We start from the raw sequence: 57,671 nt of genomic DNA, 5'->3' as shown, positions 1-57,671 counted from the left end.
TCGCGGTCAGAGTCGCGCAGAGACGAGAGCGGCACATTCCGAGCATGGACGGACCCTTCATCGGGCATGGTCATCCCGCTGAGGATGGCGAGGAGCGTGCTTTTGCCGCAGCCGGATGGCCCAATCAGCAAGGTGAAGTCGCCCGGAAAGATGTCGACCGAGACATTCGACAGGGCCTTCATGTGAATATTATGGATCGTGAAGGACTTCGAAAGGTTTTGGGCGCTGAGGACAGGCAACATGTCTTACCTCAAAAGCGTGGCGGGATCGGTGTCCCGCAAGCGGTGAATCGCAAGCAAGCAGGCAACCGCCGCAACAAGAAGAACCACAGTCGAGGCAGCCGCGACGATGCTGAAGCGCAATTCGAAGGGAACGCGGTAGATCGACGCTATTATGGCGATTGCCACACTCAAGATCAGGCTGATGACAAAGCCAAAGAGAGCGACCCAACCCGCCTGTTCGATCACGATGATTCTCAAGCGGTCGAACGGAACACCCAGAGCCCTGAGGGTGGCGTATTGAGGAACGGTGCCTGCGACTGCCGCCATCAAGGTCTGACTCGTGATGACGGCGCCGATCATGACAGCGATCAAGGTCGCGAAGATGAACGCAATGCCCGCACCCGAATCGAGGAGCATATACATCGTGGTCATCGATGCGAGTTCCTCTGCCGACCAGACTTCGAAGCGACGGACATCGCTGAAGCTGTTCAGTTGCTCCTGTACGGTGGAACCGCTCATGCCCGGCTTGACGTCGTAGAGGAAATAGGTGGCGCCTCCGTTGCTGGGAAGGCTCTGATCCAGTTGACGCGCGGTTTCCAGCGAGGCGACCACATTGACACCCCCCAAGCCACGAAGCCCATCTATGTAGCCGACGATGCGCACGGAGCGTCCGTTCACTTCAGCGACCCCGCCCTTCTTCGTCGAGAGTTTCGACGCGTCCGCGATGTCGACCACAACCGTGCTTGGCTCACTCAGGGCGTTTCGAAGCTGATTGGGAACGATGCGGGCCAGGGCTTCAGCGTCGCCCGACGTGTCTATGCCCAGCACGGTAACGCTGACACCCCCACCACCGATTGTTCCTCTCCAGTCGCCCGACCCGAACAGGATCGGTTCGACATGCGAAATCGCCGGTTGGGCATAGAGATCCGTTGCAACACTGGCCGGGATCGTGCGTCCAAGATCAACGCTTTGCGTCCCTGGAAATCCGACCCAGTACGTGGCGGTGGATTGCGTCACGTAGAGACTATTTGCGCCGACGATGCCAAGCAGCAGGGCGCCCTGAACACTCATCAGGACGCCGGAGAAGGCAATGGCGATCGTGGCAGGAAGAAAGCGACGCCATTCGTGCAGCAGTGTCTTGCGTGCGATCGAGATCGACATGTCAACTGCGTCCCGGCACGGCAGGATAAGGTGCAGCAGCTTTGGGCATGCCGGTCAGACTGCCCCCCGTTGCCCTTGCGACCGCGATCAGCGCTTCTGCTTCATCTCTGATGGCCTGAATGACGAGCTGATTGGCCTCTGCCGTCGCGATCTGGCGCGTAACGAGGAGCGAGGGATCCGAGAGCCCCTCATGGGCCAGGCGTTCCGCAGCTTTGAGATTCTTCCTGGCCGCAGCATGGCTGGCCTTCGCGCGTGCCGTTTCGAGACGCGCAACATTCAGAGCACGAAGGGCAGACGAGGCTTCGCCATGGGCCGCAAGAACGGCCTGGCGATAGGCCGCGACGGCCTCTCGCATCTGCGCCTTCCTCGCCTCGACGATATCCAGGCGCTTGCCGTAGTCGAAGATGGGCATCTGAAGGGACGGTCCACCCATCACTCCCAGGATGGAGCCTGAGACTGGTGATCCCAGTCCGATCATTCCGGACAGATGAAGCTTCGGATAAAGATCCGACTCGGCAATTCCAACCTCGGCGCCGGCTTTCAGAACGGCCAGTTCAGCTCTTTGAACATCTGGACGTTGCCGGAGCGCGTCCGCCGGAATTTGTGCCACGGAAGCGTTGCTTGCCACCGGTTGGGGTGCTGCGGCTGCCAAGGCGGCGTCGCCTTCGGGCAAGCCCTGCAGAATGGCAATGCGCTGGATCTCGTCTGCAATTGCGCTGTCGAGGGCACGCTTCTTCATCTCGACTGCCGCGCTGTCGACATCTGCGGTCTCCGCTTCCAGACGGGTACCCAGTCCGCTTGTGGAGCGGACCACTGCGATGTTTCTTGCCCGAGCGGTGGCCGATGAGAGGAGGTCCAAACTCTGGCGCTGATGCTGGAGTGCCCTTAGCCGCACGTAACTGATGGCGGCTTCCGCGGTGATCGACAGCTTTGCCGCGTTGACGTCTTCGGCGGCCATCTGCCGTTCCAGATCAGCGGATTGCCGCGCCAAACCGTCCTGGCCAAAAAGTGCGATCTCCCACGTCGTCTCAAGATTGAGCTGAGCCGGACGTCGGGAGATGTCATCGACTTTCGATTTGACGTTTGCACCCGTTGCCGACCCTGAAAGACCGACGTTGGGCAAGAACTGCGATGATGCAGAATGTGCGACGGCCGAGGCTGCAGCCAGACGCTCGCGGGCCTGAGCGATCGACAGATTGTCCTTTTCCACGCTGGCGACGATCTGGTTGAGCTGTCTGTCGTTGAGTGCCAGCCACCAGGCTTGTCGCTGCGGCCGTTGCAGCTGAACGCCAGTCTCCGCAACCTGCTGCGAGGGCAGGGACGTGGCAATGTCTGAGAGTGTTGCAGGACCATTCTGGCAGGAGGTCAGCAGCAGGCCAAAGATCACCCATCGATGCCGCTTAAAGATCGAGCCGTCTGTCGTTCCGATGGGAGCGACGAGGTGATGATGCAACCTGCTCATTTTGGACCACATGAAACACTCATTACCTAAGGAGACCGTCATTGATCGCCATCACTGCCGCCTCCCCGAAAGGGAGCTGTCGCGGTCACCACGTTTTACTGGAGCATCCCAGATATGAGATTTGGCGCAGTCACTGTGCAGATTCCGTGGAGGGAGATCGCAGCGCGCATTTTTCTGGAGCGGTGGATACGAACCAGGCGCCGGCGATAATCAATGCACTTCCCCCCAGTTGAAGGGCGGAAATGCTCTCTGAGAAAAAGATCCAGGAACTTGCGAGAACAAAGACATAACTGAGGGCGGAGAGGGCGAAGGCTTTTGACAAATCGGTCCGTGCGAGCGCGCGCATCCACAATATGAAACAGGCAATTTCAGCGACAATGGCAAGTAGGAACCACTGTGAGGTGGCCAAACCGATGACCCACTCGATGCTGAATTGACCGGGGGCATCGAGAGCACTCTGTTTAAGGAAGATCTGCTGCAACGTGTTCAGCAGCGGAATGGAAAGCCAAAGCGTATGAAGGTCCTTCATTGCTTCTTCAATCCATCACTACCAAAAAACGGCGCAACCCAGCTGAGCACGGCATGAAGCGCGGCGTTGCGGTGCTTGAAGTACATGACGTTGGCGGTCAAAGCGCTGCCGAGACGGAGCTTGTTCTCGTAGTAAGCCTGCCCGCTCTGGTACCGGGTCAGGCCATTTTCAAGGCAATAGCGAAGGTTCTCAAACCAGCTGAGATAATAGAGATTGTAGGGCCTGCCTCGCTCCGTATCCATGCAGAAGAACTTGTCGATGAGCCTATCGTCGTCGTGCAGGAGCAGGTTGAAGGCGAGAATCTCATCACCAACGCGATAGACCGTGCAAAACGCATTGTCGGGCAAATTCTCCAGGACACCTTTAAAGTAGTCCGAGGTCAGTTCCTCGAACTGCCATTCACTCCTGTTGCGCGTATCCTGGTAGAGTTCAATGAACCGGGGCAGCATGTCGCCCAGTTCGTTCACCCTTTCCACCTTCACTTCGGACGCTACCCGGCACTTGCGCCGCATATCCTTGCGTGTCGCGGACGAGAGACGGGCGAGATAGGTTTCGATATCGGGAAAGTCGATCCGCAACCAAGCCGTAGGCAAGCTCGGCATGGCAACAAATTCCTGCTTCTGTATCGCGGCTGAAAGCGCCTGATTGAGAGGTGCGGGAACGTCTTTAAGCGCAAACAGCCCGTATCCGGATCTCTGGGCCCAACGTTCGGTCCATCTCAGCAGATTGGTTAAAAGATCGGCTTTCCAAATCACCGAGATATCAGGATGTATTCCAATGGTTCCACATTCGGTGCAGGGAGAACCGATACAGGCCAGACGCAGTGACAAAAAGCCGGGGATCCGCTTGCGAATGCCTTCGACAAGAGCCGTGAGCCAGCCTCTTTCCAGCGTCGTCTCCAGATGGTAGTCGCACAAGAAAATCGGAGCGGCGGCGACGACGATCCCGAAGTAGCTTATCGTCGCGTATCGCCATTCGAATCCGGCAAGGCCAGCCTGCTCGACCGCCCACAGGTAATCGTAGCGCTCGATGTCTGCGCCGAAACAGGCATCCCACGCCTCTCGATCGATGGTCGCCAGCGTGTCATGTATGCGAAAATCGAGATTGCGGGCGCTGAGGTCCGCGGCAGCGTCTATCTCAAATCTGGTTTCTAACAGCATCATTGTTCTCGAAGAAACGGGCAGAATACTCCGCGACCTGGCGGTGTTCTCTGTCCACGTGGATCATGTGGTAGCTGTCATTCAACCAGTGCAACGCCCTTGGGCCGCCCAGATTCGCGGCAATGTAGCGGGCGTGGTCAGGGCCACTGAGATCATCTTCCGTCGAATGGATGATCAGCGACGGGGTCATGATCGCGGGCAGATGCCGCTTCAAATGATGACCGAGCCGGTTCATCTCTATGAGGCCGCGCGCGGGGAAATGGCTCAGAACGCCTTCATTTTCCATTCCAGCGATCATCCGCCTCAAACGCTCGTCCTTGATACCCAGAGAGGGTGTCTCGTTGAAGTTGAGACGGTCGATGAAAGGTATCATCTTCAGCCAGCGGATATGCGGGGACAGGACTGCGTAGTAGCGGGGCACATTCCATCCGTCATAGTGAAAGCATGGTGAGTAAAGCGCGACCGCCTGGATAGGGGACGACTGCATATGCGACGCCAGAAGCGCCAGCTTGCCACCAACACAGATACCGGCGCCGAAGACGCTGTCGCTGCGTGATGCCAACCAGTCTGCTGCAGACGAAACGCTCTCCAGCCAATCTTCGAAACGCGACCGCCGCAGGGCCTCCTCTCCGCGCCCATGCCCAGCCAGGAGCGGTGCGAAGACGGAATAGCCCATGCGGCTGAATTGACGGGCCACCAACCGCATTTCGGCCGGCGCACCGCTCATCCCGTGCACGAGCATGACCGCCTCGCCGCTCACGCCTTCGGAAAAGAAGGAGAGACCATCGTTCAGCGGATTGAAAAGCTGGGCCTCCCGCTTTGACGCAGAGCGTGTGAAAGAGCGGGGGAAGCGTGTTTTTGCTTCGGTGAAAGAAAGAGTCATAGGCCTGATACCCCCACGCAGATAACACCGCCGGAAACAAGCGCGACCCCGATCGAATGCCGGATGCCGATCTGTTCCTTCAACACAAAGGCACTGACTATGCTGACGACCGCGTAACTCGATGCCATGAGCGGAAAGGCGATGGAAAGCGGAACGCGGGTCAGCACATAGGTCCACGCGACAAGCTCAACTGCCCAAAAGACAATGCCGGTCAGGGTCCAGGGGTGCAGATACGGATTGCCCTGCTCTGTCGCGGATGCCAGTTTGAAGCAGACCTCCCGACCCGCCTCCGTGATTATGCAGAACAGGATGAGGAGAAGCATTGTGCTATCGAGCCCGTACGTCATGACATCATGTCCGAAAACGAGTTCAAAAGCGTCAGATTGGTGGCGGTGTTGCAGTTGCTGGCGGCGCCAACGTCCGGAGTGCGTATAGGTTGGTCGATCAGTATCTCGCCGTGCTTCAGCAATCGTGTCAGCAGGGAACCGGAGTACATCGGTTTCGAGTAGTCCCCGATAACATCGGCGCCAACGATCCGGTGGCGCTCTGCTATGGCGCTGAGAAGTTCAAGGACCGTGGAGAGCCTCAGCTGGCCCTGATCCCAATTGGTGACAGCGTCGGTCGGGGACAAAGAATCCTTGTCTATCGTGATGTAAACATTCGATGTGAAAATTCTTGAGAGCAGGAACTCGGCAAATGTCTCGAGACCCATGTTCTTCATGGTTGACCAGACCAGGCGATCACCGGACTGGACGAAGCCAGCACTGTCTCCATAGCGGCGTCTGACGTGGCTTGGCGGATGATCGAAGGGGTAGACCTCGACCTTCCCGCTGACGAGATTGTTCAGGTTGGCGCCCTTGCGCTCCGGCCATTGCAGATCTTCGCTGCAGACGCCGAGCGTGATGATCTTCTCGACATTGGAGTGAGCCGCAACTTCGTTGACCCAGGAACCGCAATGGACACCTCTTTCGAAGCGCACCCAGTCTGGATGATTGTCTATGTGAATGACGGTCACCGGTTGGTCGAAGGCTTCTGCCGTCTCTGCGATGAGCAATGCCGAGACATGATGGAAGTCGCCCGATCCCAGGAAACACAGTCGAGGGGGCGAAAGCACGCCGGCGGGGCGCGCTATGCTGGGTTTCAAAAGATCGAGCGACTTCCGCCTGCTCCACAGGCGAATGGCGCTTCCAACACGTCGATCCTCAATTTCGCGGGCGCCGCGCGCGCGTGCGGCATCCACGAACTTCGGTTGCAGTTGGAGGGCGTCGTCTAGATGGAGCAGAAGCGTATCCACGAAATTACCTCCGTCCGGCGCGGGTCAGAAGCTGATCGAGGAGTTCGATCGCCAAATGGATCTCTTCGTGGGAGATGTTGAGACTGGGGGCGAAAGTGATGACGTTCTTGTGGTAACCGCCAACGTCGAGCACCAAGCCGTATTTGCGTCCGCCGACGGACATGTCGCCTTTCATGCCTTCATCCGACATCCAGTCGAGCGTGGCCTTGTCCGGCGTGAAGCTGTCCTCGCGGCAGATTTCCATGCGCAGGGCAAGCCCGAGCCCGTCTACTTCGCCGACGATCGCATGCTTCTTCTGCAGTTGACGCAGACCGTCCAAGAAGACCGCACCCTTTGACATGACGCTGGCTGCGAAGTTTTCTTCCTCAGCCATTTTCAGGGTTTCAAGCGCCACTGCGGTTCCCATGGGATTGCTGGCGAACGTGGAGTGGGTGGAACCCGGCGGGAAAATCGTCGGATTGATCATGTCTTCGCGCGCCCAGATACCGGAGAGCGGATTGAGACCGTTCGTGATCGCTTTCCCGAACACAAGAACGTCTGGCGAAACGCCAAAATGTTCGATCGACCAGAGCTTGCCCGTACGGTAGACGCCCATCTGGATTTCATCGACGACAAGCAGAATGCCGTGCTCGTCGAGCACCTTCTTCAGTTCGACGAAGAAATTCATCGGCGGGATGACGTAGCCCCCGGTGCCCTGAATAGGCTCTACATAAAACGCTGCGTATTCCGATTTGCCGGCTTTGGGATCCCAGACACCGTTGTATTCGCTCTCGAAAAGGCGCGCGAATTTCTGCACGCAGTAATGGCCGTATTCTTCTTTCGACATGCCCTTCGGGCCACGGAAGTGGTAAGGGAATTCGATGAATTGGGCGCGTTCGCCGAAGTGCCCGTAACGGCGGCGATAGCGGTAGGAAGAGGTGATCGAGCTGGCCCCGAGAGTGCGGCCATGATAGCCGCCCTCGAAGGCGAACATGAGGCTTTTGCCACCGGAATAGTTCCGGACGAGCTTGAGGGAGTCCTCAATTGCCTGCGCGCCGCCGACATTGAAATGCACGCGCCCGTTGTGGCCGAACTTTCTTTCCGCGTCCTGAGCGATCATGGTCGCCAGTTCGACCTTCTCACGATGCAGATACTGAGAGGCGACCTGAGGCAGGGTGTCCAACTGTCGATGCGCGGCTGCATTCAGGCGCGGGTTGCGATAGCCGAAATTGACGGCCGAGTACCACATCTGGAGATCCAGGAAGGCCGTGCCGGCATCATCGAACATGAACGAACCGTCGCATCCGCTGAAAAACTTGGGATGATCGGTGTAATGAACGGTGTCACCGTGAGAGCAGTAGGTCTGCTCCAGACGCCGGAGTTCCTCCTCTGATACGGCATTCTGGTCGTCGTGAATCGGTCTGATAAGCGGATGCATTTTCAAGTTCCTGATTGGGCAGTGGATTGGTTCATTCCGCCGCTATCGCGACGCCAGGATCTGTCAGTCGTGCGGCCATTTCGGCCCGGACATCACTGAACGTCGTGTAAGGTACGAAGGGAATGGCGTTGAGCGTGCAGTAGGTGGCGAGTTTGTGCTTGGCGAAAAGCAGGTCTGCCTGGGGCGAGACGCAGTAGTCGCTGCGTCCATCCCCGACATAGATTCGGGTCGTTCCGGATGTCACGACAGAGCATTTGCAGACGCCTGATTGGGCAAGGCAGGCCGACTGTGAGAACGGCGCTTCCAGCCGGTATTGGAAACCAGCCGGCGCTTCTTCGATGCAAAGCCGGTTTGCGATGATCTTGAGGTGGCCGAGGCCGTGATTGGACAGCACGCGGTGAATGAAGCGATCGACCCCATCGCTGACGACAGAGAGCGGTATCGCGTTTTCCGCGCACCAACCGACGAAGCTCCTAAATCCCGGATCGATTTCCACCGTGTCGAGGAAGCTGTCGATTTCATCCAGCGGGGCCTGAATGAGCGCAATTTGCGCACTCATGCACTGTCGCGCGGTGATGTCTCCGGCTTCCCAGGCTGCCTCAACGTCTCGCCACTCCGGTGCCGCAAATCGCTCGAGCACGGCGTCCGTTACGTCAATCTTGGCTATCGTGCCGTCAAAGTCGCAGTAGGTTTGCATCAGCGCACCGCCACCCGGACGGTGCTGCCATGGCTGGCGGCTCGATCATTGCGTCGCACCTGACGGAAACGGCCAGACAGGGCGGAAATCTCTGCACTGAAGGGAGGGAGCGACGCCGCCCTTGAATGATCGATGACTGATTTTTTCATGTCAGAAGAGTTCTCCGTCGATTCCCGTCCGCGGCAAAAGCAGAAGCGTTTGCTCGCAGTGGCGGGCTGGCAGATTTGCAACTGCGCCTCGTTTGTTGAGAAATCGTCGAGAAAACTTTCGCGTTCAGTGGAGCCGGTGCCGCCGGATCAGATCATCGATTGACGGGCTTCGGTGACTGGTCCAACTGAAGCAGAGTTATCGGAAGCCCCGTAGATCAAACTCGTCAAAGCCGAGCCAAGATGGCCTCGGCCTACAGGCGGCGGGGCCAGACTAGTATAGTGAGACGCCCCATGAACAATGCCCTGATCCTCGTGATCGAAGACGACCCGGAAATTTCAGAGATCATCGAAACCTACTTCGCGCGCGAAGGGTTCAGGGTCATCACTGCCGGCGACGGGGCAATCGGGCTCAGCCACCACCAGCGGCTGAGGCCGGATCTGGTCGTACTCGACATCAAATTGCCGCGTCAGGATGGGTACGAGGTGCTTGCTGCCATTCGCCGAGTCTCCGATACGCCGGTCATCATGGTGACGGCACTGGCGGATGATCTGGACAAGTTGCAGGCACTGCGCATCGGCGCCGACGACTATATCGTCAAGCCCTTCAACCCGCTGGAAGTTGTCGCAAGAGCCAAAGCCGTGCTCCGACGCGTTGCGGGGCGCAGTCCTGACCATGTGCTGAGGGTGGGGCCACTGAGCGTTGATCCTCAAGCGTATCGTGCCATCGTCAGAACAGAATCGGACAACGTCATCCTGGATCTGACACGGACCGAGTTCAGAATTCTGGCGCATATGGCTGCGTCGCCGAACCGCGTGTTTGAACGATCGGAACTGGTCGATGCCTGCCTCCCCGAAGGCGAGGCGCTGGACCGCACCGTCGACAGCCATGTCAGCAATCTCCGGCGCAAACTCACGGCTGCCGGGGCCGGACGCGTTTTGAGCGGGGTCCGCGGCGTGGGGTATCGGATCGATGACATCTAAACCAACCAACCTCAATGCCGGGCTCGTCAGGGCCATGATCTTGCTGACGATGCTGGCATTCGTCGTCGTCTATGCCGGTCTGGTGCTCTACTTCTTCTTCATCTACGAGTGGATCTACGCCGACGGAGAATTCGATACCGCCTGGCAGATGGGCGACACGATAACGCTTGGTCTGCTTCTTGCGATCGGGATACTCACCGCCTCCGTTGGCGGGTGGCGATTGGCGCGCCAAATCACTGAGCCGCTGAAATCCGTCGCAAGTGCCGCAAGGACAATTGCCCATGGCGATTTTTCCGCGCGCGCAGTGCTGCCTCGCCGAAGCTTTGGGGAGGCGGGTGAACTTGTTGCGGATTTCAACCTGATGGCCGAGCGGCTGGAAAGGGCGGAGACGGAGCTCAAATACTCCAATTCCGCGATCGCACATGAGCTTAGAACGCCGCTGACCATTTTGCGGGGCAGGCTGCAAGGTCTGCTCGACGGCGCATTCCAGCCAAGCCCCGAACTCTATTCTCGTCTTATTGCGCATGTGGACGACCTTGGCGGCATCATCGAAGAACTGCGCACACTGGCGCTCAGCAATGCGGGGCAGCTTGATCTGCAATACTCTGCCGTTGACCTCGCATCGGAAGTTGAAGCCGCGGTGACCGCGATGGAGGGAGAACTCTCCAGTGCCGGCAGTCTCGTCATTCGGCGCCTGGAGAAGGCCGCAACATTCGCCGATAAAGCCCGACTCCGCCAGGCGATCATCGCAATCCTTGACAATTGTCGTCGGTATGCGCCGAACTCGACGATCTATCTCCGGACCTGGGAGGCAAAGGGTTTCGTCTATTTCCGGTGCACCGATACTGGTCCAGGTCTGGGCGACGAGAGCCGGAGCCGCGCCTTCGAAAGGTTCTGGCGTGCCGATGATTCCCGCAACCGCGTTTCCGGCGGATCGGGTCTCGGCCTGCCGATCGTAAAGGCCATCATGCAAGCTCATGGGGGAGACGCCGTCATCCTCCCCACCGATGACAGCGGCTTCAGCATCGAACTGCAGCTGCCTTATCGCGAAGACGGCCGTGGTTGAAGTCGGCGATTAGCCATGATGCCTTGCGGGGGAGCCTGTGCTGGCGCCCAACGGAAGGACTTTGTTTCCCCGCGCTCTCGAAGCCATCATCCATCGACGCTCTCTCGACACGATCTGGACGAAAGCCTGTTTAGTAACACTCACAAGCAAACTCCGCTCAGAGCCGCCGGCTCTCAACGGTCTGCCGAGTCAAGTTGCAGGAGGCTTTCATGCGATACGCACTTATTCTCTCCACTGCCATCGCTGGCGTAGCAATTCTGGGTAGCGCTGCCGCGCAAGCCGGAACTTACGCGGCCGCAGAAATCAACATGCGTGCCGGCCCAAGCACGCGCTATCCTTCGATTGGCATTCTGCCGGAAGGCATCCCCCTAAACGTCTTCGGCTGCACAAACGGATATCGCTGGTGCGACGTCGAAGTATCTGGTCGCCGCGGTTGGGTTTCGGCGGCCTACATTGATATCGATTATGACTCTCAGCGGGTTCGGATCCCAGCCTATGCACATCTGGTCCAAGATCCTTCCCTGCCGACTGTCTCGTTCAGCATCAACAGCTACTGGTCCCACTACTACTCCGACCAAGACTTCTACGACCAAATCGAGACCTGGGATGATATCGATTGGGAAGACGACGCACCACCGCCCGGCTGGATGCCGGGCTGGTGAGGAAACTTCTGCCGGGGTTGCGAACATTCGACCTGATCGAGCGCCTCCTGCATCAAGACATAGCTCCCAGCGCCATGGGGGCCCTGGCGATCTCCAAGCAGGCTCTTTGTCGAGCAGACCGCCGTCCCCGATCATCATCCGGCTGCGCAAAGCCGTCTACCACAGCAATCAAGTGAGCCATCTGGCATGAAACACAGAGTATTGAGCAGAAACGCGGTGCTCGTCGGTGCCGCCGTCGTTGCGTTGGCGATCGGCGGCGCCTCTGCGCGAACGGTATTTTCGGCATCGGAAACAGAGAACGAGATCGTGACACCTGTCGTTCTCGGCACCGTCGAAGAAGCCGTCGTTGCAAGCGCCGTGCTGGAGCCTTCGCGCCTGGTCAATGTGGGAGCCCAGGTCTCGGGGCAGTTGACACGTCTCCATGTCGAGCTCGGGCAGAAGGTGAAGCAAGGCGACCTGATCGCTGAGATCGATTCCACGCCTCAGGCCAACAGCTTGCGCATCGCGAACGCAGCCCTTGCCAATCTCAAGGCACAGCGCCGTGCTCGCGAGATCCAGCGGCGCCAGGCGCAGAGGACTTACGAACGGCAGACAACGCTCAACCGCGCAAACGTCGTGTCTACTGCGAATACGGAGGCGGCTGAAGCGGCGTTCAGGTCGCTGGAAGCCGAGGTGGAATCGCTCGACGCGCAGATTCAGCAGTCTTCGGTTGAGGTCGAGAATGCGAAGGTCAATCTCGGCTACACCAAGGTTCGTGCGCCCATGGATGGTACGGTTGTCGCTGTCGTGACCAAGGCCGGACAGACGTTGAATGCCGTTCAGGCGGCGCCGACGATTGTTTCCTTGGCGCAACTCGACACGATGCGCGTGAAAGTCCAGGTGTCCGAAACCGATATCGGGCGCGTGCGCGTCGGGCAGGACGCTCGATTCACGATCATGGGCTATCCCGACAGGCCGATATCGGCGAAACTGGAGCAGATCGAGCCAGCGCCCACGACGATCTCGGCGGAATCCACCACCGGCGCATCCTCTTCGGTCCAGGGCGCACAGGCGGTCTACTACAATGGCCTGTTCAAGACACCCAATACTGATGGCCGCCTTCGACCCATGATGACGGCGTCCGTCAGGATCATCGTCGGAAAAGCAGAGAACGTTCCCCTCGTGCCGTGGTCGGCCCTTACGAACCGCGACGCGCAGGGGCGTTATATCGTGCGCGTGCGTCAGTCGCCGGATACTGTTGTCGAGAAAGTCGTCACCGTCGGCGTGACGGACAAGATCAACAGCCAGATCATTGACGGGCTTGCTGTTGGTGACAAGGTCATCATTCCGGCCGATGGCGAGGCGTCAAGCGATGCCGAGATGGTGTCGATGTGACCCCACTTATCCAGATAGACAAGGTATACCGCTCGTTCGTCGCCGGTGATGAGACTATCACCGCGCTCAATGGCGTCAGTCTGACGATCGAGGCAGGAGAACTGGTTGCGATCGTCGGCGCCAGCGGTTCGGGCAAGTCGACGTTGATGAACATTCTCGGCTGTCTCGATCAACCCTCAGACGGCGAATATCGCATCGGCGGCAAAAGCGTTTCGGGCCTCAGCGCGGATGAGCTGGCTGCTCTGCGGCGCGAGCATTTCGGTTTCATCTTCCAGCGTTATCACCTCCTTGGACCCCTGACGGCGGTCGAAAATGTCGCGATGCCTGCCGTTTACGCGGGTGTGGCCTCCGACGCCCGAACTCGTCGTGCGCAATCGCTTCTCGATCGTCTAGGACTCGGGTCGCGCCTCGACCATCGTCCGGGTCAGCTGTCGGGAGGCCAGCAGCAACGAGTGTCGATTGCCCGCGCCCTGATGAACGGTGGCGAAATCATTCTCGCGGATGAGCCGACCGGCGCCCTGGACACGGCAAGCGGTGAAAACGTTCTTCAGATCCTGAAGGAACTGCACGCCGAAGGTCATACGGTCATCATCGTGACGCATGACATGCAGGTGGCGGCAAATGCTGATCGCGTCATCGAGATCCGTGATGGCAGGATCGTTTCCGACGAGAGGACCCGAGGCTCTCAAGGCGGCGCGGTCTCCCTGCGGCCTCTCGATGAAAAGGCGGTTGGCCGGTTTTCTGCCCTGCGTCAGCGCCTTTCCTATGCAGCGCCTATGGCGCTTCGTGCCATGGCTGCCCATCGGGTGCGCACCTTCCTCACGATGCTCGGCATCATCATCGGTATCGCCGCCGTTGTTTCGGTCATGGGGCTCGGGGAAGGGTCCAGGCAAAAGGTTCTGGCGCAGATGAGCGAGTTGGGTGCGAGCACGCTGTCGATCTTTCCCGGTCGGGACTGGGGGGACGAGCGCGCGGCGAATATCACCTCTCTCGTCATTGCCGACGCGGAAGCACTCGCGCGGCAGCCCTATGTCCGGGGTGTTACGCCGCTGATCTTCGCCTCCGCGCGCGTCCGCTCGGACCATGCCTCGCTCACCGCGAATATCAACGGTGTGGGACCCGACTACTTCACCATCAATGGCATCAAGCTGATATCCGGCCGCAACGTCACGGCCCCGGGACCAGAAAAGCGTGAGCAGGAAGCCGTTCTGGACGATCGGACGGCCACAGCTCTCTTCCCGGGCCATCAGTCGCCGCTGGGTCGCATCATCCTGGTCGACCGTATGCCGGCGACCGTGGTCGGCGTGGTCCAGCGACCCCGAAGCGCTTCAGGCGACAGGACACTGCAGATCTATGTTTCCCATACCAATGTTTCCGGCAGGGTGTCCGGAACCGCCAGCAGCCTTGGCGGCCTCACGGTGAGTGTTGCGGACGGCATTGATACGGGCGCTGCGGAGCGTGCGATCGTGAGCCTGATGACCCGGCGGCACGGACTGAAGGACTTCTACGTTTTCAACAGTGACCAGATGCGAAAGGCCCTGGAAAGGACTTCGCGCACCATGACACTTCTGATTTCCTCGGTTGCGGTGATTTCCCTGATCGTCGGAGGCATTGGCGTCATGAATATCATGCTGGTGTCCGTGACCGAAAGAACGCGCGAGATCGGCCTGCGCATGGCCGTGGGAGCACGGCGTGTCGATATCCTGTTGCAGTTCCTGATCGAGGCAGTGTTGATCTGCCTGGCGGGTTCGCTCGTCGGTATCGCCTTGGCCTTCGGGATTGCAGCTGTCATCGGGGATCCGGAAGGCGAGATGCCAATGATCATCTCCTTGCAGGCGGTTGCGGGATCCTGCGTCGTCGCATTCCTGATCGGCTTGACGTTCGGCTTTCTGCCCGCACGCAATGCGGCTCAGCTCGATCCGGTTGACGCCTTGTCGAGAGAATGAGGTATCGGACCGTCCCGAACGGATGTCCCGGGCACTGTTGAGGCTTCCGAACAGGTTGCCCATGCCCGGGGCGGAGTCGTCCATGTCCACCAACTGCTGCGCCTAACACACACGGCTGCCAGATACCCAAGCTGTCCACCGTTCGCATTCTCTCGAGTTCTTTTCCTTCCCTTTTCGCGCATCAAGATCACTCGACACGAACACGTCTGATGAACGCGATCCGGCCGCTGCTCCCAGGGATCGGGCGCAGCGCTCCGTGAGGGGCGTCAGAAATGTTCGCAGACGAATGAGGCGAATTATTCTACCTCTGAATGGCGTGACTGAAAGAGGAGAAGATCTGACAGATATTTGTGGCCAGGATCTATTTTCCGAGCGCCAAGTCGTTTTTCTTGAATAGCGTGATGCTTGCGGCCGCGCGTTGACTGCGGCTCATAAGATCCATCGTCTGAACCTGAGTGCCTCTCCTGCAGGCGCCGTTGAAAAGGTCGGTGACCTTTCTGACGGGGTCTCTTCTGAGCGCTCAACGGATGACGGTTGCTGGGCGATAGCCCGAAGACGAGCAGATGCCTCCGTCGGACGGATCAAACGAGTTTGAATGACGAAAGAATTTTTTGTTGAACCACAATGGACAGAGACAATGCAACCGTCTTCGCCCGCCGCTTGACAGCCTTGATGGCTGCGACAGCGATTGTCCTGCATCCTTTTGGTGTCTTGGCCGGGGACATGCTGCCGACAGGTGGGCAGGTCGTGGCGGGTTCGCGCAGCGGCAATGGCCAGGTCTATCTCATCAATCCCGACGGGATTGCGTTCGCCCCGGCGGGCATGCTTGCCACACCCCTTTCATGGTCATGGCTGGAGCAAGCCTTGTCTGCGCTTGACAGACGGCCGCAAATCCAAGGAACTCCTGTCGTACCCGCGGCGGCTTTCACGATCCCGGGTCGGTCCCGCACGGTTTCGCGACAGGCTTGAGAGAAACCCGTTGATGTCTTTGATTTCAGCTCACACGCGTGTCGACCTCAACAGCGAAGGCGCGATGCCGAGCTGGGGTGTTCTTGCTCAAGCCCTCTATGGCAATCCGAAGATGGTTTCTGTTGCCCATTGGTTTGCGCAGGTTTTCATCGCTGAACAGCCGCATCGTGCGCGATCCACATCCATTTTCACCACGCAGCAGAGATGGCTGTTGGCACACCTGGCGGCTTCGCTCTACTGCCTGGAGGCGACCGGCCGGGGAGGGCGGCTTTCTCTGCAGACCTATGTCAAGGCCGCCGTTCAGCACCGGATTGCTAGCCGCAACACGGCGCGCGATTTCTTCCTGGAAATCATGAAGTATGATTTCAGCTCGTCCGAAGCCGGGATACCCTACTGCGCCGACATGGCTCTCGCGACGGTTCCGGCACATCCTTCGCAACGGACCAGAGAGAACATGCAGATGTGGTACGAACTGCATCTCACCGGTCTGGACATGATCGACGGCAAAGGTCGGATCGGGATCTTCGAAGAGGACCCGCTGGGATACATGATGATCATGCAGCCGCTGATCACGGAAGCCTTGCTGACATGCCCCGAAGTTCGGATGCCGGGGCGTGCCTATGCCCTCTTTTCCTGGGTCGATGAGGGCGGGCTGCTGATGGACCGGTTGATTGCCGCTATCCACCCAACCGTGGGCTTCGGCGAAAAGACCGTTCCCATCGATGTTGTGTCGGTCGCCGAGCTTGCTCGGGGTCTCAACCTGTCACGCGTGCATGCAGCCCGCGTCATCCGTCGGGCGGAAGAGATCGGCGCGGTGGGTTGGACTGGTTCGCGCGGGCGTGCCACCATGTGGGTTTCTCGTGAACTCCGCGAAGAATACATCTATTTCCAGGCCCTGAAGATGGTGATCGTGGATTTTGCGCTCTCGGCGGCGGTGGACCTGAGACCCTTCATCTCCGGCTGATGAAATCGTACATTTGCCAGGTCTTTGCAGACGCAGGCGCCAAGGGTTCGGCGCTGTCCGTCATCGCGCTCCCGTCACCGTCAAGGCCCGTGGTTCGCGGAATCGGCATCCAGCGTGACCGGTCTCTGGCATGGGCTCACCGTCGAGATACGAGAACAGGGACCAGACAGGGGCAATCATGCCAGGCTGAATGGGCTGCCAAAGGAAATCGTCTGGCGAACTCGAATAAAAAAAGCCCCGCACACTGAAGTGCGCGAGGCAGGCCAGGGAGGCCTCGGGGGAGCGTTGACCGATCAGAGGTCGCCGAGCAGTTCGTTGACGCGGCTCTCTGCAGAAGCAAGTGCGTCATCGACCGATTTGTCGCCATTGACGGCAGCGCCGACTTCTTCGCCGATGATGTCCTGGATCGGGAACTGACGCTGAACTTCCGCCGGCAGCGGACGACCGATCTGAGCGATCTTGGCGATGTTGTCGCGATGCGGCAGCGCCTTGAATTCCGGCATGTCGAAGACGGCCTTGGAAGCCGGCAGATGGCCGGTACGAGCCCACTGGAAGTCGTTCTCGGACAGGAACTTGAAGAGCTTGCCGATCGCGTCAATCTGTTCAGGCGTACGGTCCTTCTTCGGCATCACCCAGCTGTGGCCGTCGGCATAGGTGCTGTCCTGGCCGGGGAAGAGCTGCGGGACCGGGTAGACGGTATAGCCCTTGGAGAGTGCAGTACCTTCCTTCTCGGACTGTGCGACATAGTCGCCGATCAGCCAGGTGCCGTTGACGGCGATGCCGCCTTCGCCATTGGCAAAGCCCGAGACAGCTGCGGCGTAGTCGAGACCGGTGGTCGAGATGCCTTCGTCTTTCGTCGCCTTCATCAGTTCGACGGCAGCCTTGGCTTCCGGCGTGTTCAGCTTGATGGCGGTCGGATCGGAGAAGAAGTCCGCATTCTGCTGCTGCAGCAGGGTGTAGAGGATACGGGTGTAGGACGCGGTCTCATTGGCCATGATCTGGATCAGATAGGGCTTGCCGGTCTTCTCCTTGAACTGCTTGCCCTGGGCGATCAGCTCTTCGCCTGATTTCGGCAGGATCGGCGTGCCGTCGGCATTGACGAGACCAGCTTCCTTCATCAGGTTCAGGTTCACGTGGAAGAGCATGGTCCAGTTGTCGAATGGCAGGCCATAGAGCTGGCCATCCTTCGTGACGCCGTTGCGGCCCGCGTCGGTGAAGTTTTCCGGCGACACACCCTGAGCAGCCAGCACCTCGTCGATCGGTTCGATCAGGCCGCGGCTCTGGTAGTCGGAAATCGCCGAATAGTGCATCGAGACGACGTCCGGGGCGGCACCAGAGGCGAGCTGGGCATTGAGCTGGTCGTAGCCCGGCCATTCGACCGTCGTGACGTTGACGTCGATATCCGGATTGTCAGCCTCGAACTTGTTGACGAGAGCAGTAATGATGCCGCATTCGCCGACGGCAGCGGAGACATCGGTCACCTTACCGTAGTCTGCCTCGCATGCACCGAAAAAGCGCTGCAGTTCGATCTTGGTCTGGGCCTGCGCCGAGGCGCCATAACCCAGCGCAATCATTGCGACGGTGGTCAGAAGTATGCGTTTCATGATGTCTCACTCCCTTAAATCGGGCTGATTGCCCTGTTGAAAAGAAACCGGCCAGCTCCTCCCCGGCCGGGCAGGCTTTACTTCACCGCCCCGCCGGAGACGGCGGTGACGATGTGTTTCTGGAAGATGACGTAGACGATCAGTGCCGGAACGCCGGCGAAGACGGCCTGGGCTGCGAGGAAGCCGAGGCCTTCGCTCTGGGCGAAGTTCGATTGCGACGAGGCGAGGCCGACGGTCAATGTGTACATTTCCTTCTTGGTGGCCGAGATCAGCGGCCACCAGTAGTCGTTCCAGCCATGCAGGAAGGTGAAGATGCCAAGCGTTGCCTGGGCCGGCAGTGTCTGTGGCAGCATGATCTTCCAGAAGATCCGCCATTGCGATGCGTTGTCGAGCAGGGCGGCCTCGTCGATTTCCTTCGGGATCGCCCGGAAGAACTGCGTCATCAGGAAGACGCCAAAAGCGCCCGACATACCCGGCAGCATGAGGCCGAGATAGGTGTTGTGCAGGCCGAACCAGTTGAACATCTGGTGGCGTGCAATGATGACAGCCTGTTCCGGCACGGCGAGGCCGAAGAGCACAATGATAAAGAGCGTGCGCCGGAGGGGAAACTCCAGCCTTGCAAAGCCGTAGCCGGCAAGCGACGAAAGGATCAGCACCGTCAGGGTCTGGCCACTGGCGACCACGAGGCTGTTGAAGAACCAGCCGAAGACCTGCGACGAATGCAGGATGTTCAGATAGTTCGCGATCGTATAGGGCGCACGGAAGACCGAGTCCGTGCCGATCATCAGCTCCTGATTGCTCTTGATGGAGAGGCCGATCAGCCAGGCTACCGGTGCCATCATGATCACCGAGAGGAAGGCTGCGCCCCAGAGAAGGGGCCGGTTCGCGGTCAACGCTTCCGGCTTGTAGGTTTCGGCGTGACTGCTCATGCTCCGTCCTCCGTCTTGCGCGAGGACACGACATACTGAGCCATGGCCGCGACGAGGATGATCAGGAAGAGATATTGCGAGGCGGCTGCCGCGCGGCCGACATCCCAGCGGACGAAGCCGACTTCGTAGATGTACATAACGAGCGGTCGCGAGGAACCGTTGGGGCCGCCATTGGTCATCAACTGCGCCTGGCCGAAAAGCTGGAACTGTAAGACGATCTGGATGATCGTGACCAGCATGATGGTGCGGGCGATCGAGGGCAGGGTGATCCGGGTCAACACCTTCCAGGGGCTGGCATTATCCAGCGCGGCTGCCTCGTAAAGGTCCCGCGGAACCTGCTGCAGGGCAGCGAGGAAGAGCATCATGGGCAGGCCGATGCACCACCAGACGGTCGCGACGCCGACGGCGAACAGAGACCAGCCTTTGGTCGAGATGAAATTGATCTGCTCGATGCCGGCTTGAGTGAACAGCACGGAAAGAAGTCCGTCGCCGGGGATGAAGACGAAGCGCCAGATCAGCGTGACGATCGTGACCGAGAGCACCGAGGACGAGAAGAACAGTCCCCGGAAGAAGCTCGTCGTGCGCGTGGTGCGGTTGAGAGCCAGCGCCAGAAAGAGGCCGAGGGCAACGAGTGTCGGCACGCTGACCAGCACAAAGATGATGGTGTTGCGCAGAGCCTGCAGGAATACCGCATCACCGGCGACGCGGATGTAGTTGGTCAGGCCGACGAAACGGCCTGGACCGAAGAGGTCCACCTTGTGCAGGCTGAGCCACATGCCCCAGAAAAGGGGGAACACCAGAAGAGCCAGAAACACCAGCAGGTAGGGCAGAATGAAAAGCCCGTTGCTCAACTGGCTGCGGCGATAGCTTTCGGCCATGTCAGTCCACCTCCCGCAAGAAGGCGCGGCCATCGTCCCCGAAGAGATGGACGGCGTGCGGATCGGCGGAGATCGCCAGTCTGTCGCCGGGATTGATCAGGGAGCGACCATCTGCTTCGACGACAAATTTGCTGCCGTCATCGAACACGCCGTACACAAGCGTGCGATCGCCAAGGCGCTCGACCACTTCCGCCGTCAGTGGTACGCCGCCGCTTCCGTCTGTCACGACGGTGATGTCCTCGGCGCGAATGCCCAGCGTCGCACCCTGAGGGCTTGCGCCCGCCGGTATGCTGAAGTGGGTCGTGACACGACCAAGGCCCGTTGTGGTGACCGCAAGGGCCTGAGCTTCCCTGGTCCAGTCCTTGACGTCCAGGAAATTCATGGCGGGCGAACCGATGAAGCCTGCAACGAATTTGCTCGCGGGGCGCTGATAGACATCCATCGGCGTACCGATCTGCTCGATCTTGCGCGCATTCATGATAACGATCCGGTCGGCAAGCGTCATCGCTTCGACCTGATCGTGGGTGACGAAGATCATCGTCGCGCCGAGACGGTGATGAAGTTGCGCGAGTTCAAGCCGCGTGCGGCCACGCAACGCAGCGTCAAGATTCGAGAGCGGCTCGTCGAACAGGAAGGCCTTGGGCTCCTTGACGATGGCGCGGCCGATGGCGACGCGCTGGCGCTGACCACCCGAGAGCTTTTGTGGCTTGCGGTCGAGGAGATGTCCGATCTCCAGCGTTTCGGCTGCGGCGAGCACGCGCTTCTCGATCTCCTCCTTGGCCATGCCAATGTTTTCGAGGCCGAATGACATGTTCTGCTTCACCGTCATATGCGGATAGAGCGCATAGGACTGGAAGACCATGGCCACGCCGCGCTTGCCAGGCGGCAGGGTGTCAACGCGCTGGCCGGCCACCGAAATGGTGCCGCCGGTGACGTCCTCGAGACCCGCGATCATCCTGAGCAGCGTGGACTTGCCGCATCCCGAGGGTCCCAGGAAGACCACGAATTCGCCCGCCTCGATCGATAGCGAGATCTCCTCGAGGACGGTTAGTGCGCCGTAGCGCTTGGTGACGTTGTCAATTTCAATCGAAGCCGACATGGTTTCTCCTCCCCGTCGTCGATTGGTTTACTGGCCGAGCCGGATCATCCGGTAGCTGAGCGGCGCGATCTCTCCCTTGAGGCGCCCCCCGGTGACGGACAATCCGCTGCCGTCGACCGGCGCAACCGGCTGTTGGTCAGGCCCGTTCACGGCCTTCAGCGCATGACCTGCGATCACCTTGTCCATGATCACCTTGCGGTCGCCGAACCCTGCGAGCGCGACATCAAGGGTGATGGCGTCGGTCTCGTGACGGTTGACGATGAAGAGGGTGAGGGCGCCGTCGGCCTCGCTCTCGACGGCGGATACGTCGAGATACGGAACGTTCTCGGCAAAGTCCGTTGAATAGCTCGGGCTGTCGATCGACAGCTGGTAGGACGTGCCGCGGCCATAACGCGAAGCAAAGAGATAGGGGTAGTAGGTCGTCTGGCGCCAGGCCGGGCCGCCGGGCACGGTCATGATCGGGGCGATCACATTGACCAGCTGCGCGAGGCAGCCGACCTTCACGACATCGGCGCGGCGAATGAAGGTGTTGAGGATGCAGCCGACCTGCAGCACGTCTTCGAAATTGTAGATGTCTTCCAGGAGTTCGGGCGCATGCGGCCAGCCGTCGCGACCTTCCAGCACCTTCCGATCCGCTTCGTTGGAATGGTACCAGACATTCCATTCGTCGAAGCTGATATAGACGTCCTTCTTCGAGCGCTTCTTTGCCTTTGTCACGCGGATGACCGAAGCGATGGTCTCGATGTAGTCTTCGAGGCGAGCGTTCTGCGCCAGATAGGCGGCAGTGTCGCCTGCGTGGTTTTCGAAATACATGTGCAGGCTGATGTAATCGACGCTGTCATAGGTGTAGTCGAGAACGGTCGCTTCCCAGGCGGGATAGGTCGGCATCTTCGGTGAGGACGAGCCGCAGACGACCAGCTCGATCGATTTGTCGAAGGCCCGCATGGCCTTGGCGGTCTCGAAAGCGACCCGTCCATATTCCTCGGCCGTCTTCTGGCCGATCTGCCAGGGGCCATCCATCTCGTTGCCAAGGCACCAGAGCTTGACGTTCCAGGGCTCTTCGCGGCCGTTCTTGCGGCGCAGATCCGACCAGTAGCTGCCGCCGGGGTGGTTGACGTATTCGAGGAAGGCGCGGGCTTCATCGAGTCCTCGCGAGCCGAGATTGACGGCCAGCATCATCTCGGTATTCGCGGCCTTCGCCCAATCGGCAAATTCGTGGATGCCGACCTGGTTCGATTCCGAGGTGTGCCAGGCGAGGTCGAGGCGAACAGGGCGCTCTCCCTTCGGGCCTATGCCGTCTTCCCAGTTGTAGGCCGAGACGAAGTTGCCGCCGGGATAGCGGACTACGGGGACATCGAGTTCGCGCACGAGATCAATAACATCCTGACGCATGCCGTTTTCATCAGCCGTCGGATGATCGGGCTCGTAGATGCCGGTGTAGACCGCGCGGCCGAGATGCTCGACGAAGGAGCCGTAAAGGCGCGGATCGATCGTGCTGATTTTGAAGTCGCGGTGAACGGTGCCGACAGCCCGCATGTGCATTTCCTCCGAATATATCCGTTTTTCGGATATCTATCATAATTGAGGATATGATACACGGGATCGACCGGAGGTCAATCCGGCAATATCAGTGGGAAATTCAATTGTGATCAGGTCTTGATCCGCAGGACGATGTCCTGGTCGTAATTGCCGAAACCGCGGCCGAAGATGTTGATTCCACCGGGATGTTCGGCCGTTTCCGGAACCTCGATCCGGACCCGAATGGAGCGGTGTTCAAGCAGTTCGAGGTCGCTGAGTGTCGTTTCCGACACGCGCATGCCGTCAATGAAGGTGCCGCCTTCGGTCACGCGAAAGCTCTTCAGGACGCCGTATTGGCTGCCCCGCAACTTCCACCAGTCGGGGGTGAACTTGCCGCGCCGGTCGCCGAAATCGCCAGGTGATGTCCAGGTGGCGACAGGCTTGCCGTTGATCGAAATCGTGATGTCCGATGGCCAGTTGTCGGAGGTTCCGGGCACCTCCGAGGAGAGTTCGAGCAGCAGCTCAAGCTCCCGGATCGGAGCACCCTTGATACGGGCATTGTTGGGAAACTGGTAGTCGACATAACCCCTGGTGAACCAGAGCAGTCCCGCCTTCATGCGGTCCGGGGACAGGAATGTGTCGGGGTTGTCGAGATAGCCTATGATGGCGTCCGGGCCGCACATGCCGCAGGGGGCGTAGACATCGTAGCCGCTGTAGAGACCGACCGGCATCGACACTTCGATCGCCTCGTCGGTTGCTTCATTCGGACGGGTAAAGGTCAGCACGATCTCGTCGTGCACGGCGTGACAGATCTTCTGGCTGCCCTTGCGCGCCTTCTGCACCTCCGTACGGATCAGTCCCGCCTCTTCCATCTGGTTCAAATGGGTTGAGGTGGTCGATTGCGGAAGGTGCAGGACCTCGGCGATTTCGTTGACATTCAGCGACCCGCGAGCATGCAGCAGTTCGAGGATCGCCAGCCTTGCCGGCGCAGCGAGGCTCTTGAGGACATCCTTGCCGTCTTCCGGCGTGATCATCAGAAAACGGCTGCTCAATTCGTCACTCCCTTGCCCTTGCCGATAAATATCAGAAAAACTGATCAAAACAAGGGCCTGCAGAATCTGCGGCAGATGCTGGTGCGGAGTCCACATTGCCTTCCGCGAAGTTGTTGGTGCAGGTGACTGTGCCCGGCAGACGCTTGGGTTTGGTCAAGATGACGTTTTCTGCGCTCGGCACCTATCGCATGCTAGTGGTATCGACGTGGACCAACCTTTTCAGACCCGGTCGCGTCGGGCTGGGCGTTCGCCGGATGTGCAACGGGTGAACCATAGGCTGGTGGACACGATGGTCCTCGTTGAGGACATTGTTTTGCCGATGATGGTCATGTCTCGCGACGACGCGGCTTCTCCGACTCCTTGGGTCAAGCCTTCTATTGCGGTCGGCAAGGAGGTCATGTGCCCATTGCCAGATGCGGTGTTGCGACCTTCACCCGGTTGCGGCCCGCGTCCTTGGCCCGGTAAAGCGCCTGGTCCGCCCGGCGCATGGCATCGGAGAGATCGCGGGGCAACAAGACCTGGGCGATGCCGAAGCTTGCGGTGACACTCAAGGCTTGAGGATGGAGGGGGAGCGTCATGCTCTCTCGTCTCAGCAGTTGCGCCAGCTGAACGGCGTCGTCCACTTGGGTATCAGGTAGGAAAAGCGCGAATTCCTCTCCGCCCAGGCGACCCACGACCGCACCTTCGGGGGTATGGCGAGCCAGGCAATCGGCAAAAGCCTGGATGACCATGTCTCCCACATGGTGACCGTAGGTGTCATTGATTTGCTTAAAGTGGTCGAGGTCGCACAGGATGATCGCATGGGGTCCCGGCCGCTCGTTGCGAAGCAGCGCGGTGATCTGCCGGTCGAAGCCGCGCCTGTTGGCGAGCCCTGACAGACTGTCGATCTCCGATTCGGTTCGCTGAATTGCAAGAATTTCCAGAACCAGCTTCGCAAGCAGGGTCAGTCCAACCGCCACCATGAGGACTGCCGTAAGACTTTGTGAGATCAGGGCGTAACTCGTCTGAACGTAGTCCCTCGCCGTAGAACCGGCGCCCAAAACGACTGCCAGTCCCGCCTTCATGAAGAAATGCAGGCCCGTGGTCAGCAGCAGGATGCCAAGAAACCTGTCGATGGCCGTGCGTTGGCGAGCCATGAGGACAATCATCGCACCCGCCAGAATGACCAGTGCGAAAGGACCCTGGTACAGGAACGCGTGTAGCGCGGTGCCACGGGGGAGGTCGTAAATCGCCGCGGCCACAAACAGGCTGGTTGCGACGAAGATTGCAGTGATGCGTGCATCGATACGTCGGTGGTACATTTCCCCAACGCCGATTGTCAGCATTGTCATGCCAATGAGCACCGTCGCGAAAGCGCAGAGTGCCCAGAGCCGCGGTGGACTGCCAAAGGCCACCAGCAACTCGCTGATCGCGGAGAGTGATGCGACACCGAAGCCCGCTCCCAGCCACATCGCCGCCGTCCTCGAGTGGCTGCGCCGTGCAACCACAACGAAGAACGCGCTGAAGGACAGGGCGACAATGAAATTGACTACCAGGAAAAATGCTGCCCCGTTCATTCTCTTGCCGCCGTGCTTCGGGCCGAGTGCCCATCTTCGATCTCCACAACTATAGAGGAAAAGTGAAGACTTTCATCCAGGACCGTCGACACTCGCGGCATGCCAGCAGGCACTCCCTGCGCGGTCAAGCGACACCCTGAATGGCTCGTTTTGGCGCAGCTCACGTTATTGTGACATGCGGTGAATACTGCCGCTTTCAAGTCGGTGAAGTCACTCTGATGCTCGTTTACCGGCCAATTACCGCAGTAAATCGTGCGATTTTCGCAAGAAACGGATGATCACGGCTCATGCTGCTCTGTGAGGGTAGAAGGGATTTTACTCAAGATTCACGATAATCGCGATTGTTCACTTTGTCTTAAACCTCTTTTCGGGGCGGCTTGATATCTCGTGGTGCATGGTTATTGCGAGTTATTCAGGTCTGATTGATCCCGATCGAGCCCCAGCAGGTTCGGCGAAATCACTCGTCGTTCGTGTCGTGACGGAGGCGTTCTTCCAATCCGACGAATATGCGGATCTGTTTGCGCGATCGACTGCGTCAGCATTCCAGCATCCGCTCTGGCTCCAGGCCTTCTATCGTCACCTGGCACCATCACGTGCTGCCAAACCAGTCGTATTGGTCGGGCGACCGGCCGATGGCCAACCCGCGTGTCTCGTTCTGCCGTTGATTGCGCGCAAACTTTCAGGCGTCACGCTCCTGGAAAGCGCGGATCTGGGGGTCAGCGATTATGCTGCGCCCGTAGTGGATCTCGACTGGTGGCAGATGCCCGGAGATCATGCTTCGCTCCGCTCAACTATCGCCGCAGCATTGCCAGCTCACGACATTCTGCGGGTGAAGCCCATTCGAGATGAGCATATCGAACTATGGCAGGCGCTCCTTCCGGGCAGTGCCACCAAGCTCACCTTTTCTGCGCATGCCGCCGACCTTGTTGCGCCCGCGGAGCTCTGGCGCGAACAGGCGCTCACCGAGAGCTTTGCCCGTTATCTCTCGCGTAAGCGGAAGCGGTTTCTCAAGGGTGATAGAGCCCGGCTGGTTGTCCTCGAGGGTGAGGACGCGATCGGCACCGCGTTGGACCGTCTTGCCGCGTTGCGAGAGGGGCGTTTCGATGGCGATGTGATTGCCGCTCCGGCCGCGCGCACCTTTTATCGAGCCGTAGCTCAAACCGGCGCGCAGACCGCTTACTCGCGCATATACGCCTTGGAAGTAGGAGGTGAGGCGATCGGCTACACCTTTTGTGTCGCGCACCGTTCGCGGCTGCATTACCTGCTCATCGGCTGCGATTATCGGGCCCATGGCCGCCACTCACCAGGTCTCCTGCTCTATGACGGGATGATCGAAGATTGGATCAAGACTGGCGGTCAGATCTTCGATTTCACGATCGGAGATGAACCTTTCAAGTCGGATTTCGGAACAGTACCAACACCGCTCCACGTGCTGACGCATGCCACCACGTTGCGTGGCACGCTCGCTCTCGTCGCAACGCGCTGGCGTGAGCGCTGGCGTGAAAATTCCGCAGCCACGACCACGAGCCCCTTTGCCAACCGCCAATCATCCGAGGAGGATCATGGATGAGCGAGCGCCCGGCTTTCCTTGAGAATTCCGTCATCATCGCAGCCCATCCGGATGACGAATTGCTCTGGTTCAACGCCATATTGCATGACGTTGACGAAGTCATCGTCGTTTACCGCGATTTCTGGGCTCAGCCCGGCCTGGGTGAAAAGCGTGCCGCTGCACTTGCCGAGTTTCCGCGACCTGGAGTGAGCTGCCTCGACCTTTCGGAATCGGGCGCTGCCGGCTGCGCGAACTGGGAGGATCCGCGCGAAAGCGCAGATGGCATCGTTCTGAGCTTTGAAAGCCAGCGACGTGAACTCACACGTATGTCGCGCCTTGCACTTGGCAAAGTGGGCATGGGCGAACTACGTGTGGCCGAGCACAGTGTGCTGACGGCTTACCAGAACAATTTCGTGAAGATACAGAGTTTGCTGCGCGTCCGGCTTCGTCGGGGCATGAATGTTTTCACGCACAATCCCTGGGGGGAGTATGGGCACGAGGAACATGTCCAGCTCTTCCGTGTCCTCCAAGGACTGAGGGACGAGATCGGCTTCAATCTCTGGATGTCGAACTATTGCACCAACCGCTCGCTGCCTCTGGCGATGCGCTATTTCCAGACCTCCCCCGGGCAGCCGATCCGTCTGCCGACCAACAAGGTGTTCGCGGAAGAAGTGGCATCCATCTACAAGCGTCATGGCTGCTGGACCTGGGCGGACGACTGGCGATGGTTCGATGACGAGTGGTATCTGCCGGCCCCCCGCCATGGTGCGACGCCACAGGCGCATCAGCACTTGTTCCCGCTGAACCTTTTCACCATCGATGTTGCGCAGAAGCGGCCCTGGCTCACTGTCGCTGTGGGGTCGGCGGCGGCTGCATCGGCGCTGATGGTCGCTGCGGACTTCTAGCTGGGCACCGAACCGAGGGAACATCGAGGCGACATGGACGCTGCGGATTGCCGGACGACAACCATCACTCTCACAAAGACAGACATCAGTAACACGAGCCAAAACTTGAACGGTGTTCCAGTGCAGACCACGCTTGATAACTTCAACCTCGCAGCCCCCTTCTGGGCATGTGCCAGGGTCCATCCAGGATCTGCTGCCCTCGTTGTTGCTCGGCGCGAGTTTACCTATGACGCCTCGGCGCAGAAGATCGCGCGGCTTGCCGGCTATCTGGCGCCTCGGCTTAAGCAGCGGCGGGTCGGGGTTCTGGCTACCCGCAGTCTGGAAGGCTATGTCGGTGTGCTCGGAGCCTGCATGGCCGGAGCGACCTATGTGCCGCTGAACCAGAAGTGGCCAGCCGAGCGGCTGGTCAAGCTGTTGGGCCTGCTTCAGCTCGACGCCCTGATCGTCGATCGCAACGGGATTGGTCTTCTTGCTCCGGAGGTCATGGCTGCCGCGCCCGAGATCATCATCGGACCGGAAAAGGCCGACATGCCGGCAACCGTCGATCCTCGCATCGTGCCGCTGGACGCCTTGACCGATGCACCGCTTGCGGCACCCGTCATGGTGGAGCCGCAGCACGAGGCCTATATCATCTTCACTTCCGGGACGACTGGACTTCCCAAGGGGGTGGTTATTTCGGCCGGCTCGCTCGCTTCCTATCTGGCGCAGGCGCGTTCCTGGACCGGGTTAGGGTCCGAAGACCGCGTCGCCGAGGCGCATGATCTGACTTTCGATCTCAGCGTGCACAACCTGTTCCTGACACTGGAATCGGGTGCCGCGTTGCATGTCATGTCGGCTCTCGAACTGTCGGCGCCCCAGCACTTCATCCGCAGCCATGGCATTACGGCCTGGATGTCGGTGCCGACCATCGTCAACATGATGCGCGCGACCGGTTCCCTAAAGCCCGGTGTGTTCGAGACGATCCGTCTGTCGATCTTTTGCGGGGAGCCTCTCCCAGGTGCGACCGTCGAGGCCTGGGCGGTTGCTGCGCCGAACAGCGCTATAGAGAACATCTATGGGCCAACGGAATGCACAGTGGTGATGCTTCGGCAGACCGTGGGTGCAGAGCTGCCGCTTACCCCCGGCCGGGGTGTTGTCGCGATCGGCAGACCATTCAGCGACGGAAAGATCGCGATCCTTGGTCCTGATCTGCAGCCTGTCGCTGCCGGTGAGCCGGGGGAGATCGCGCTTGGCGGACCGCAGGTCGGTATCGGATACTTCGCCTCGCCTGAGCAGACCGCAGACCGCTTTCGCGAGATCGGCGGAGAGCGCTGGTACCTGACCGGGGATCTCGGCATGTGCGACGCCGAGGGGATCTACCACCATCTCGGGCGGACGGACAACCAGGTGAAGGTCAAGGGAAACCGGATCGAGCTGGAAGAGGTCGAGGCGCATCTGCGGCTTGCGGCCGACAGCACGGTGGTTGCTGTCGTGGCCTGGCCCTTTGTCGATGGTTCTGCGGCGGGCCTCGTCGGCTTCGTTGCGGGCAGCCGTGAAACGGCCGCTTCCATCCAGACGAACATGCTGCGATCCCTGCCGCGCTACATGGTTCCGGAAGTCATCCATCTCAAGGATGCGCTGCCTGTCAACATCAACGGCAAGGTGGATCGGCGTGCTCTGCGCAGCCTTCTTGAAGGGGGGGCCTCGTGAGCGTTATCCCCGGGCAGGAAGGGATAAGTCCCCTGCAGCGCCTGCTGCAGCTGCGTCGTTCGTGGCTGACGATCGATACGAATCCGGATGCACGTGCCCATGTCCGGACGTTTCGCGGTCTGCTCCTCATCCATGTGCTGTTTCTGGCGGCTCTCGGCTTGAGTTTGCAGATCAGTCTGCCGGCGCTCGCGCTGATCGGGCTGACGCTTCTTGCCGCCGCGCGATGGCCGGGACACCGGCTCGCCATCCTCATCACGTCAAGTCTGGTGTTTCTGCTGCTGCGGCCCTTCCGGACGGCAGACATGAGCGCGATGGTGGGGGATCTGGCTTCTGCGCTTGGGACCGGCATCCCTGTGCCTCCGCTCGCCTTGCAGATTGCAGGCGTGTTGCTTTTCCTCGGTTTTGCTCAGGCCATGATTGCTGGCCAGCGCATGAGCAGCGGCCTCTGGTCGCGACGTCCGGTGCTGGTGCAGCTGACCGGGTTCCTCGCCTTGCTCGCCGTCGCCGCCTTCCTGCCGCCGGGGAATTACGGTCATGCCATTCTCTGGGCGTTCGTGGCCGTATGGGCCTCGTGCTTCTGGTTTCTTGCCTATGCGGCTGTTGACCTGAAGGCGAAGGCCGCAGCACCCGACAGTGTCCGGGCGCTTTACATGCGGCCGGTCTGGGGCGGCGATGTCGCACCGATGGGCAAGGGGCTATCCTTCCTCAAGCGGTTCGAGGCGAAGGACGAGGAGGCGCTGGCCGTGACGCGCCTGAAGGCGCTGAAGCTTGCCGTCTGGACGGCTATCCTCAGCTGGACAAGTCTGGCCGTGACCACCCTGTTCCACGAGATGCTGGGTGTGCCGAAGCTCGGTTTCATGATCCTCAATCCCGAGGACGCGGCGGCCATGCCTATCGGGCTCAGATGGCTGGGTCTCTTCGTCAATTACGGCGTGGATCTGTTGATCATTGCGGCCTGGGGGCATGCCATCGTCGCCGTGGCACGGATGATGGGTTACAATATTCCGCGCAACACGGTGAACCCGCTCGCATCCCGCTCGATCGCCGAGTTCTGGAACCGCTATTACTATTACTTCAAAGAGGTTCTGGTCGATTTCTTCTTCTATCCAGCCTTCATGCGCTGGTTCAAGACATCGCCACGTCTGCGCATCGCGTTCGCCACGTTCTGTGCGGCGGGTTTCGGCAATTTCCTCTATCACCTGATCTTCGTGTCCCATGTCTTTGCCGATGGGACGCCGCTTGATGAACTCGACCGGTTCGAAACACTCGCCTTCTATGTGTGCCTGCTCTCGGCGGGGCTGATCATGTCGCAGATCTGGGGGCGCAAGACCTCGCCTGATGACGGCTTCTGGCGCCATCAGGTCTGGCCGCGGATCAACGTGGCCCTGTTCTTCTGCTTCCTGAAGATCTTCGACAGTGTTTGGCTGGAAGGCCAACTGTCGGATCGCTTTCACTTCCTGTTTGGCCTGTTTGGAGTCTGACCTGCCATGACCACCGATAAGATTGCGTCCATCCGTGCCCGCGTCCAGGGACTGCTCGAAGAACGTGGCGACAGGCAGCCGCTTCACGATACAGACTCGCTGTTCTTCAGCGGCCGGCTGGATTCGCTTGCGGCCACGCATCTGATGATGCTGCTTGAGGAGACGTTTGGGATCGACCTCGCCGCGGCCGATTTCGACGTGACCCGTCTCGACAGCCTGGCCGAGATCGAGGCCTTCGTCAGCGAGACCCAGGCATAGCCGAACTCGCATTGCGTTTGATCCAGGCCGGCATTGCCCTTGTCAGGCCGGCTCTGGCGCCCCGTTTCGACAGGGGCTTGTTCAAGGAAGTGCTTGTATCCCCCGCCCGCCTGGCCTAGTAAATATTTTCCAGAGGTTTACCAGCCTCATGGAGATGCGGGTTGAGGAGGCAGGCCGCCGTGGTGACGATCAAGGAAATTGCGAAGGCCGTTGGCGTGTCATCGGGAACGGTGTCGCGTGTCCTGAACTACGACCAGACCCTCTCCATCTCCGAGGTGAAGCGTCAGGCGATCATCGAGACCGCCGAGGCGCTGAACTATGCGACGCCAAGGGCGCGCAAGAATGCGCTTTCGGCGCCGTTTTCGATCCCCATGGGGCTTCACGCCGACGTCTCCGCGAACATCGCGGTCATCCATTTTCTGGCGCCGCACGAGGAGCTGGTGGACCCTTATTACGTGGGCGTCCGGCTCGGCATCGAAGCGCGCTGCCGCGAATACAAGATCGAGATTGCCCGGGTGTTCAATCCCGATGTGCCGATCGATCTGGCCATGCTGACGGGCATTTCGGCGGCGATCGTCGTCGGACATCATCCCAAGGCCGAGATCGAGGCGATGGCCAAGGTCTGCCCCCATCTCGTCATGGCCGACTACAATCCGCGTATGCCGCAGTTCGACTGCGTGCGCGCCGATCTCGGCGAAGCGACTTTGACGATCCTCGACAGCCTCGACAATGCCGGATACCAGCGCGTCGGCTTCGTTGGCGGCTACGAGCTGATGGACAATGATGCGTTGATGCATGGCGAGCAGCGCTGCAAGGCCTTTATCGAATGGCACGAGGCGCGGGGGCGCTATCGGCCCGAGCTTCTGGCGCTCGGACAGAGCGAGCGGTTTGGCCAGAACCTGCGCCTCGAGACGGGTTATCAGCAGGCCAAGTCGCTCCTGGCTCTGGACGTGCGGCCCGATGCAATCGTTGCGGCCAACGACAACATGGCGATCGGCACCTATCGGGCGATCCAGGAGGCCGGGCTTTCGATCCCCGGGGACATTGCGGTCGTCGCTTTCAACGACATTCCAGTGGCACAGTTTCTGATGCCGCCGCTTTCCACCATGCGGATTCCGGGTGAGCTGATCGGCGAGGTGGCGGTCGACCTGCTCGTCGAACGCCTGAATGGCCGCGACTATGCCAAGCACGTGACGCTGCCGACCGAGATGATCTGGCGGGGCAGTGCAAAGAAGCCGCCGGTGGGCTGATCGCAGCGACGGTATCTTGCGCGATCCCAAGCACTTACCGCAGCGCACAAAATATTTAGTAAAAATTTTCTTGGCTATGTTCCAAATTTCGGGAATAGTGACCGCGAGGCAGGGGATGAGGCTGCCACATTCAACGTCATATTGGGAGGAACACATGGATTATTCTCGCCTGCTCAAGCGCTCCGTCACCGGAGCCGCGACCGGGGCTGCCCTTCTTTGCAGCACGGCAGCCTTTGCCGGTGAAGTCACCATCTGGTGCTGGGACCCGAACTTCAACGTTGCGATCATGAAGGAGGCCGCTGCCCGCTATACCGCGAAGCATCCGGATACCACCTTCAACATCGTCGACTTTGCCAAGGCCGATGTCGAGCAGAAGCTTCAGACGGGTCTTGCCTCCGGCATGACCGACACGCTGCCGGACATCGTGCTGATCGAGGACTACGGCGCGCAGAAGTACCTGCAGTCCTTCCCCGGTTCGTTCGCCGCGCTGACAGACAAGATCGATTATTCCGGCTTTGCCAAGTACAAGGTCGATCTGATGACGCTTGAGGGCCAGGTCTATGGCGTGCCCTTCGATTCCGGCGTCACCGGCCTCTACTACCGCAAGGACTATCTGGAGCAGGCAGGTTACAAGGCCTCCGACATGGAGAACCTGACCTGGGATCGCTTCATCGAGATCGGCAAGGACGTGAAGGCCAAGACCGGCCATGAGATGATGGCGCTCGACAGCAATGATGGCGGTCTGATCCGCATCATGATGCAGTCCGGCGGCCAGTGGTATTTCAACGAAGACGGCAGCCTCAATATCACGGGTAACGCTGCGCTGAAGGCTGCACTCGAAACCCAGGCGCGCATCGTCAACGAAGGCGTGGCCAAGCCGACCAGCGGCTGGAACGATGGTATCAGCGCGCTGACGTCGGGCGATGTTGCCTCCGTCCTCATGGGCGTCTGGATCACCGGCACCGTCAAGTCGCAAGCCGATCAGGCAGGCAAGTGGGCGCTGACGGCGATCCCGAAGCTCAACATCGATGGTGCGACCGCAGCCTCCAACTTGGGCGGCTCCAGCTGGTATGTTCTCGAGGCTTCTGCCGAGAAGGACGAGGCGATCGACTTCCTCAATGAAGTCTATGCCAAGGATCTCGACTTCTACCAGAAGATCCTGACCGAACGTGGCGCCGTTGGTTCGCTGCTGGCCGCCCGCACCGGTGAAGCCTACCAGAAGCCCGACGACTTCTTCGGCGGCGACAAGGTCTGGCAGAAGTTCTCCGACTGGCTTGTCCAAGTGCCGGCGGTGAACTACGGCATCTTCACCAACGAGCTGGACACGGCTGTCACGGCGAACTTCCCGGCCCTTCTCAAGGGCACGCCTGTCGATGACGTTCTGAAGGCCATTGAAGATCAGGCTTCCACTCAGATCCAGTAAGCCATCCCACAGGGGCTCATTGTCCAGGCTTGGGCCCCTGTTCTCCCGGAGACGTGCGGCGGCAATGCCGCGCGCCTTCCGCCAAATATTCCGTGACCAATGATCGGGCTCAGGGACACCGCATGGCCACCACATCCAGATCCAGCTTGAAGCGCTACTACGACGTAAACGGGTGGCTGTTTGTGCTGCCGGCCGTCACGCTGATTGCGATTTTCATGCTCTATCCGATCCTGCGTTCTCTCGTGCTGTCCTTCTATTCCGGGCGCGGGATGATGCTGAAATTCTCCGGCACCGGTAATCTCGAGCGGCTGTGGAATGATCCGGTTTTCTGGCAGGCGCTGCAAAACACCGTCATCTTCTTTGTCGTGCAGGTGCCGATCATGATCACCATGGCGCTGATCCTGGCGGCCATGCTGAACAATCCGAAGCTTCGCTATTCCGGCCTGTTCCGGACGATGATCTTCCTGCCCTGCGTTTCCTCGCTGGTGGCCTATTCCATCCTGTTCAAGAGCATGTTCTCGCTCGACGGCGTGGTGAACAACACGCTGCTCGCCATCGGCATCATCGGCGAGCCGATCGGCTGGTTGACCGATCCCTTCTGGGCCAAGGTGCTGATCATCATCGCCATTACCTGGCGCTGGACCGGCTACAACATGATCTTCTATCTGGCGGCACTCCAGAACATCGATCGCTCGATCTACGAAGCGGCGAAGATCGATGGCGTGCCGTCCTGGGGGCGTTTCGCGTTTCTCACCATCCCGATGCTGAAGCCGGTGATCTTGTTCACCACGATTACCTCGACCATCGGAACGCTGCAGCTGTTCGACGAGGTCTATAACTTCACCGAAGGCACCGGCGGGCCGGCGAATTCGACGCTGACGCTATCGCTCTACATCTACAATTTGACGTTCCGCTTTATGCCGAGCTTCGGTTATGCCGCAACCGTCTCCTATGTGATCGTGCTGATGGTGGCGGTTCTCTCCTTCCTGCAATTCTATGCCGCGAGGGAACGCAAATGATGACCACGCTTCGCCGCCGGCTGCCTGACATCGTGCAATACAGCGTGCTGTCGCTTGCGGCCTTCCTTTCGATCTTTCCGTTCATCTGGATGGTGATCGGGGCAACCAATACCACGAGCGAGATCATCCGCGGGAAGGTCACCTTCGGCACGGCCCTGTTCGACAACATCGCCTCCTTCTTCGCGCAGGTGGATGTGCCGCTGGTGTTCTGGAACTCCGTCAAGATCGCTCTGGTCGGCACGGCGCTGACGCTGCTCGTCTCTTCGCTTGCCGGTTACGGGTTCGAGATGTTCCGCTCGAAGCTGCGCGAGCGCGTCTATACCGTGATCCTTTTGACGCTGATGGTACCGTTTGCAGCCCTGATGATCCCGCTCTTCATGCTGATGGGGCAGGCGGGGCTGCTGAACACGCATATCGCGATCATGCTGCCGATGATCGCGTCGGCCTTTATCATCTTCTATTTCCGCCAGGCCTCAAAAGCCTTTCCGACCGAGCTTCGCGATGCGGCCAAGGTGGATGGGCTGAAGGAGTGGCAGATCTTCTTCTACATCTATGTGCCGGTGATGCGCTCCACCTATGCGGCGGCCTTCGTCATCGTCTTCATGCTGAACTGGAACAATTATCTATGGCCGCTGATCGTGCTGCAGTCGAACGACACGAAGACGATCACGCTGGTCGTGTCCTCGCTCGCCTCAGCCTATTCGCCCGAATACGGCACGGTGATGATCGGCACGATCCTCGCCACCCTTCCCACTCTCCTCGTCTTCTTCGCCATGCAACGCCAGTTCGTGCAGGGCATGCTCGGCTCCGTGAAATAGGACTTTGAAATGCGCATTATCGAGACTTTCAACAAGGACTGGACCTTCCGTGCCGGTTTTGAGCCGGGTTTTGCCTCGGCTTCGCAGCCGGGCGAGACGGTCCAGCTTCCCCATACGGCGGTCGAGCTGCCCTATAATTATTTCGACGAGAAGAGCTATCAGAAGGCCTTTACCTATCAGAAGGTCATTGCCTGGGAGCCGCGTTTCGAGGGCAAAGAAGTCTCGCTGGTGTTCGATGCCGCCATGGCCGACAGCGTGGTCTATCTGAATGGCGTCGAGATCACCGCGCACAAGGATGGCTATACGCCGTTTGAAGCCCGGCTCACGCCGCATCTGAAGGCTGGCGACAACCTGCTGACGGTGAAGATCGACGGTTCGGAAAACCCCGAGATCCCGCCTTTCGGCGGCGTGATCGACTATCTCACCTATGCCGGCATCTATCGCGACGTCTGGCTGAAGGTGACCGCGCCGGTTTCGATCAGGAACGTCAAAATCGAGACGCCGGATGTTCTTTCCGAGTCCAAGCAGGTGACGGCGAAGGTCTGGATTTCCAATCCGACGGATCAGGCGCTTTCCGGCAAGGTCACGGCTGTTCTGAAAGATGGCGCAGGTCAGGAGATCGCGCGCACCGAGGCGACCGTATCAGGCGCAGAGGTTTCGCTCAGCCTTTCCGGGCTTCAGGGCATCACGCTCTGGGATATCGACAATCCCGCTCTCTATCACCTCACGGTGACGCTGGAGACGGCAGCCGGTGCCGATGCCGTGACGAGCCGTTTCGGCTTCCGTGCGGCCGAATACACGATCGACGGCTTCAAGCTGAATGGCCGTGTTGTGAAGCTTCGGGGTCTCAACCGTCACCAGGCCTGGCCGCATCTCGGCTACGCCATGGGTCGGCGCGGTCAGGAAAAGGATGCAGACATCCTGAAGTTCGACCTCGCCTGCAATATTGCGCGCACCTCGCACTACCCGCAGTCGAAATACTTCCTCGACCGTTGCGACGAGATCGGCCTGCTGGTCTTCGAAGAGATCCCCGGCTGGCAGCATATCGGCGGCGATAGCTGGAAGGCCGAGTCCGTTCAGAACGTCCGCCGGATGATCGAGCGCGACTGGAACCATCCGTCGATCATCATCTGGGGCGTGCGCATCAACGAGAGCCAGGACGATCACGACTTCTATGTCGAGACGAACGCCATGGCGCGCTCGCTCGACACGACCCGCCAGACCGGCGGCGTGCGCTACATTACCGACAGCGAGTTGCTCGAAGACGTCTATACGATGAACGATTTCATCCTCGGCATGGAGGAAATGCCCGGCCATAATCGCGAGCGGCTGGTGCTGCGCGACCAGCGCGAGGTCACCGGTCTCGACCGCAAGGTGCCCTACATGATCACCGAATATGGCGGTCACATGTATCCGACCAAGCGCTTCGATCAGGAGCAGCGGCAGGCAGAGCATGTCAGCCGGCATCTGGCGATTCTGAATGCGGCCGCAGGCGACCCGTCGATCTCGGGCTCCACCGGCTGGTGCATGTTCGACTACAACACGCACAAGGATTTCGGCTCCGGCGATCGTATCTGCTATCACGGCGTCACCGACATGTATCGCGAGCCGAAATTCGCGGCTTACGCCTATGCTTCGCAGGGCGACCCCAAGGACAAGATCGTCATGCAGCCGGTCAGCTTCTGGGCGCGGGGCGAGCGCAATATCGGCGGCGTGCTGCCGTTGATCGTGCTGACCAATTGCGACTATGTGGAAATCCGCATGGGCCATATCGTCAAGCGGATCGAGCCTGATACGAAGACCTATCCGCATCTGCCGCATCCGCCCTGCATCCTCGACCACAGCATGGTCACGCCTGAGGAATTCGGCGAATGGGGCATGACCTGGCGGGATGGCGAACTCGTCGGCTTCCTCGACGGCAAGGAGGTTGTGCGCCGTCATCTGCCAGCCGATCCACTGCCGACAACCCTCGATATCGCGGCTGACGATACCGAGCTGCGGGCTGGCGAGAAGGACACGGTTCGCGTGATGCTGCGGGCGCTCGATCAGGGTGGCAATGTCCTGGGCTTCTTCGATGATCCGGTCGAAGTCAGCCTCGAAGGTCCGGGCCGTATCGTCGGCCCCACGCTCCTTTCCTTCAAGGGCGGGGCCGTCGGCGTCTATGTCGAAGCCGGAAACCAAGCCGGACGCTTGACGCTGACTGCCAAGTGCCGTCCCTTCGGTACCCAGCGCATCACCTTCAACGTCACCTGAGCGAGGCTTAAATGGCAGAGGTCCGGCTCACCGATATCCGCAAGTCCTATGGTCGGCTCGAGGTCATCAAGGGGGTGAACCTTGAGGTGCGCTCCGGAGAATTTGTCGTCTTCGTCGGCCCGTCCGGCTGCGGAAAGTCCACGCTGCTGCGGATGATCGCGGGGCTCGAGGACATCACTTCCGGGGAGCTGACGATCGGCGGCGCGGTGATGAACGATGTCGATCCGTCGAAGCGCGGCATCGCCATGGTGTTCCAGACCTATGCGCTCTATCCGCACATGACCGTGCGCGAGAATATGGGCTTTGCGCTACGCTTTGCCGGCATGGCGAAGGACGAGATCGAGCGACGAGTCAATGCTGCCGCGAAGATCCTGGAACTCGACGCGCTGATGGATCGCAAGCCGAAGGCTCTGTCCGGCGGTCAGCGCCAGCGTGTTGCCATCGGTCGTGCCATCGTGCGTCAGCCGGACGTTTTCCTGTTCGACGAGCCGCTGTCGAACCTCGATGCCGAACTGCGTGTCCACATGCGCGTCGAGATCGCCCGGCTGCACAAGGAACTGAACGCCACCATCGTCTATGTCACGCATGACCAGGTCGAGGCGATGACGCTGGCCGACAAGATCGTCGTCATGCGCGGCGGGATCGTCGAGCAGGTCGGTGCGCCGCTGGCGCTCTATGATGACCCCGACAATATGTTCGTCGCCGGCTTTATCGGTTCGCCGCGGATGAACTTTCTGCCGGCAGTGGTGATCGGTCAGGCGGAGGGTGGACAGGTGACGGTAGCGCTGAAAGCACGGCCGGATACGCAACTGAAAGTTTCCTGCGCGGCTCCGCCGAAGGTCGGCGATGCCGTGACGGTCGGCATACGGCCGGAGCACTTTTTGCCTGATGGCAGCGGCGATGCGCAACTGACGGCGCATGTCGATGTCGTTGAGCATCTTGGCAATACGAGTTTTGTCTATGCCCATACGGTGCCCGGCGAGCAGATCATCATCGAGCAGGAAGAGCGTCGTCATGGCGGCCGGCTTGGCGACGAGATCACAATCGGGCTCGCTGCGAAGACCAGCTTTCTCTTCGACGCTTCGGGGCGGCGCATTCGCTAGGGTAAGGCCTCGGACCGCGCTCGGCGGCCAGATTCCGCGTTTCAAGTTGAGCGATTTTCTCGTTGGCGTTTTTCGGGCGCTCCGCGTGACGTCTGAAGTTCTCGTCCTTTTGGGCTGGGCAACCTCTGGTCGCCGCTCCGTGCTGCGCGGTTATCCGACTTTTGTTGGCTCAGGCCATGGCGCTCACCATCGCCTAAGATGAAGCGCTTCTAAAAAAATTTTTCATTTTGTGTTTTGCGCCGAAATCGGATTGATATGGCATATCTTCCGGTCAGATGTGCCTTTATCCCGGCGTTTCATCTGATGCGGCTTGCTAGGGGAGGAGAGCTGCGGCAATGAAGTCCAGAAAAATATTCATTGCTGATTCTACGGCTGATGGGCAGTCTCTTCAGGAAGCGCTGAACGCGGCAGCCGAGCAGGGCGTTGCCTTACATCTGACGAAGGGGATTTATCGGACGCGGGCCTTGCGTCTGCCAAGCGGCACGGATCTCTGCCTTGAGGAGGGCGCCGTGCTGCGCTTCAGTCCCGACTATGCGCAGTATGCTTCGAACACGGTTGACGTTATCGCCGAAGATTCCGATCGCGCTTTGATGCTTGCCCGCGATGCACGGTCCATCCGCATCCACGGGGCTGGTTCTATCGAAGCGCCGGGTGAATCCTTTATCGAGGGCATGCTGGAGGAGATGGGGACATACATCCCGTCGCGCCTTCGACCGAGGACCCTGATCATCGATCGCTGCTCCGATGTGCGCATCGAAGGCATCAAGATCTGCCTTTCGGCCATGTGGACGGTTCATCTGATCCGCAGCAAGGATGTCACCCTTGACGGTTTGAGCATCATCAATGACCGCAAGATGCCCAATACCGACGGGGTGGTCATCGATGCCTGCGAGCGTGTGACGATCGAGAACTGTGTGATCGACACGGCGGACGACGGCGTCGTGCTGAAGACGAGCCGCGGGACCGACGGTGCGCCGATTGGTGCATGCCGGCAGATCCGGGTTTCCGGCTGCCAGATCATCAGCGAGAGCTGCGCTCTGAAGCTCGGAACGGAGAGCTTCGCGGATATGGAGAACATAGTCTTTGAAGACTGCGAGATCGCCCATAGCAACCGGGCGCTCGGTCTTTTCTCGCGCGATGGGGGGCGGCTTGCCAATGTGACCTTCCGGCGTCTCAAGCTCGAATGCCGGGAAACACCGGAAGGCTTCTGGGGCTCGGGCGAGGCGATCACGGCAACCGCTCTCGATCGTCGCAGCACGCAGCCTGCTGGTGTGATCGAGAATGTGCTCTTCGAGGATATCCAGGGGCTGATGGAGGGGGCAATCAATCTCTATGCCGATCGGCCGGGTTTGATCCGGAATGTCACGCTGCGCCGTGTCCATATCCGCCAGCAGCCCGGGCGCTTCAACGCCTGCCGCTACGATGTACGTCCAACGAAGTTCGATCTTGCGCCATCACCCGACGCCGCGGGCCGCGCCAATGCCTGGGTCCGAGGGGAGGATGGCAAGGTGATCGGTCTCGTGCCCTATCCCGGCGGGATGCCGGGCGTCTTTGCCTCCAATGTTCAAAATCTCGCACTCGAAGACGTCGAAGTGCGCCGCCCCGATTTTCTGCCCGAGGGCTTTCATCCCGAGCCGGTCGTGATCCTGCAGGATCAGGCCCCGGTTTGGTCGTGATGTTGTTGCGGGAGGGCCGTCCATGAAGACCATTCGCAAGCTCGACAAACTGCTGTCGGTTCTCGCCGAGCATATCTTTCAGCCGCTCGGTGTTCAGGTGCCGCTGGTCTATCGGCAGGCGGCATCCGATGAGCGCGCGGCCATGGTGGCATCCAATCGCGCGGACTGGACGCCTGTCGGGCGTGATCATATCTGGGGCGAACCGGATGGCTATTACTGGTTCGGGGGCAAGGTTGCCTTGCCAGACGGCATCGACGGTCTGCGCATCTTCGGTCGTATCGAAGCCGCCTTCGGCAATGTCATGGGGCGGAGCGATCCGCAGTGCCTTGTGCGGGTCGACGGACGGATCGCGCAGGGTGGTGACGCAAACCACCGCGAATTTCCGCTGAGCCTGAACGCGGTTGCGGGGCAGGTCCATGACCTCCTCATCGAGGCCGGAACCATCGAGGACCGGCGTCAGATCGGCTTCGGCGTGACGCTGCATCGCCACGACCCTGACGTCGAGAATGTCTATTACGATCTGCGGGTGCCGCTCGATGTGGCGCGGCTGCTGGATGAAAACGATCCGCGTCGCCACTTCATTCTGCGGGTGGTCGAGCAGGCCGTCGATGCCATCGATCTGCGACCGGGCAATCCGGAGAGGTTTGCGGCCTCCCTGGAGGTTGCGCGGTCGATCGCTTCCGCCATCTATCAGGCCGGTGACTTCGAGGAAAAGCCTGTCGTCGTCGCGACCGGGCATACGCATATCGATGTGGCCTGGCTCTGGCGGGTGCGGGAGACGCGGCAGAAGATGGCGCGCTCCATGGCGACCATGCTCTCGCTGATGGACGAGTTTCCCGACTACCGCTTCATGTACAATCAGTGCGTTCTGCTCGACTATCTGCGCGAGGACTATCCCGAGCTTTTCGATCGCATTCGCGGCCAGTTCTCGGCTGGCCGCTTCGAGATCGAGGGCGCTCTCTGGCTGGAGCCGGATGTCAACATCGCCGGCGGCGAAGCGCTTGTCCGCCACATTCTTTACGGTGTGCGCTATCATCAGGAAACCTTCGGTATCCGGCCGCGCATGGTCTGGCTGCCGGATACGTTCGGCTATACGGCCGCCTTGCCGCAACTGATGGCGAAGTCGGGGCTCGACAGCTTCGTCACCCACAAGCTTTCGTGGAACGACACCAACCGCATGCCGGAGGAAAAACTGTTCTGGCAGGGCATCGATGGCAGTCAGGTGGTCGCTTACTTCCTGACCACGCAGCCCTATGACAGCAAGAGCATCGGCACGACCTACTGCCCGAACCTCAAGCCGACCCATGTCATGGGGACTTGGAAGCGTTACGGCCAGCAGCGGATCGGCGGCGAGCTCTTCCTCGTCTACGGCCATGGCGATGGCGGCGGCGGTCCGACGCGCGAGATGCTGCACAATATCCGCCGCATGGAGCGCAGCATTCCGGGCTGCCCCAAGGTCGAGCATGGGGCGATGCGGCCTTTCTTCGAGCGGTTGATCGCCGAGATGAAGGCCCATCCGCAGCGTTATCCGACCTGGGTCGGCGAGTTCTATCTCGAATTCCACCGCGGCACGTTGACCTCCGTCGCCAAGAACAAGCGCTTCAACCGTCTGGCCGAAATCGCGCTTCGGGAACTGGAGCTGATGGCGGTCCATGCCAAGCGCGCGAGCGGTCATGCCTATCCCCATCAGCGGCTCCGGTGCCTCTGGGACATCGTGATGCTCAACCAGTTTCACGACATCCTGCCCGGGTCGTCGATCGGTGCGGTCTATGAAGACAGCGATCGCGACTACGAGACTTTCTTCGCTGAGGCTAGCGCTCTGGCACAAGAGCTTGCCGATCGGATGAGTGGTCGCGGCGAATGCATGGTTCTGAATGCGACCGGCCGTTCCCGTGATGCTCTCGTTGCCTCGTCGCTGCTTGAAGATCGGGCGGTGCAGCAGATCGTGAGGGCTGATGGTGCGCGGCTCCCGGCTTTGCGTCTCACAGCGGTTCCGCCATTGGCGTTTGTGCCTCTGGACAGAGTTATCACTGTGCAGGCTGCTGCGTCAGATCTGGAGGTCTCTGTCCATCGGCTGGCCAATGCGCGTGTCGAGATCCTGTTCAATGATCGGGGGCGGATCGAGCATTTCCTCGACCGGGCGACAGGGCGGCCAATTCTGAAGCCCGGGCAGATCGGAAACCGGCTGCAGGCCTTCCGCGATCGTCCGGCTGAGTATGATGCCTGGGATATCGATTCCGATTTCGAGGACCAGGTTTTCGAGATCGACGATCTCGTGAGTGCCGAGGTCGTCGAGCGAGGCCCGTTGCGAGCCGCGATCCGCTTCGAATGGCGCTACGAGAACTCGCGGATCATGCAGGTCGTGGCCTTGGAGGCAGATGCACGACAGGTCGAGTTCGACACCTTTGTCGAGTGGCGCGAGCATAACACACTGGTGAAGACGGCGTTTCCGCTTGATCTTCAAGCCGCTGCCGTCGATGCCGAAATCCAGTTCGGCCATGTGCGGCGTGCCACGCATCGCAACACGTCCTGGGACAAGGCACGCTTTGAATGCGTCATGCAGCGCTGGGTCGATGTGACCGAGCCCGATTTCGGCGTCGCGTTTCTCAACGACAGCAAATATGGCTACGACGCACGGGGAACGGATGTCCGGCTGACCTTGCTGCGGTCGCCGACCTATCCCTGGCCGGATGCCGATCAGGGCGAGCATCGCTTCCGTTATGCTCTGATGGTGCATGACGGTGACAAGGACGTGGTGCACAGGGCTGCGGAAGACTTCAATCTGTCGCTGCGGCTGATTGCGGGCGCTCCTGCCTCGGATGCTTCGGCATCGACGACGGAACCTCTTCTTTGCGTGCTGACCGAGGGCATCGCTGTCGAGGCCGTGAAAGAAGCCGAAGATGGCGATGGCATCGTGGTTCGGCTCTGGGAAACGACCGGGCGTCATCGGTATGCGGACATCCAGCTTGCTCCCGGCCTGCTCCGCGCCGGCATCGTCGATCTGCTTGAGGAGTCGGTCGCTGATCTCAAAGTCGAGCAGCAGCTTCTGCATGTCCCGTTCAAGCCTTTTGAAATCATCAGCCTGAAATTGGGGAGGAGCGTCGCATGAGCGTCGACCAGGAAATCAACGTCAGCATCGACAACTTTCCAGAGGGCGAGAAGTCTTTCGTCGAAATCCCCTTCGAAGTCGGCGCCGATATCGAGCGGATCGAGATCGCCTATCATTTCCCGTTCGGCGGCGGTGGCAGCGTCATCGACCTCGGGCTGGCGCACAACGGTCGCATGCGCGGCTGGAGCGGCTCCGAACGCGGGTTCATCACGCTTGAGGAAGATCGCGCCACGCCCGGCTATGATTGCGGTCCGCTTGCGGGCGCCTGGCATGCCGTTCTCGGTATCGTGAAGATTGGCCCTGCCTGCAAGGTGGATCTCAAGATCAGGTTGATCAACAAACGTCAGCGCTGGCTGGTGGGCGAATTGCACAGCCATTCGGAGCACTCCGATGGCGGCGTGACCGTGCTCGACGCCATCCATCGTGCTCGCGCCGGCGGGCTGGCTTTCCTTGCGATCACCGATCACAACACCACCTCGCAGAATACGATCCGACCCGATGATCCCGGCATTCTCGTGATCCCGGCCATGGAGCTGACCTCTTTCTGGGGACACACCAATTTCCTCGGACTTGCGAAGCCTGTCGCCGACTGGCGTTGCCGAGGTCCGCATGAGGTGGTGGATCGCATGGCCGAGGCGCGGGCCAATGGGGCGACCATCGTCATCAACCATCCGTTCCAGAATTCGGCGGGTGGCAAGTGGCAGTCCGGCTTCGACGGTCCCTTTGATGCGCTGGAAATCTGGAACGGGCTCTGGACGCCGATGAATGCCCAGGCGCTGGCCTTCTGGCAGGAACTTCTGCTGGCGGGTCGGCAGATCCCGATCACAGGGGGGAGCGATTTCCACCTGAAGAACCGTCGTCGTCACGGGCATCCGAGCAATCGACTGCGGGTGACCGGCAGTTCGATTGCCGATATCCTTTCGGCGGTCAGGGCCGGAAGGAACGTGGTGTCGTTCTCACCTCACGACCTGACGGCGGAGCCAGTGGGAAGCGGCCATCCGGACTTCGGTTCCCGTATCCCGTCTGCCAGCGCGATTGCCGTGTCCTTCTCAGGGCTCGCCAATGGTGACGAGATCCGCTTCGTCGATGAAACGGGCTATACAGGTTCGGTCCGGCCGGAGGCTGGCCGGTTCACTGTCGAAACCAAGCTCTCTGCTCGGTTCCTGCGGTTCGAGGTGTGGCATGGCGAGGAGGCGCGCCTGTTCACCAATCCCTTCTACGCCGAATAAGGCTCAAGCCATGGACAGCACAGACCGACCGAAAGTCGGCATCAAGGATGTATCGCGTGAGGCGGGGGTGGCGCTCAGCACCGTCTCCCACGTCCTGAATGGGACGGCATCGATTTCCCCGGAGGTGCGAAGCCGGGTGCTCGAGGCGGCGCGGCGTCTCGGTTACCTCGCCAAACGGCAGCAGAAGGGCTCGATCGCCTCTCTGTCGACGGTCTATCTGGCGGTGCCGCCGGGCAATGTGCCGCATGTCGATACCAATCTCTTTTCCTGGACGCTGCTGACGGCTCTCACGCGCGAATGCGAGCGGCGCGGTGCGCGCGTCGTCGCTCATTCGGGTGGCGAGACGCTGAATGCCCAGGAGATCATCGACGGGGCAAAGTCGGTTTATGCCGATGGCATCATCCTCGTCTATGACGACAATCCGAAGCTTCTGCGGGCGCTTGCGTCTTCGGGGATTGCGGTGGTGCTGCTCAACGGCGAAGACCCGTCTATGTCGGTGGATACCGTGACGCCGGGCAATCGCTATGCCGCACGGCTTGCCACGGAATGGCTGCTGGCGCGGGGGCATCGACAGATCCTGCATCTGACCTGGCGCGGTCGCGGCACGATTACCCGTCGTGTCGACGGTTTTCTCGATGCTTATCGGGAGCGGCAGCTGCCGCTCGATCTCGGGCGGGTTTACATCGCAAACGGTTATCAGCCCGCTGATGGCGAGGCAGCGATCAAGGCTCTGCTTGCCGATAAGGCTGGGCTGGAGGGCATCAGCGCAATCTTTTGTGCATCAGACAATCTTGCGGTGGGCGCATTGGCCGCGCTTCACGCCCATGGTGTGAAGGTGCCCGAAGAGATCAGCGTCGTTGGTTTCGACGGCGTGGCGCTGGGTGATCTGACGAGGCCTCCGCTAACAACCGTGCGTGTTCCACTCCACGAGATGGCCGTTCTGGCGCTGCAGGCTCTGGAAAACAGGCTTTCCGTCTTCGGCCCCGATCACCCGCCATGCCGGATCGAACTGGGTTGCAAACTCATAGATCGGGAAAGCGCGACGGCTATCTAGCGCAAGTATATGTGAAATTTTTTTTATCTTGATTTCGGGGTATGTCTGTATAAACCTTCATGTATCGCAAGCATTACAGAGTAAGTGTGCGAAAATATTTTCGCTATCTGGGAGGATACGATGGTGCGAAATGAAAAAATTTCGAAGGCGGTGATCTCAATCTTGATGGCATCGTGCCTGGGAGGTTCTGCCTGGGCCTTCAATGAGTCGCCGATGCTCCAGGAACAGGTGAAGGCCGGCGCCCTGCCGCCGGTGGAGGAACGCCTGCCGGAAAAGCCGACGGTGGTGAATGCCGTTGAAGTGGGCCAATACGGTGGCAACTGGCAGCGCGCCTATAAAGGGCCTGGCGACCGCTGGGGACCGACCAAGCTGATGGAAGAGCGCGTGGTCAAGTGGTCTCAGGGGGCGGACGGCGAGCTCTCGCTGGTGCCCGGCTATGTCGAGTCCTTTTCGGTCAGCGAGGATTCCCGCACCTTCACGTTCACCCTGCTCAAGGGGCTGAAATGGTCTGACGGCCATCCGGTGACCACCGAGGATGTCGAGTTCTGGTACAACGACGTCTTCCTCAACAAGGACCTGCTTGCCTCCATCGACCAGACGCTCGCTCCTGGCGGCAAGCCGATGAAGCTGGAGGTCGTGGATGACCGCACCTTCAAGGTCAGCTTCGAAGACCCTTATGTCTATTTTCTGGAAATCCTCGCCAAGGACTCGACGGGGGAGCCGAGCCTTGACCGCCCGAGCTTCATTTTCCCGAAGCACTATCTGAAGCAATTCAACAATAAACACGCCTCCCAGGACCAGTTGGACGCGGCGGTGAAGAAGTTCGGCGTCGAGAAATGGCAGGATCTCTGGGGCTCCAAGGGCGCCGTCACCGCGTGGTGGCAGAACCCGGATCTGCCCGTGATTACGGCTTGGAAGATCGAGACGCCGGCTCCGGCCGAAGTCGTGACGATGGTGCGCAATCCCTATTACTATGCCGTTGACCAGGCCGGTAACCAGCTGCCCTATATCGACCGGATCTCGCATCGCCTTTTCAGCGAGCAGGAATCCTTCAACCTGATGATCGTGCAGGGCCAGATCGACATGCAGATGCGTTATGTCGAGCCGCAGGACTATACCTTCTACAAGGAAAACGAGACGAAGGGCGACTACAAGGTTTACCGCTGGAACCAGGCCCAGACCTGGTCGCTGGTGCCGAACCTCAACGTCAAGGACGAGGTGCTGCGCGGTCTCTACGACAATGCGGATTTCCGCCAGGCGCTCAGCATCTCGATCGATCGAGAGACGATCAACGAGCTGGTCTTCACCGGTCTCGCCGAGCCCCGCCAGGCATCGCCCGTAACCGGCTCGCCGAACTTCAGCGAAGAGTTGGAAACCCATTGGGCCGAGTATGATCCGGACAAGGCGAACGCGCTTCTGGACGGGATCGGCCTCGACAAGAAGGACGATGCCGGCTTCCGGCTGCGGCCGGATGGCAAGCGCCTGTCCATCGTGGTCGAGATGCAGCATGCCAATGGTCCGAAGACCATGGAAGTCGTGGCTGACAATTACAAGCAGATCGGCATCGAGCTTCTGCCGCGGCTGATCGACCGTACCCAGTGGGATGCAAGCCGCGACAACAACGATTTTCAGATGCAGTGGTATCCCTTCGACCGCCTCTCGGTTGTGGCGGCCGACCCGCGTATCATGATGGGCAACGACAGCTACGCAAACCAGTATTACATCTGGTATTCGACCGAGGGTGCATCCGGGATCGAGCCACCGGCCGATCACCCGATCCGCAAGGTTTTCGAGAGCTGGGATGCGGCCGCCAAGGCGCCCAATCGTGAAGCTGCAGATGCGGCGCTGAACACGCTGATCGATACCTTCGTCAAGCAGGGATGGGTCATTGGCATTGTCGGAGAGTCGCCGGCGATCGCGATTGCCAAGAACAACTTCAAGAACATGCGCGACGGCCTGATCGAAGACGACATCACGCGGGGTATCGGTCTCGGCGTGACCCAGCAAATGTGGATGCAGCAGTAAGACGCCAAGATTGGAGCCTCGCGTCGCACGCAGGCGGCCGCGGGGCTCCGACCTCATCTGAAGTCCAAGGATTTTGCCGGACAGGGGCGCCATTCTGCGTCTCGTCCACGCGGAGATGTCCGGCAAGACAGAGGAAACACGCATGCTCGGCTATGCTGTCCGACGACTTTTGTGGGCCATCCCCACGCTGATCTTCGTCTCCTTCATCGCCTTCGTCATCATCCAGCTGCCGCCGGGCGACTTCGTTTCGGCCTATGCGGCACAGCTGCGCAGCGGCGGTGAATACATCACCGAACTGCAGGAAGAACTCATGCGTCAGCAGTATGGGCTCAATGACCCCATTCTCGTGCAATACTGGCGCTGGATTTCCAACATCATCTTCCACGGTGATTTCGGGCGCTCCCTCGAATGGAATGCCCCGGTCAGCGATCTCATCTGGGATCGCCTCGGGCTGACGCTCGCGATTTCCACCCTCAGCATGATCTTCACCTGGATGATCGCCATCCCCGTCGGCGTCTATTCGGCGACCCGGCAATATTCGGTATTCGATTATGTTTTCACTGTCTTCGGTTTCCTTGGAAAAGGTGTTCCGGACTTCCTGCTCGCCCTTGTCCTGATGTGGATGGCCTTTGTCTGGCTCAACATGGATGTCGGGGGGCTGGTGTCGCCGGAATTCCAGGACCGCCCCTGGGATTTCGACAAGTTCGTCAACATGCTTTCCCATATCTGGATCCCGCTTGTCGTGCTTGCAACAGGCGGTGCGGCCGGTCTGATCCGTGTCATGCGCGCCAACATGCTCGACGAGTTGCGCAAACCCTATGTCGAAACCGCCTATGCGCAGGGTTTCAGCGAGCGCACCGTCGTATGGCGCTATCCGGTGCGCGTCGCGCTCAATCCGTTCATCTCGACCGTCGGCTGGGCGCTGCCGGCACTCTTTTCCGGTGACGTGATCACCGCCGTCGTTCTCAACCTGCCGACGACGGGTCCGCTGCTGCTGCAGGCTTTGAAGATGCAGGACATGTATCTGGCCGGCAGCTTCATCCTCATCCTCAGCGTCTTCACCGTCATCGGTACGGTGCTTTCGGACATCCTGCTTGCCATGTCCGATCCGCGCATTCGGTTTTCGTGAGGCGCCCAATGAGCGAACTTCAGAACCTCACGCCTCAGCTTCACACGCCGCGCGTACCGCCGCTTGCTCCGAAAGAGGAGTTTCGTGACGAGACCCTCTACACCGCAAAACCCTGGACGCTTGTCTGGTGGCGCTTCCGCAAGCACAAGCTTGCCGTCGCCTCGTTGATCTTCATGCTCATCCTGTCGACATTGGCGATCTTCGCCCACTTCTTCACGCCCTATGCGCCTTTCACCATCAACCGGCTGAACACGCTGGCACCGCCAAGCACGGTGCGGATCATGCATGAAGGTGAACTGCACCGGCCCTTCATCTATGCCCTGAAGCGCACGCGAGATCCTGAGACGGCCCGGGTTATCTATCAAGAAGATACTAGCAAGGTTCTGCCGGTGCGCTTCTTCGTGCAGGGCGAGCCCTACCACTTCCTCGGCCTCGTCGAGACACGTCTTAGGTTCTTCGGTGTCGATGATCGTCGCCAGCAGATCAATCTCCTTGGTACGGATTCGCTTGGCCGCGATCTCTACAGCCGCCTGATCCATGGCGCCCGGGTGACCCTGTCCGCCGGCCTGGTCGGCGTTGCCTTCGCCTTCGTTCTAGGGCTTACGCTGGGTGCGATCTCCGGCTACTACGGTGGCCGCATCGATTCAGCCATTCAGCGGCTGATGGAGTTCATCCGCTCGATCCCCACGATCCCGCTCTGGATGGGCCTGGCAGCGGCGCTGCCGATCGCCTGGGACCCGATCTTCGTCTATGTCCTGATCACACTCATCCTGTCGCTCATCGGCTGGACACATCTCGCGCGTGTCGTGCGCGGCCGTTTCCTGTCGCTCAAGACCGAGGATTATGTGTTGGCTGCGCGTCTGGCCGGTGCCTCCGAGTACCGGATCGTTACGCGGCACATGCTGCCGGCGATGACGAGCTACATCATCGCTGCACTGACGCTCGCCGTTCCTGAAATGATCCTCGGCGAAACGGCGCTCAGCTTCCTCGGGCTCGGTCTGCGCCCGCCTGTCGTCAGCTGGGGCGTGTTGCTCCAGGACGCCCAGAACCTGCGCTCGATTTCCATGGCGCCATGGCTTCTGGCACCCGGTGTTGCGGTCGTTCTGGTCGTGCTGGCGTTCAACTTCATCGGTGATGGCCTGCGCGATGCGGCCGATCCCTACGGTCAATGAGGGAGGGGACCCGATGCGCTCCACAGTCAAGAGCATTCAGACGCCCATGCCGCCAGAGCGGCTCCTCGAACTCGACAATGTCGGTGTTCATTTCCCGACGCGCGACGGCCTCGTCAAGGCGGTCAACGGCGTGTCCTATCACGTCAACAAAGGCGAAGTTCTCGGCATCGTCGGCGAAAGTGGCTCCGGCAAGTCGGTGACTGCGCGGTCGATCATGCGGCTCCAGCCACGCAGCGCGATCAACGCCCATGGCAGCATCCGTTTTCGCCGCGGCAATGGCGAGGAAGTGCGGATCTCAGACCTGGACTGGCAGGGCCGGGAGATGCGCGCGATCCGTGGCGGCGAGATCGGCATGGTTTTCCAGGAGCCGATGACGGCACTTTCGCCAGTGCACACGATCGGCACGCAGATCATGCGCACGGTCATGCTTCACCGCAAGGTCTCCAAGGCCGAAGCGCGCAATCAGGCCATCGAGCTTTTGACCCGCGTTCAGATGCCCCGCCCGACCGATATCGTCGATCGCTATCCGCATCATCTCTCCGGTGGCATGCGGCAGCGTGCCATGATCGCGCTGGCGCTCTCCTGCGACCCGACGCTCCTGATTGCCGATGAGCCGACGACTGCGCTCGATGTGACGACGGAGGCGCAGATCCTCGAATTGCTGAAATCGCTTCAGCAGGAGCTCGGGATGGCGATCGTCTTCATCACCCATAACTTCGGCGTTGTCGCAGACATCGCCGATCGCGTGGCCGTGATGTATCTCGGGCGCGTGGTCGAAACCGGCACGGTGGACGAGATCTTCTACGAGCCGAAACACCCCTATACCCAGGCCTTGCTGCAATCGATCCCGCGACTCGGCAAGAGCCATGGCAACCGCCTGCGCACCATCGCCGGCGTCGTGCCTGATCCCTACAACGTCCCGACCGGCTGTTCCTTCCATCCGCGCTGCCTGCATGGGGTGGCGGGACTCTGTGACACGACAGTCCCTGACAATATCCAGTTCGCCAGCGGCCAAAGCGCCCGCTGCCATTTCGCGGGGCAGATCGTCTCCGCGGCGGAGTTTGCATGATGCTGATGTCGCCTCACACTCCCCTCGACGAGGGCACATTGATCTCGGTTCGTGGCGTGAAGAAGTATTTCCCGATCTACGAGGGCTGGAAGCGTCGAGAAGTTGCGACAATCAAGGCGGTGGACGACATCTCCTTCGATATCCGGAAGGGGGAGACCTTCGGCCTGGTTGGGGAAAGCGGCTCCGGCAAATCGTCGATCGCAAGGCTGATCCTGCGCGCCTACGATCTGACCGGAGGCGAGATCCTGTTTCGGCGTGCAAGCGGGGAGGTCGTCGACATTACCCGGCTCGGGGATCGTGAGATGCGGTCGATCCGGCGCGAAATGCAGATGATCTTCCAGGATCCCTATTCGTCTCTCAACCCCCGCATGCGTCTGCTTGATCTTGTCGGAGAGCCTCTCGTCATTCACGGCATGGGAACCCCAGCGGAGATCAAGGACCGCGTGGCGGAATTGCTGGGTCTCGTCGGCCTCCGGCCCGAATACATCTTGCGCTATCCCCACGCCTTCTCCGGCGGCCAGCGCCAACGCATCGGCATCGCGCGGGCGCTTGCCCTCAACCCAAGCTTTATCGCAGCCGACGAAGCGGTCTCAGCGCTCGACGTCTCCGTCGCCGCCCAGAACATCAACCTGATGCAGGATCTGCAGGAAAAGCTGGGCCTCACCTATCTCTTCATCACGCATGACCTTGGCATGGTCGAGCACATCTCGGACCGTGTCGGTGTCATGTATCTAGGCCGCCTCATGGAGGTCGGACCGACGGAAGAGATGTTTGCCAAGCCGCTGCATCCGTACACGGAAGCGCTTCTGGCGGCGGTGCCGCAACCTGACCCGCGTGGCAATCGCGCCCGCAAGCGCGTGCCGCTGAAGGGCGAGATCGCGGATGCCATGAATGTGCCGAGCGGTTGTCCCTTCCATCCGCGCTGTGCCTATGCCGACGAGGCTTGCCACAAGCAGACCCCCGAACTCAGGACCGTGACTGGTGGCCGGCAGGTGCGCTGCCATCACGCAGAGAGCCTGGATCTTGTCGGGGTCGCCAACTGATGAATGCTCTTGGTCCATCTCTATTCGATTTCCCTTCGACCCACACGGGTGAGGCCGATCACGGCCTTGCGACGCGACACCGGCCGATCTTGCACCTCGATTTGAACGAGCCCTTCGCTCCGGTTGCCATCGGTTACACGCTCTATCGCGAGCCGGCCAAATCCGTTTCGTCAAAGTTCCAGATCCGCCCCGGCCGGGGAACCGTGATCGAATATGCGATATGGTATGATTGGGATATCCAGCACCTCTACGACCTGGAGCATGTCTGGGTCCATCTCGATGCCGATGGCGCGGTCGTCCGGGTGGAGGCATCGCGTCACGGCGCACGGCTGAAGATGCGTCGGTCGGATGGTTCCGTTCCCCTTCAGGGAGCCCGACCGGCTGTATTTGTGGAGCCCGGAAAACATGCGCACTGGCCCTGCCCGAAGGCGATGCGGGAGCAAGCTGGCGCCTTGGTCGATGCGATGTGCGGTCCCTTCGCCGGCGAGGAAGGTATCCACCTTTCGAACCTGTTTTCGAATGCCGGACTGATCTCCGCGTCGCGCTATGAAATCCGCCTCGCGCGTCTCTTTTTGAAACGAGCGGCGTTCAAGCCGGTCTGGAGGTTTGCCGAGTTGCCGGTGGCCGCCGAGCCGGCGCTTGTGCCTTGGCGCAGGCTCAAATCTTGGGTCCCGCAGCGTTTCGCCTCGCTGGCGGCGTCTTTGCCTAAAACCGTGCCACATCTCGCTGCCGTGTTCCTCGACTGCGGTGACACGTTGATCGACGAGTCGACCGAGGTCAAGCAGCCGGGAACCGATGTCGTCGTGTCCGGCAGGCTCATTCCCGGTGCCGATGCCATGCTGCAGGAGTTGGCTAGGTCCGGGCACCGTCTGGCGCTGGTCGCCGATGGTCCTCGCGCCACGTTCGAGAACCTGCTCGGACAGCACGGGCTTTGGTCCCACTTCGAGGCCCATGTCATTTCAGGAGATGTGGGTGAACTGAAGCCGTCGCCCAAGATGTTTGCGGCCGCATTTGAGGCTCTCGGCCTTTCAGACAGCGACCGAGCGCGCACGGTGATGGTCGGCAATAATCTCGAGCGCGACATTCTCGGTGCCAACCGCTTCGGTCTGATCAGCGTCTTTCTCGCATGGTCGCTACGCCGAACCCACAAGCCGAAGCACCGCCACGAGCGCCCGCGCTTGACGATCAGGCAGATAGCCCAACTGCCGGGTCTTCTCGAGAAAATCGAGCTTGCGCTTCCGGCGGCGGCGGTCGAGCCGGATGAGGGCGCAGCATGAACAAGGTTTCTGCTGCCGAGCGTATATCCGAAGCCCAGGGTTTCCTGGTCGAACCCGGCGGCTCCGTCACCGCCTGGGCGATGAGCGAAATCGTCCAGACCTATTATCCCGGCGAGCCCGCTCTGGCGGAAGACCGGGTGAATTACCGTTTCATCAATGGCTTCGTTGATGTCGGGGATCTTCCATGCCGTGTGGCACTCTGGAAGGAGGTTGCGGCGCGAACGGTCGAGTTCAGAAGCGACTTTCAGGTGACGGGGCTTTATCTCCCGGGCTTCAACCGGCGCGTCGAATTCTCCGACTTCTGGCATCGACCGACGCGTCTGTCGCGCTGGCTGCGGACAAGGCTGAAACCCGGGCTTTCCGGTCTGCAACGTTTCAGGCTTGCGACCTGTGGCGGGGTGCATATCTGGGTGGACGGGCTACTTGCAGCCAGATTCGAGCCCTTCAAGCGTAACAAGGAAAGCATCACGGAAATTGTGCTTCCGCTTAGGGCGGATGGCAGCGACGTCGTGGTGTTGACCGAGGAACTGGCAGAGCGGGATGCGCTCTGGTTTTTCGAATTGACCTATCTGGGCGACATGACGCTACACGCGCAGCTGCCGATTGACGTCTCGCCGGAGACGATCGGTCTGCTCAAGGCTCTGGCAACCGATGTGCGGCCGGACCCGATGCATGTGAGCGATGGGCGAATGGTCCTCGAGTTTGGCATGACAGCTGGAACAGATGTCGACGTCAGGGCAAAGATTCTTCCCAGTGTGCATATGCGTGGCACACCACCACTGCTCGATGCGCAAGCTACGCTGAAGGCGGGGCAACGACAGCTGATCCTCGACGGAGCACAGTCGTTGCCGGATGCCTATCATGCGCTCAACCTGACGTTCTCGGTCGGTCAGACCCGTGTCGAACGCAACATTGCTTTCGCAACCTTCAAGGATGCGCCGCAGGACATGCGGGGTCTCTCGCTGGCCGAGCGCAAGGCCGTGGCACTCGCGTATATGGCGAGCCATGGCGAGATGCGCGCCGGTCGGGCAATCGCGGCTCTTTCTGCTGGTCGTCCGGTTGACGACGAATTCCGCGAAATCATCGGCAGCACGGTTGCGGCGATCGATGAGCGGCGAGACTGCTCGGATTTCGTCATGGTACCCCTTCTGTGGGTCGCGGCAGATTATCGTGACCGCGTTCCCGCCGATCTGATGGCGGAGATCGACCGAACCATTCTCAATTACCGCTATTGGGTCGATGAGCCAGGCAATGACGTGATGTGGTTCTGGAGCGAGAACCATGTGCTCTGCTTCCATGTCTCTCAGTATCTGGCCGGCCGTCTGTTTCCGGGTCAGCGCTTCGAATGCTCCGGCCGCATGGGAAGGGAGCAGGCTTCCCTGGCGCATGACCGTCTCATGCGCTGGTTCGATTCCGTCGAGGCGCATGGTCTCGCCGAATGGAATTCGGCGGCCTATTATCCGATTGATTTCATCGGGCTGCTGGCGCTGGAGCACCTCGCGGACGGGGCGATCCGGGAGCGGGCATGCAAGCTACTCGACCGCCTGTTCCTGATGATCGGTCTGCATACGCTTGGCGGCGTCCCCGCCGGCACCATGGGGCGTGCTTACGACAAGGAGTTGCGCGCCGGGCCGCTGACGGAGCTCGCGCCGTTTGCCACGGTCGCCTTCGGGCAGGGTTGGCTCAATGATGGCGTCGCGGCGTTGCCGATGTTCGCTGCGGGGTGTTACGCGCCGCCGGTCGGAATACAGGACGTCGTCGATCCGCCGGCAGGGAAGGCCGTGACCGCCCATTATGTCCAAGGTCATGACGAAGCGGCCCGGCTCGTCCTTTACAAGACTGCGGCCGTGCAGCTGTCGTCGACCATGGATGGAAAAGCCGGTGGGCGCGGCCACCAGCAGCACATTCTGGACATACGATTTGCCGCACATCCGCTGGCCAAGGCCTTCGTCAACCACCCCGGAGAAGACGACCCGTGGGGCCACCAGCGGCCCTCCTATTGGGCCGGCAATGGTGCCATGCCGCGGGCCGCGCAATACGGCAATGTAGGCCTTTTGCTCTATGACCTCGGTGCGGATGCACGGCTTCCTTTCACGCACGCCTATGTGGAGCGAAATGCGTTCGATCAGGTGATCCTCGAAGACAACTGGATTGTGCTGAAATGCGGTCACGGACTTGCTGCCCTGACGGCCACACGTCCCATAATGCCCGTCGAAACCGGCCCCGGCGCGGGCATCGAGTTTCGTGCGCAGGGAACTGATGTCGCGTGGTGCGCGGTGGTCGGCGAAGGTGTTAACCCTGACGCTCTAAGGCGCTTCCGATCGAGGCTGATCAAGACTCGTCTCGAACTGGCTGACGACGGACAGCGCGCGCTTGTACATCAAGCCGATGGGCCTCTTCTCAGTCTCGAGTGGACCAACGGTCTTTGCGTGAATGGCCAGCCTTACGTTTTTCCGAACAGAAGCATCGATCCGCTGATCCGGTGGACTGATGCAGTCTCTTTCTAGTCTTCAAAAGCTCAGGACTTTCGCTCATGTTGTTTCCCGCTCCCGAAGTTCTTTCAGAAGCTCTTTCCCGTGTCGCCGTCGGCCTTGCGAGGCTGAAGGGTATCAACGAAACTGCCGATCTCTCCGATAGCGGCTATGACCTTCAGTTCGACGAATGGGACTGGGAAGTGGGTGTGGGCATTTACGGATTGCTTCGCCATGCCGAGGCGGTTGGCGACAGGTCCCTGATTGACGCGATCGCCCGCTGGTATGAATGGCAGATTGGTCGAGGCTTGCCGCCGCGGCAGGTCAATTCCAGCTCGCCAATGCTGCCGCTCTGCGTGCTGATCGACCATGTCGACAGGCCGGATTGGGAGGAGCTCGTTCGCGACTGGGCGCAATGGTTGGTCACGTCACTGGCCAAAACCGAAGATGGCGGGTTCCAGCACGTCGTCAAGGAGCGGATGAACGATGGCGAGCTCTGGGACGATACGCTGTTCATGACCTGCCTCTTCCTTGCCCGTGCAGGGCAGCGCTTCGGGCGGAAAGACTGGATCGAGGAGGCCTTCTACCAGTTCATGGTGCACGAACGCTATCTTGCCGATCCGGTCACCGGATTGTGGTATCACGGCTGGACGTTCAACGGTCGCCACAACTTTGCGAAAGCCTTCTGGGCGCGCGGCAATTCCTGGATCACCGTTGCCATTCCCGAACTCTTTGGCCTTGTCGACCATGTTCCCGCACATCTCAAGCGGCATCTCGTCTGCATTCTCGGTTCGCAGCTCAAGACGCTCGCGGCTCACCAACTTGAAAACGGGATGTTCAACACGCTTGTCTGCGATCCGACTTCGCCGGAAGAAACCTCCGCCACTGCCGCGATCGCCTATGGCATCCTGCGGGGCATGGATCTCGGGATTGTCGATGAGGGCTATCGGGTCGTTGCGGAACGGGCGCTTCAGGCGGTTCTGACCCGCATCGATGCCAGTGGCATCGTCTTGCAGGTTTCGGATGGTACGCCCATGGGGCACACACTCGAGTTCTACCGTCAGATTCCAAACGTCCCGGCTCCCTATGGTCAGGCCC

At 60.1% G+C, this 57,671-nt stretch carries 47 protein-coding genes (2 of these 47 cut by a window edge); 30 read left to right on the top strand and 17 right to left on the bottom strand.

The window, feature by feature from the left end; translation table 11 throughout:
* The 10 genes from H6M51_RS19885 to H6M51_RS19840 form a co-directional block, all read right to left on the bottom strand.
* On the bottom strand, positions 1 to 242 hold the beginning of the coding sequence (locus H6M51_RS19885) for an ABC transporter ATP-binding protein (RefSeq protein WP_185811536.1). Its footprint begins 472 nt before the window's first position; 242 of the gene's 714 nt are visible here — the first part of the coding sequence; it begins with the start codon at positions 240 to 242; its stop codon lies beyond the left edge, outside the window.
* Between the two features lie 3 nt (positions 243 to 245).
* On the bottom strand, positions 246 to 1,382 hold the full coding sequence (locus tag H6M51_RS19880; protein WP_185811535.1) for an ABC transporter permease: 1,137 nt from the start codon (positions 1,380 to 1,382) through the stop codon (positions 246 to 248).
* 1 nt (position 1,383) lies between these two features.
* Complete coding sequence (locus H6M51_RS19875; RefSeq protein ID WP_246780594.1) at positions 1,384 to 2,844, bottom strand: TolC family protein; 1,461 nt, start codon at positions 2,842 to 2,844, stop codon at positions 1,384 to 1,386.
* Between the two features lie 130 nt (positions 2,845 to 2,974).
* Entirely contained in the window at positions 2,975 to 3,373 is a 399-nt protein-coding gene (locus tag H6M51_RS19870) for an SMR family transporter (protein ID WP_185811533.1), read from the bottom strand.
* Positions 3,370 to 4,533, bottom strand: coding sequence for a GNAT family N-acetyltransferase (locus H6M51_RS19865; protein WP_185811532.1), 1,164 nt, complete (start codon positions 4,531 to 4,533; stop codon positions 3,370 to 3,372). The genes H6M51_RS19870 and H6M51_RS19865 overlap by 4 nt, the downstream gene beginning before the upstream one ends.
* Complete coding sequence (locus H6M51_RS19860; RefSeq protein ID WP_185811531.1) at positions 4,511 to 5,416, bottom strand: carboxylesterase; 906 nt, start codon at positions 5,414 to 5,416, stop codon at positions 4,511 to 4,513. Before H6M51_RS19860 ends, H6M51_RS19865 begins: the two co-directional genes overlap by 23 nt.
* Entirely contained in the window at positions 5,413 to 5,763 is a 351-nt protein-coding gene (locus H6M51_RS19855) for an EamA family transporter (RefSeq protein WP_185811530.1), read from the bottom strand. The genes H6M51_RS19860 and H6M51_RS19855 overlap by 4 nt, the downstream gene beginning before the upstream one ends.
* Positions 5,760 to 6,710, bottom strand: coding sequence for an arginase (locus H6M51_RS19850; RefSeq protein ID WP_185811529.1), 951 nt, complete (start codon positions 6,708 to 6,710; stop codon positions 5,760 to 5,762). Before H6M51_RS19850 ends, H6M51_RS19855 begins: the two co-directional genes overlap by 4 nt.
* 4 nt (positions 6,711 to 6,714) lie before the next feature.
* Positions 6,715 to 8,127, bottom strand: a complete 1,413-nt coding sequence (locus H6M51_RS19845) for an aspartate aminotransferase family protein (RefSeq protein ID WP_185811528.1) — start codon at positions 8,125 to 8,127, stop codon at positions 6,715 to 6,717.
* Positions 8,128 to 8,158: 31 nt separating this feature from the next.
* Positions 8,159 to 8,824 (bottom strand): MtnX-like HAD-IB family phosphatase, encoded by a 666-nt coding sequence (locus tag H6M51_RS19840; protein ID WP_185811527.1) that lies wholly within the window; start codon positions 8,822 to 8,824, stop codon positions 8,159 to 8,161.
* Between the two features lie 132 nt (positions 8,825 to 8,956).
* On the opposite strand from H6M51_RS19840, the gene H6M51_RS19835 reads away from it, so the two are divergent.
* The 7 genes from H6M51_RS19835 (at position 8,957) to H6M51_RS19805 (ending at position 16,935) form a co-directional block, all read left to right on the top strand.
* Positions 8,957 to 9,136, top strand: a complete 180-nt coding sequence (locus H6M51_RS19835) for a hypothetical protein (RefSeq protein WP_185811526.1) — start codon at positions 8,957 to 8,959, stop codon at positions 9,134 to 9,136.
* A 128-nt stretch (positions 9,137 to 9,264) separates the two neighbouring features.
* Positions 9,265 to 9,954, top strand: coding sequence for a response regulator (locus H6M51_RS19830; protein WP_185811525.1), 690 nt, complete (start codon positions 9,265 to 9,267; stop codon positions 9,952 to 9,954).
* A complete protein-coding gene (locus tag H6M51_RS19825; protein WP_185811524.1) occupies positions 9,944 to 11,020 on the top strand; it encodes an ATP-binding protein in 1,077 nt (358 codons plus the stop codon). Before H6M51_RS19830 ends, H6M51_RS19825 begins: the two co-directional genes overlap by 11 nt.
* 209 nt (positions 11,021 to 11,229) lie before the next feature.
* Positions 11,230 to 11,682, top strand: a complete 453-nt coding sequence (locus H6M51_RS19820) for an SH3 domain-containing protein (RefSeq protein ID WP_185811523.1) — start codon at positions 11,230 to 11,232, stop codon at positions 11,680 to 11,682.
* 186 nt (positions 11,683 to 11,868) lie between these two features.
* Entirely contained in the window at positions 11,869 to 13,056 is a 1,188-nt protein-coding gene (locus H6M51_RS19815) for an efflux RND transporter periplasmic adaptor subunit (protein WP_185811522.1), read from the top strand.
* Positions 13,053 to 15,002: a MacB family efflux pump subunit gene (locus H6M51_RS19810; protein WP_185811521.1), complete on the top strand. Its 1,950-nt coding sequence runs from the start codon at positions 13,053 to 13,055 to the stop codon at positions 15,000 to 15,002. The genes H6M51_RS19815 and H6M51_RS19810 overlap by 4 nt, the downstream gene beginning before the upstream one ends.
* Before the next feature lie 982 nt (positions 15,003 to 15,984).
* Positions 15,985 to 16,935 carry a hypothetical protein gene (locus tag H6M51_RS19805; protein WP_185811520.1) on the top strand — a complete coding sequence of 317 codons (951 nt, stop codon included), beginning with the start codon at positions 15,985 to 15,987 and terminating at the stop codon, positions 16,933 to 16,935.
* Positions 16,936 to 17,228: 293 nt separating this feature from the next.
* Here H6M51_RS19805 and H6M51_RS19800 read toward each other — a convergent pair whose 3' ends face one another.
* The 7 genes from H6M51_RS19800 to H6M51_RS19770 all read right to left on the bottom strand — a co-directional run bounded on the left by H6M51_RS19800 (position 17,229) and on the right by H6M51_RS19770 (position 25,571).
* A complete protein-coding gene (locus H6M51_RS19800) occupies positions 17,229 to 18,539 on the bottom strand; it encodes an extracellular solute-binding protein (protein ID WP_185811519.1) in 1,311 nt (436 codons plus the stop codon).
* A 77-nt stretch (positions 18,540 to 18,616) separates the two neighbouring features.
* Complete coding sequence (locus tag H6M51_RS19795; RefSeq protein WP_185811518.1) at positions 18,617 to 19,468, bottom strand: carbohydrate ABC transporter permease; 852 nt, start codon at positions 19,466 to 19,468, stop codon at positions 18,617 to 18,619.
* Positions 19,465 to 20,346 carry a carbohydrate ABC transporter permease gene (locus tag H6M51_RS19790; protein ID WP_185811517.1) on the bottom strand — a complete coding sequence of 294 codons (882 nt, stop codon included), beginning with the start codon at positions 20,344 to 20,346 and terminating at the stop codon, positions 19,465 to 19,467. Before H6M51_RS19790 ends, H6M51_RS19795 begins: the two co-directional genes overlap by 4 nt.
* Before the next feature lies 1 nt (position 20,347).
* Entirely contained in the window at positions 20,348 to 21,445 is a 1,098-nt protein-coding gene (locus H6M51_RS19785; protein WP_185811516.1) for an ABC transporter ATP-binding protein, read from the bottom strand.
* A gap of 27 nt (positions 21,446 to 21,472) precedes the next feature.
* Positions 21,473 to 22,981, bottom strand: coding sequence for an alpha-N-arabinofuranosidase (locus H6M51_RS19780; protein WP_185811515.1), 1,509 nt, complete (start codon positions 22,979 to 22,981; stop codon positions 21,473 to 21,475).
* A 113-nt stretch (positions 22,982 to 23,094) separates the two neighbouring features.
* A complete protein-coding gene (locus tag H6M51_RS19775; protein ID WP_185811514.1) occupies positions 23,095 to 24,015 on the bottom strand; it encodes a transcriptional regulator in 921 nt (306 codons plus the stop codon).
* 395 nt (positions 24,016 to 24,410) lie between these two features.
* A complete protein-coding gene (locus H6M51_RS19770) occupies positions 24,411 to 25,571 on the bottom strand; it encodes a diguanylate cyclase (protein ID WP_185811513.1) in 1,161 nt (386 codons plus the stop codon).
* Between the two features lie 739 nt (positions 25,572 to 26,310).
* Here H6M51_RS19770 and H6M51_RS19765 point away from each other — a divergent pair.
* The 23 genes from H6M51_RS19765 to H6M51_RS19655 form a co-directional block, all read left to right on the top strand.
* The gene (locus tag H6M51_RS19765) at positions 26,311 to 27,141 is read left to right on the top strand and encodes a GNAT family N-acetyltransferase (protein ID WP_185811512.1); all 831 of its coding nucleotides are present in this window, start codon (positions 26,311 to 26,313) and stop codon (positions 27,139 to 27,141) included.
* Positions 27,138 to 28,025, top strand: coding sequence for a hypothetical protein (locus H6M51_RS19760; RefSeq protein WP_185811511.1), 888 nt, complete (start codon positions 27,138 to 27,140; stop codon positions 28,023 to 28,025). The genes H6M51_RS19765 and H6M51_RS19760 overlap by 4 nt, the downstream gene beginning before the upstream one ends.
* 105 nt (positions 28,026 to 28,130) lie before the next feature.
* Positions 28,131 to 29,714 carry an AMP-binding protein gene (locus H6M51_RS19755; protein WP_185811510.1) on the top strand — a complete coding sequence of 528 codons (1,584 nt, stop codon included), beginning with the start codon at positions 28,131 to 28,133 and terminating at the stop codon, positions 29,712 to 29,714.
* Positions 29,711 to 31,195, top strand: coding sequence for a hypothetical protein (locus H6M51_RS19750; RefSeq protein WP_185811509.1), 1,485 nt, complete (start codon positions 29,711 to 29,713; stop codon positions 31,193 to 31,195). The genes H6M51_RS19755 and H6M51_RS19750 overlap by 4 nt, the downstream gene beginning before the upstream one ends.
* A gap of 6 nt (positions 31,196 to 31,201) precedes the next feature.
* On the top strand, positions 31,202 to 31,453 hold the full coding sequence (locus H6M51_RS19745) for an acyl carrier protein (protein ID WP_185811508.1): 252 nt from the start codon (positions 31,202 to 31,204) through the stop codon (positions 31,451 to 31,453).
* A 179-nt stretch (positions 31,454 to 31,632) separates the two neighbouring features.
* Entirely contained in the window at positions 31,633 to 32,703 is a 1,071-nt protein-coding gene (locus H6M51_RS19740; protein ID WP_185811507.1) for a LacI family DNA-binding transcriptional regulator, read from the top strand.
* Positions 32,704 to 32,857: 154 nt separating this feature from the next.
* On the top strand, positions 32,858 to 34,126 hold the full coding sequence (locus H6M51_RS19735; RefSeq protein ID WP_185811506.1) for an ABC transporter substrate-binding protein: 1,269 nt from the start codon (positions 32,858 to 32,860) through the stop codon (positions 34,124 to 34,126).
* 122 nt (positions 34,127 to 34,248) lie between these two features.
* Positions 34,249 to 35,145: a carbohydrate ABC transporter permease gene (locus tag H6M51_RS19730; protein ID WP_185811505.1), complete on the top strand. Its 897-nt coding sequence runs from the start codon at positions 34,249 to 34,251 to the stop codon at positions 35,143 to 35,145.
* Positions 35,142 to 35,963, top strand: a complete 822-nt coding sequence (locus H6M51_RS19725; protein ID WP_185811504.1) for a carbohydrate ABC transporter permease — start codon at positions 35,142 to 35,144, stop codon at positions 35,961 to 35,963. Before H6M51_RS19730 ends, H6M51_RS19725 begins: the two co-directional genes overlap by 4 nt.
* A 9-nt stretch (positions 35,964 to 35,972) precedes the next feature.
* Positions 35,973 to 38,216 carry a glycoside hydrolase family 2 protein gene (locus tag H6M51_RS19720; protein WP_185811503.1) on the top strand — a complete coding sequence of 748 codons (2,244 nt, stop codon included), beginning with the start codon at positions 35,973 to 35,975 and terminating at the stop codon, positions 38,214 to 38,216.
* An 11-nt stretch (positions 38,217 to 38,227) separates the two neighbouring features.
* Positions 38,228 to 39,319: an ABC transporter ATP-binding protein gene (locus H6M51_RS19715; protein WP_185811502.1), complete on the top strand. Its 1,092-nt coding sequence runs from the start codon at positions 38,228 to 38,230 to the stop codon at positions 39,317 to 39,319.
* Positions 39,320 to 39,654: 335 nt separating this feature from the next.
* Positions 39,655 to 40,995: a glycoside hydrolase family 28 protein gene (locus tag H6M51_RS19710; RefSeq protein ID WP_185811501.1), complete on the top strand. Its 1,341-nt coding sequence runs from the start codon at positions 39,655 to 39,657 to the stop codon at positions 40,993 to 40,995.
* A 22-nt stretch (positions 40,996 to 41,017) separates the two neighbouring features.
* Entirely contained in the window at positions 41,018 to 44,104 is a 3,087-nt protein-coding gene (locus tag H6M51_RS19705) for a glycoside hydrolase family 38 C-terminal domain-containing protein (RefSeq protein WP_185811500.1), read from the top strand.
* Complete coding sequence (locus tag H6M51_RS19700; protein WP_185811499.1) at positions 44,101 to 45,333, top strand: CehA/McbA family metallohydrolase; 1,233 nt, start codon at positions 44,101 to 44,103, stop codon at positions 45,331 to 45,333. Before H6M51_RS19705 ends, H6M51_RS19700 begins: the two co-directional genes overlap by 4 nt.
* A gap of 10 nt (positions 45,334 to 45,343) precedes the next feature.
* Entirely contained in the window at positions 45,344 to 46,387 is a 1,044-nt protein-coding gene (locus H6M51_RS19695; protein ID WP_185811498.1) for a LacI family DNA-binding transcriptional regulator, read from the top strand.
* 213 nt (positions 46,388 to 46,600) lie between these two features.
* Positions 46,601 to 48,412: an ABC transporter substrate-binding protein gene (locus H6M51_RS19690; protein WP_246780593.1), complete on the top strand. Its 1,812-nt coding sequence runs from the start codon at positions 46,601 to 46,603 to the stop codon at positions 48,410 to 48,412.
* 142 nt (positions 48,413 to 48,554) lie between these two features.
* The gene (locus tag H6M51_RS19685) at positions 48,555 to 49,541 is read left to right on the top strand and encodes an ABC transporter permease (RefSeq protein ID WP_185811496.1); all 987 of its coding nucleotides are present in this window, start codon (positions 48,555 to 48,557) and stop codon (positions 49,539 to 49,541) included.
* An 8-nt stretch (positions 49,542 to 49,549) separates the two neighbouring features.
* Complete coding sequence (locus H6M51_RS19680; RefSeq protein ID WP_185811495.1) at positions 49,550 to 50,713, top strand: ABC transporter permease; 1,164 nt, start codon at positions 49,550 to 49,552, stop codon at positions 50,711 to 50,713.
* 13 nt (positions 50,714 to 50,726) lie between these two features.
* Positions 50,727 to 51,782 (top strand): ABC transporter ATP-binding protein, encoded by a 1,056-nt coding sequence (locus H6M51_RS19675; protein WP_210314877.1) that lies wholly within the window; start codon positions 50,727 to 50,729, stop codon positions 51,780 to 51,782.
* Positions 51,779 to 52,825 carry an ABC transporter ATP-binding protein gene (locus tag H6M51_RS19670; protein WP_407073602.1) on the top strand — a complete coding sequence of 349 codons (1,047 nt, stop codon included), beginning with the start codon at positions 51,779 to 51,781 and terminating at the stop codon, positions 52,823 to 52,825. The genes H6M51_RS19675 and H6M51_RS19670 overlap by 4 nt, the downstream gene beginning before the upstream one ends.
* Entirely contained in the window at positions 52,825 to 54,102 is a 1,278-nt protein-coding gene (locus tag H6M51_RS19665) for an HAD family hydrolase (protein ID WP_185811494.1), read from the top strand. Before H6M51_RS19670 ends, H6M51_RS19665 begins: the two co-directional genes overlap by 1 nt.
* Positions 54,099 to 56,609, top strand: coding sequence for a hypothetical protein (locus H6M51_RS19660; RefSeq protein ID WP_185811493.1), 2,511 nt, complete (start codon positions 54,099 to 54,101; stop codon positions 56,607 to 56,609). The genes H6M51_RS19665 and H6M51_RS19660 overlap by 4 nt, the downstream gene beginning before the upstream one ends.
* A gap of 26 nt (positions 56,610 to 56,635) precedes the next feature.
* Positions 56,636 to 57,671, top strand: the 5' portion of a protein-coding gene (locus H6M51_RS19655) for a glycoside hydrolase family 105 protein (RefSeq protein ID WP_185811492.1). It continues 71 nt past the right edge of the window; 1,036 of the gene's 1,107 nt are visible here — the first part of the coding sequence; it begins with the start codon at positions 56,636 to 56,638; the stop codon falls past the right edge of the window.

This window comes from Rhizobium sp. AQ_MP (assembly GCF_014237835.1).
Classification (GTDB): domain Bacteria; phylum Pseudomonadota; class Alphaproteobacteria; order Rhizobiales; family Rhizobiaceae; genus Allorhizobium.
Note: the sequence above shows the minus strand (reverse complement) of the source record. Positions and strands in the feature narration are given on the sequence as shown.

Coding starts and splice junctions, on each gene's coding strand:
- H6M51_RS19870 (WP_185811533.1), bottom strand. CDS start 3,373: ATGAAGGACCTTCATACGCTTTGGCTTTCCATTCCGCTGCTGAACACG.
- H6M51_RS19815 (WP_185811522.1), top strand. CDS start 11,869: ATGAAACACAGAGTATTGAGCAGAAACGCGGTGCTCGTCGGTGCCGCC.
- H6M51_RS19770 (WP_185811513.1), bottom strand. CDS start 25,571: ATGAACGGGGCAGCATTTTTCCTGGTAGTCAATTTCATTGTCGCCCTG.
- H6M51_RS19790 (WP_185811517.1), bottom strand. CDS start 20,346: ATGGCCGAAAGCTATCGCCGCAGCCAGTTGAGCAACGGGCTTTTCATT.
- H6M51_RS19800 (WP_185811519.1), bottom strand. CDS start 18,539: ATGAAACGCATACTTCTGACCACCGTCGCAATGATTGCGCTGGGTTAT.
- H6M51_RS19780 (WP_185811515.1), bottom strand. CDS start 22,981: ATGCGGGCTGTCGGCACCGTTCACCGCGACTTCAAAATCAGCACGATC.
- H6M51_RS19855 (WP_185811530.1), bottom strand. CDS start 5,763: ATGACGTACGGGCTCGATAGCACAATGCTTCTCCTCATCCTGTTCTGC.
- H6M51_RS19875 (WP_246780594.1), bottom strand. CDS start 2,844: ATGAGCAGGTTGCATCATCACCTCGTCGCTCCCATCGGAACGACAGAC.
- H6M51_RS19730 (WP_185811505.1), top strand. CDS start 34,249: ATGGCCACCACATCCAGATCCAGCTTGAAGCGCTACTACGACGTAAAC.
- H6M51_RS19700 (WP_185811499.1), top strand. CDS start 44,101: ATGAGCGTCGACCAGGAAATCAACGTCAGCATCGACAACTTTCCAGAG.
- H6M51_RS19670 (WP_407073602.1), top strand. CDS start 51,779: ATGATGCTGATGTCGCCTCACACTCCCCTCGACGAGGGCACATTGATC.
- H6M51_RS19715 (WP_185811502.1), top strand. CDS start 38,228: ATGGCAGAGGTCCGGCTCACCGATATCCGCAAGTCCTATGGTCGGCTC.
- H6M51_RS19840 (WP_185811527.1), bottom strand. CDS start 8,824: ATGCAAACCTACTGCGACTTTGACGGCACGATAGCCAAGATTGACGTA.
- H6M51_RS19830 (WP_185811525.1), top strand. CDS start 9,265: ATGAACAATGCCCTGATCCTCGTGATCGAAGACGACCCGGAAATTTCA.
- H6M51_RS19735 (WP_185811506.1), top strand. CDS start 32,858: ATGGATTATTCTCGCCTGCTCAAGCGCTCCGTCACCGGAGCCGCGACC.
- H6M51_RS19710 (WP_185811501.1), top strand. CDS start 39,655: ATGAAGTCCAGAAAAATATTCATTGCTGATTCTACGGCTGATGGGCAG.
- H6M51_RS19695 (WP_185811498.1), top strand. CDS start 45,344: ATGGACAGCACAGACCGACCGAAAGTCGGCATCAAGGATGTATCGCGT.
- H6M51_RS19660 (WP_185811493.1), top strand. CDS start 54,099: ATGAACAAGGTTTCTGCTGCCGAGCGTATATCCGAAGCCCAGGGTTTC.
- H6M51_RS19725 (WP_185811504.1), top strand. CDS start 35,142: ATGATGACCACGCTTCGCCGCCGGCTGCCTGACATCGTGCAATACAGC.
- H6M51_RS19865 (WP_185811532.1), bottom strand. CDS start 4,533: ATGCTGTTAGAAACCAGATTTGAGATAGACGCTGCCGCGGACCTCAGC.
- H6M51_RS19720 (WP_185811503.1), top strand. CDS start 35,973: ATGCGCATTATCGAGACTTTCAACAAGGACTGGACCTTCCGTGCCGGT.
- H6M51_RS19665 (WP_185811494.1), top strand. CDS start 52,825: ATGAATGCTCTTGGTCCATCTCTATTCGATTTCCCTTCGACCCACACG.
- H6M51_RS19685 (WP_185811496.1), top strand. CDS start 48,555: ATGCTCGGCTATGCTGTCCGACGACTTTTGTGGGCCATCCCCACGCTG.
- H6M51_RS19760 (WP_185811511.1), top strand. CDS start 27,138: ATGAGCGAGCGCCCGGCTTTCCTTGAGAATTCCGTCATCATCGCAGCC.
- H6M51_RS19805 (WP_185811520.1), top strand. CDS start 15,985: ATGTCTTTGATTTCAGCTCACACGCGTGTCGACCTCAACAGCGAAGGC.
- H6M51_RS19880 (WP_185811535.1), bottom strand. CDS start 1,382: ATGTCGATCTCGATCGCACGCAAGACACTGCTGCACGAATGGCGTCGC.
- H6M51_RS19825 (WP_185811524.1), top strand. CDS start 9,944: ATGACATCTAAACCAACCAACCTCAATGCCGGGCTCGTCAGGGCCATG.
- H6M51_RS19690 (WP_246780593.1), top strand. CDS start 46,601: ATGCTCCAGGAACAGGTGAAGGCCGGCGCCCTGCCGCCGGTGGAGGAA.
- H6M51_RS19785 (WP_185811516.1), bottom strand. CDS start 21,445: ATGTCGGCTTCGATTGAAATTGACAACGTCACCAAGCGCTACGGCGCA.
- H6M51_RS19820 (WP_185811523.1), top strand. CDS start 11,230: ATGCGATACGCACTTATTCTCTCCACTGCCATCGCTGGCGTAGCAATT.
- H6M51_RS19705 (WP_185811500.1), top strand. CDS start 41,018: ATGAAGACCATTCGCAAGCTCGACAAACTGCTGTCGGTTCTCGCCGAG.
- H6M51_RS19845 (WP_185811528.1), bottom strand. CDS start 8,127: ATGCATCCGCTTATCAGACCGATTCACGACGACCAGAATGCCGTATCA.
- H6M51_RS19680 (WP_185811495.1), top strand. CDS start 49,550: ATGAGCGAACTTCAGAACCTCACGCCTCAGCTTCACACGCCGCGCGTA.
- H6M51_RS19745 (WP_185811508.1), top strand. CDS start 31,202: ATGACCACCGATAAGATTGCGTCCATCCGTGCCCGCGTCCAGGGACTG.
- H6M51_RS19835 (WP_185811526.1), top strand. CDS start 8,957: ATGACTGATTTTTTCATGTCAGAAGAGTTCTCCGTCGATTCCCGTCCG.
- H6M51_RS19860 (WP_185811531.1), bottom strand. CDS start 5,416: ATGACTCTTTCTTTCACCGAAGCAAAAACACGCTTCCCCCGCTCTTTC.
- H6M51_RS19795 (WP_185811518.1), bottom strand. CDS start 19,468: ATGAGCAGTCACGCCGAAACCTACAAGCCGGAAGCGTTGACCGCGAAC.
- H6M51_RS19675 (WP_210314877.1), top strand. CDS start 50,727: ATGCGCTCCACAGTCAAGAGCATTCAGACGCCCATGCCGCCAGAGCGG.